Raw genomic sequence first — 47,935 nt, forward strand, 5'->3', positions numbered from 1 at the left:
CCCCGAGGCGGACCCCCAGCCGCCGACCCACCCGTCAGACACCACCACCACACCGCAGCCCCACCACACCCCCACCGCACACCCCACCCAGGCCGCCACCCTTAACGCCGTTAAAGCCACCCCCCCCCCAAACCCCGAGGCGGGGCCCCACAAAACCCCCCCCCCCCCCGCCGCCAACGGCCGCCCGCCGCGGCCGTTTGCTGCTCTGTCACCGCTGGATCGGGTTCAGGAGGTGAAGTACCCGTTCAGGTCGGCGATCACGTGGGTGTCACCGGAGTGGTTGTAGAAGGTCACCCGACCGTCCACCACCGGAACCACCACCAGGTTCGGCACCGTCTGCCCCGCCGTGAAGTTGAGGTTCGACACCACCGGCCGCTCGATCCCGTGCGGATACACCGTCACGAACCCCGACGACGTCGGACCGGTCACCGTCACGTTCAACACCACCGCGGTCACACCCGTCGACGGCACACCCTCCACACCGGACACCTGCAGACTGACGATCCCACCCGGACCAACAGCCCCGGCACGAGCACCGGCACCCTCACGCGTGTCCAACAACCGCACCGGCGCCCCCGAGGAGAACGTCGACCCGCTCGCCGAGTAATACCCGGTCACATCCGCGACCAGGTCCACCGAACCCGCGAAGTTCCGCAGGTCCACCTTCCCGTTCACCACCGGCACCGTCACCAGATTCGGCACGATGTCCCCGGCCGCGAAGTTCAGGTTCGACACCGTCGGAACCGGCTGCCCGTTCGGATACACCGTCACGAAACCGGCCTGCGTCGGCGACACCGCCGTCACGTTCATCACCACAGCCGTCACACCAGCAGCCGGAACACCCTTCACACCCGCCACCTGAAGCGTGACGACACCACCCGGACCAACCCGCCCCGCCTTCGCACCCAGACCCTCACGCGTGTCCAGGAAACGAGCCGGCGTGATCGACGTCAGCGCCGACCCCGTGTCCGCCTTGTCCGTGTAATAGCCGGTCACATCCGCGACGAGATCCACCGAACCCGCGAAGTTCCGCAGGTCCACCTTCCCGTTCACCACCGGCACCGTCACCAGATTCGGCACGATCTGCCCGGCCCTGAAGTTCAGGTTCGACACCGTCGGAACCGGCTGCCCGTTCGGATACACCGTCACGAAACCGGCCTGCGTCGGCGACACCGCCGTCACGTTCATCACCACGGCCGTCACACCAGCAGCCGGAACACCCTTCACACCGGCCACCTGCAACGTCACCACACCACCCGGACCAACCCGCTCCGCCTTCGCACCCAAACCCTCACGGGTATCCAGGAAACGAACCGGAGTGAGCGGAACGAAACGACTCTTCGACGCGACGGTCGCAGCCGTCACCGTGTAGGCCTTGGGGAGGTAGCCCGGAGAAGGCACTCCACTCGTGTAACCGATGCCGTCGAGGACGACGTCGTACTTGCCGGGCTGCAGCCCGTTGGTGTTGACCAGAACGGTCAGCTCGGTGCCGGCCGCGTTCACGGACACCGGCTGCATGAACTTGTCGTCCGTGGCGTCGGACTTCAGCTTCACCTTGGTGCCCAGGGTGAGACCGGTGCCGCGGATGACGGCCTGGGTCTGCGTCCCGGCGGCGCCGGTGGCGGGGCTGATGGAGGTCGGCAGGGGGCTCGGCGGGCGAGTGCATCCGCTGTCGCAGAGTCCCTGCATGCTGTATTCGACCGGTGTGGCCGTCTTGGCAGCGCTCAGGATCATGACGACCTGCTCGGGCGCGACGCTGTGGCCCGCCTGGCACCGGGCGCCGAACACGCCGTACGAGCTGCCGCACTGGTACTCCAGGCTGGTGCTGGTCCACAGGGCGCCGCTCACCAGCTCGATGTCCGGGGTCTGCGGGTAGCTCGTGGCACTGCTCGTGCCGACGACGTTGAAGGCCTGCGAGGGCTTCATGTCGAGCACCGCGCAGTAACCGGTCGCGGCCTCGGTGAGCGTGCCGCTGCGCGCCGGGAAGCCGTCCACGGAGATCCGGTTGGCGGTGCACTCCGGTGCCCACCCGGCCGCGGTGCCGACCTTCCAGGTGTCCACGTTGGTGTGGATGGGCTTGTCCTTGTACCCGGAGGCGAGGACGATCACGACGTACGAGGTCGAGCCGGTGACCCGGCACGAAACGCCCCACTGCCGGCAGACGTGCTTGCCGTCGGCGTCGACGACCATCGCCAGCGCCGAGGGCTCGTACCGGGGCTGCCCGAGCGTCCGCTCGGCCAGCCAGAACTTGTCCGTGGCGGCACCGGTGACCCGGACGCAACGGGCGTCCAGCGCCGAGGTCAGATCGAACCCGACGGACTGGCCACCGACCGCGGTCGAGGCCGGGGCCGTGCACTTCGCGGTCGGCGAGATGTCACGACGGACCAGCTTGTAGGTGTCCGATCCCCACCCGCTGAAGAGCACCATGGCGGTGTACGGGACACCAGGGGTGAGCACGCACGTCGTCGTCGAACTGCCGACCGTCGAGCATGCCGTGGTCCCCGCCGGGTCGACCAGCTGGACCGAGCCGTTCACCTTGTTCTGGAGGTTCGTGTAGTCGACCATCTCGGCGGCGGAGTGCTTGTCGGCCGGCAGGCTCAGGCACTGCTGGTACACGCCCGCGCCGAGCGGCACTTCCGCGCCCCAGGAACCGTCGAACCCGGTCTGCTGCCAGACGGCGCAGCCGGCGGTCTCGCCGGTCCGGTGGACCACCAGGGCGTACGCCTTGGCCGCATCGCCGCTCAGCACCGCGCGGAACGGGGCGGTGCCCGTCAGCTTGCAGACGTGGTACGAGGAACCGCCCGTATCGCACTGCTTGGTGCCGGCCGCGTCGTAGACCACCGTGGCGACACCGGTGCCGTCCGCCGGCGGCCGGTTCAGCAGGTACACGCCCTTGCCGGTGGCGGTCGGCAGGGTCAGGCAGAGCTTCTGCCCGGCTGCGCCGAAGGTACCGGTCGCGGCACCGGCCACCAGGCCGTTGTCGTGGGTCGCGGTGCAGCCCCGGGTCTCCTTGGAGGAGTGGAAGGCCAAACCGAACGCACCGGCCGCGGTGATCCCGGCGTCGACCACCCAGGTGTACTCACCGGGCGTCAGGTCGCAGGCGCCCTGCGAGCAGCCGGCGACCAGCTCCGTGCCGTCGGGCGTGAACAGCCGCCCGTACAGGCTGTTCTCGCCCGACACCGGGCTGAAGGTGTACCAGGCGGCCTGCGCGACCTTCAGCGTGCGGCAGCGCGCCGTCGGACTCAGGTCCGGGGAGACCCCGAACGCCTGCGGCTCCACGGCCACACAGCCCTCGGGCTTGGAGAGCCGCGCGAGGGTGAGTTCGTAGGTCTCGGCCGAACCCGAGGTCTGCGCGACCGTCACGCGGAACGGCGCGGCGCCCGTGAGCTTGCAGTCGAGGGCCTCGCTCGAATAGTCCCTGGAGCTGCAGACCTCCTTGCCCGTGGCGTCGTAGACGGTCCGCAGGACGCCGTACGAGGACGCGTGCACGCGCAGCACGTCGTTCACGGTCACGTCCGGCGCGTAGCAGTCACCGGCCGAGCCGACCGGGAGCGAGCCCGGGAACACGGTCGGGGCACCCAGCTTGAGGCCGGCGGCGCCCACCGCCTTGCACCCGGTGGTGGAGAGCAGCGGGACGTACGAAACGGAGATTCCGTTCTCCGTGCCGCTGCCGTCCCTGACCTCAAGGGTGTACGTGCCCGCCTGGTTGGTCGGACAACGCACCAGCCCGTTTCCGTACCCCGCCCCGCGGACGTTCTCGCACGTCACCGTGGCGCCGTCGGGCGCGACCAGCTTCGGATAGGCGGAACCCCTCGTGGCGAGGACCTCCAGCAACACCAGGTCCTTCTGCTGCGGCAGCGTGAGCGCGAAGGACACGGTCTTGTACGGGTCGACCACACAGTCGACGACCGTGTGCGGCGCCACCGTCGCCGGACACGCGCCCTCCACCCCGCTCTCCCGCAGCGCCCGAACGGCGGCCTCGTGCTCGGCCTTCGGGTCCGCCTTCGGCGCCGCCTTGGGCCCGGCCACGGCCGGCGGAGCGGTCTCCGTCTGCGGCGAAGCCTCCGCGGCGGGCGGCGCGGCCGCCGCGAAAGCGGCTCCGGCCTGACCGCCGGCCGAGGCCAGAACGGCCAACGTCAACACAGCCGAGACGACCGCCCCGCGGGCCCTCCCCCGTCTGTGCCGCACACGTCCACGCAGGGACAACAAGCTCATGAACCCCCCAGTCCAAGCAGGCCCGACCCCAATGACAATCACGGGAGTTACCGAGCAGGCGGAGTTTAGCCGCCTGATGATCGGGGGATGCATGGGGTTTTCGACTTCGCCGTACCCGACTCGGCCGCCCGGCTCCACTGGCGCGGGTCGGCGAAACGCCGAGATCCCGCCCGGTCTTTCGACCGGACGGGATCTCGTGACGTTCCCGAGAGCTACTCGCGAACTGTCGTCTGTGGGCTGTTCACGAGTGGCCCTGACCAGTAGCGACGACTAACCGGGCATACGGCCTTCCCACCCCAGCGAAGATCGCTTCCCCCATTGACATGCACACCCACACAGGCAATCCGCCACACGGACCACTCGCCTGGCTACTCAACCAGCCGGACCGCAGGCTGTCTGGCATGGACTTTCCCGCACCGCGCCTGCGAAGGCTCGTTCGGCTGATCGTGATCGACAGCGACGAACTGATCGCGCTTGTCCGCCCCACACCTCCTCGGCCCCAGACCTGGGCGCTGCCCGAACGCGAGGTGCCCCTTCGCGGGTCCTACACCCACACCGCCTCCGCCCTCGCCCTCGATCTCATGGGCACATCCGAGATCCGGTGGGGCGCCGTCACAGGACGCCGATGGAGCAGACCCGAAGCGGGCCGACGTACGGACGTGCACTACTTCATCGCCCGGACAGACTTCCCGCCCGCCGGCAAGACCGTCATGTGGATCTCACGGCTCCACCTCGACAGTCACCTTGCTGGCCGGCTCCTCCAAGACACGTCGAACCTCACCAACGGCTACCTTGACGGCTGGCTCCCGGACGGCCCCATCACCCTCGACTGAAGCCGGGCCGGGCGTCCCGAACTGGTTTGATCTTCTGCCGGGACGTTCTCTCTCCTGGGCCAGGTCAACCACGGATGAGCGAGTCCGTCCAGCAAAACCTCAGGCCCCCTTCTCAGCGCCTTCCATCTCCGTCAGACTCGTAGTCAGCCACTTGCGGTGACAGCGAGAACGATGCACACGAGCATCGCAACAGCGCAACCGTCAGCAACCCATGCCCGTGTGTAGCGCCGGACTACGGGTGAGTCTTCGCTCAGATGGCGTCGCTCCAAGAGGCCAGCCTTGATCTGGGACACGGCTCGGTCAGTGGAGCCGACAAAGTGGTCGGTGATTGAGCCAGCGAATCCGAAAGATCCGATCGCGACGGCACGCGTCGTGGTGATGGTCAGGGTTCCCCCACTGTCGGGCGCCACCCTTGCCACCTGACGATAGGGCACATCATGGGTGAACACCGGGTTAACTACGGACACGACTTCCTTCTCGAGCACAATGCGCGACCCTGTGATCCGCCGAATGAACGCGATCCCTCCCAGCATGGCAGCCATGACAGTGAGCGCGTCCTTGTCAGGCCCGCTGTCCGCCATGCTCACCAAGGCCCCTGCGGCGAACGCCCCGAGCAGCGCCGTAAAGACCACAGACAGGGATACGAAGGTCTTCCGACGCAGAACTGTCCGACGTTCTCTGTGCACCGCTGCGCCTTCCTTGTAGGGGCCCCTCCCGGCGCACAGCGCCAGGAGGGGCCCATCATCCCAGGGTGTACTGCTCTGCTAGCAGGCCCCTCCGTAGGAGCCGAGGCTCGCACTACCAGAGCCGCAGAACATCGTGTTGAACCCAGCGTTGACGCTCATGTTGGCATACGAGTCACCCCACTTCATGCGGGTGGTCTGATGCATTACCGCATGCCGCGTACTGTTGGCTGGCTGGACCATGCGTACCGACGGCCCTCGGACGAAAGCGCTGGTGTGGTACGCCTGTGACCACGTAGAAGCCCCACCGAAGGCCCTTCCGAACGCTGCCGCGGTTCCTCCGCCAACGCTCACCCACGCCAGGTCCTTGGCTAGCGCGTTCACATCAGCCTGCCCGGTCGCGATCCAATCGCCGCCGAACTTTCCAAGAGCTATACCAGCTCCTACCGCCATGCATGTGCCAACAGTGGCCACGATGCACACGCCGAACCCAACGACGGTCGAGACCAGCTTGATGTCCTCCCAATGGTCTCCGACCCACTGGCCGACAGTCGAGTTCTTGACACCCTCCCACTTAGAATTCAGCCCCCTCTTGAGCGACGCCCAAAGAGTCTTCTTCTCCGGCTTAGTAGTCGAGGACTTCGATGTTCCGCGGTACTTCTTGCAGTCGGGGTCTTTGCGGCACGCATAGCTGCTGCGTCTCTTCTGCTCCAGGTACTCGGGAGAGAGTGTTCCGCCGCTGCTGGTGACTTCTCGTTCGTAGTTGTTTCCGTATCCGGTGGGCTTAGTGCCGGCGTTGGTGCAGGTGTACATGCCGCTCTTGCACTCTTCGAGGGCTTTGCCGGTCGGGTCCGACTCGGTGAGGGGGCTGTTGTTGGCGTACTGGTAGGCGTTGTGCTGGCGGGGGTCGTCCAGGATCATCAGCGGGTCTACCGAGATGAAGCGGCCGAGGACCGGGTCGTACTCGCGTGCTCCGAGGTGGGTAAGGCCTGTGGTCTTGTCCTGGGTGCCTCCGACGAAGCCGCGTTCGCCTGGCCAGGCGGCCGGCGGCGCGCCTCGGTCCTCGCCGAACGGCTTGGTGGCGCGGCGCTGGACCTGGAGGGTGGCTGCGTCGATGTCGGTGGTGCCGGTGTTGTGGTGGTCTGCGGCGACGTAGGAGACCTTGCCGTCGGAGGTGCGGACGATGGTGGTGCCGCCGGGTGTGGCGTAGTAGCGGGTGCCGGTGACCGTGTTGGCCGCAGTGTTGAGGGTGAGCTCGGTCGAGCCGAGGTAGAGGGTGGTTTTGCCGGGGTCCTTGCGGAGCAGGCGGTTGCCGGAGGCGTCGTAGGCGTATGTGGAGGTGCCCGCCTGGGTCGTGGCCGAGGCGAGTTTACCCTCGGGCGTCCAGGTCAAGGACTGGGTGGATCCCGGGGCACCGGGACGGGTGAGCGTGTTGCCCGTGTCGTCGTACGTGATGTCGCTCGTGACCGCCGGTGCGCTGCCCGTCTTCCTGGTGGTGGAGGTCGGGGCGTGGGGACGCGGGGAGCCCGGGGACGGGTAGGTGTGGGTGTTGGTGACGGTCTTGGCGGCATCTCCTGCCGGGTCGTAGTCGGTGGAGGTGGTCCGGTTGCCGGTCACGTCGTACGTGAAGGACTGGTGGTACGGGGCCGGGCCTCCGATCTTCCCAGGCTGGGGCGTGATGTTGGTGCAGTTGCCGATGCCGGGGACGGACGGGCCGGGCTGGGTGGTGGTGGTTCCGGTGTCGGTCCAGGCCTGGGTCAGGCGGCGGAGGTGGTCGTAGGCGAAGCACTGGGTTTCACGTGTGACGTTCTGCATGTGGGTGACCGAGGTGACGTCGCCTGCCGGGGTGTAGGTGTAGTCCGTGCTGTCGACCTGGTCGGCCCAGTCCTGCTTGTTGAGCTGGGTGCGCAAGAGGCGGCCGGTCGCCGGGTCGAGAGTGTTTGTGAAGCTCACCTGCTTGGGGTCGTCGCCGAAGGTTGTGCGCCGGACCTGGCCGAGTTCGTCGTAGTCGGTGAAGTTGACGTAATTGACGTTGTCCGAGCCGTAGGAGAGGGGCAGGCCGTTGGCGTTGCGGCTGGTCCTGAGTTTCTCGAGCGGCAGGCCGCCGGCTGCGGGCAGGTCGGTGCGTTGTTCCAGTCCGGTGATGGGGTTGTAGGTGGTGGTGGAGGTGTAGGTGCCGGTGAGGGCTCCTTCGCCGGCCGGGACGGTCAGCTTGGTGCCGGTGGGCCGGTAGCCGATGTCGTAGCCGGTGGTCTCCTGGCGCCAGGGCTTGCCGTCCACCCAGCTGGTCGAGGCGGTCGGCTGGCCGGGGAGCAGGGTGTCGTACTCGTAGGTCGCCAGTTTGGGTCCGTCGATGGTGTTCTGGTTTCGGGACGTCGGGCGGCCGAGGATGTCGTAGCTGGTGAAGACCGTCGTGCCGCGGGCGTCCGTGGTGGACGCGGGCCGGTCGGCGGCGTCGTAGGTGACCGTGGACGTGCCCTTGTCCGGGTCCACCGAGCGGGTCTGGCGTCCGTGGAGGTCGTACTCGTAGGTCCAGGCGTTGCCGGCCGGGTCGGTGATCCGGGTGAGCTTGCCGTCGGTGTTGTAGGCGTAGCGGGTGGTGTCGTATTCGCCTTCGGGCGTGCCGATTTTGTACTTGCGCCGCTCGACGGTGCGGCCTTGGGCGTCGGTGACGACGCTGCTCGCGCTTTCTCCCTTGGGCGGGGTGGTGTCGGTGCGGTCGGCTCCGGGATAGGTGGTGACGGTGCGCCACTGTTCCTGGGCCTTGGAGGAGAACACGTTGGCGACTGCGCGTCCGAGGCCGTCGTAGAGCGTGGTGTTCGTCGCGGGGACCATGTTCTCGTCGGCGAGGAAGCGGGTCTTCACCGGGGCGGAGTCTGCGTTGACGTAGGTGTTGTTGGTTTTGACGGCACGTCCGTGGCTGTCGTACCAGGTGTCGGTGATCAGGCGGCGGCCGACGGCCTCGATCTGTGGGTCCGCCTGGACCTGTATCTGCTGTCCCAGCCCGTCGAGGATGCTGATCGAGGTCGCGTACGATCCGTTGGACCGGAGAGTTTGGGTGCTGACGGAGCTGGTGCCGGTGTTGGTGAGGTCGTAGGTGAACACCTTGCTGGCGCTGTCGCTGGGGGCGCGGCCCGGTTGCCAGACGGCGGTGGTTCGGCCCAGTGCGTCGTAGGTCGCTTCGGTGGTGCGGTTGTTGTGGTCCACCGTCTTGACGGGTGTGCCACGCAGGGGGTGCAGGGTGGTGGTGGTCGTCCAGTCCTTGGCGTTGGTGACCTTGATGGTGGTGGCGCGTGCCGGTGCGGCCGGTTCGTAGGTCGTCGTGGTCTTGGCCCCTGCCGCGTCGGTGCTGCTGGTGACGCGCCCGTATGCGTCGTGGGCGAGGGTTGAGTTGACCGTGTACTTGGGCTGGGCGGCTTCGAAGCGGTCGAGTTCCTCGGTGCTGGTGACCTGGCCGGGGCCGTTCAGGGTGCCGTGGGCCTGTCCGTCGTAGGACGTTCGGTTACGGCTGAGGGTGTTTGCCTCGGTCGCGGTGGCGGCGCAGTCACTGCTCTGGATCTGGATGGTCTCGGCGACGCGGTCGATCATCCAGGCGGCGGTGTTGCGTGCGTAGGAGGTAGTGGTGCAGGTGTCCGGAAGCCCGTCCGCCTGGTCCCGGGTCCATTCCTCCATGCCGTAGGTCTCGTCGTACTTGACGGTCTCCGAGGTGGTCTGCCAGGTCTTGTCGGCGCGCAGCTTCTTCTCGCGGGAGGAACCCTCGCGCTGCATCTGGGCGGTGAGCGCGGGGAGCTTGGTGCCGCGGCTGTGGGTGGATGTGACCTTGGAGAGCCAGGGTTCGTTTTGGGAGACGGCGACGAGTTCGCCGCCGTCGGAAGCGAAGGTCTGGGTCTCTCGGACCGTGCCGGCGAGCGGGTCGGAGTCCTTGACCGTGTTCCCCGCCAGACCGGTGAAGGTGGCGGTGCGCTTGGTGGTATCGGCCTTGACGTCGCCGTCCATGCCGCGCAGGTAGAAGGTCGCGGTCTTGGAGACGGGGTCGGGGGCGGTGCCGGCGCGGGTGATGACCTGTTCGTAGCCGCGGAACTGGTTCCAGGTGCGGCGCTTGTCCTCGGTCAGTTCCTCGTCATCTCGATGCCACGCGGCGCCGCCGACGTATTCGTAGCGGACCTCCTGCGGACGTGAGCCGCTGAAGTTGTCGAGCTCGGTGACGCGGGTGACGACGTACTTGTGGAACCAGTCCAGGTTCGGGTCGAGCGGGCTCTTCTCGTCCGGGTTCCAGTAGACCGGGAAGCAGCGGGTGGTGTTCCCGTCCTTCGAGGACGGGAGCCCGGCGCCCGGCGCGCAGTCCGGGTCGGCGTAGCCGACGTCCGTGACCTGGCCGGTCTCGGAGACGATCGCGCGGATGCGGTACCGGTTCATGGCCGGCCGGTTGTCGATGCTGGAATCAACGCGGTTGTTCAGCAGCTTGCCGTAGAAGATGACCGGCTTACTGGGGAGCGCGGTCGCCCCATCATGCCCGGTACGGGTCAGCGAGGCCAGCCACAGAGACGGGGCTGTACCGTCCCACGGGTTGTTCAACTCGTGTGTGAGCTCGTAGGAGTCGACGTTGTCGTAACCGCCGGCAGTGTTGAGGACCTGCGTGCTGATCGTGGTGAGGCGCTTGGTGGTCCAGAAGGTTGCGGAGTAGTTCTCGCAGACGCCCGTGGTCCCGCAGTTCTGGTCGAAGGGGACATCCGGCCACTTGGTGGCGTTTGCCTTGGTCAGCTTCGCCGGAGCGCAGTCGAAGACGTCCTTCTCCGGAAGGCACCGCTCGGAGGTGCCGAAGATGACCTGGGCGGTCGGCTTGACCGTGTCGGCATCGGCCAGCTTCGAGCCGTAGGTGATCTTGGCGAGGGTGCCGCCACGAATGTACGAAGTGAGCGTGCCGTCCGGGGTCTCGGCCGAGACCCCTCGCTTGTATCGGTTGGTCTCCGTGTCGTACCAGTGGGTGGTCACGCCACCGCGCGGGTCGACGACGAAGTCGAGGTTCCAGCGCCAGGCCTGCATGCACCACGACGCGGCGAAGGTGGACTTGTTGCATTCCTCGCCCGCGTTGTTGCCGTAGACAGGAGTGGTCCAAGCGGAGTTGGTGGCAGGTGCGGTGGTGCTGCCGGGCTTACGGCCGACGCCGAAGTAGTGCTGGGTCCCGTCAGGGGTGGTGATCTTCCAGTACTCGCCGTTGTTGTCCCCGTTGGTCGCGCCGGTCAGCTTTTCGACCTTCGAGGCGTCGTCATTCTCGAGCCGCCAGGTGCCGGACGTGTCGTCGCGCACCAGGGTCGAGGACTTGCCGTTCAGGGAGACCGTCGCATTGTGGCCGGCCAGACACTGCTCGCTGGAGTCGGCCTGCCCGTCCTTGGCGCACGGCTTGAAGGTCCGCTCGACAAAGCCGGGCGAGTAGTCCCAGCCCTCTCCGATCCATGAGGCCTGGTTGTTCGTCGCTGCGGTGCGGCCATCCACGGCCTGAGAGCTGTAGGAGAGCTCGATGGTGGGCTTGGTGCCGCCCAGTCCATCCGGTACGGCGATCGGGTACGACCAGGAGAAGCCACCGGCGTTCCCGCCGCTGGTCCACTTGCCCGAAGGTGCCAGGCTGGTGGCGGCGTACGTGCCGGCAGGGCCGCCTGGCGTACTCGTCACGCCGAGCACCGTAGCTCCGCCTGTAGCAGCAGAAGCAACATTCGTGCGCGCGCCCTCGGCTGCGGAGCCGTCCTTGAGGGGTACTTCCGCACTGAGCAGCCCGGCCCGGTCTCCGTCCCTGACGGTGGTAACCGGTGTTTGCTTACGGCACTCCGCACGCTCCGGGGTGGTCAGGGCGCATTGCGGCAGTGTGACCAGGCGGGTCCGGTAGAGCCAGTCACCGCCAAAGGCGCCCGCGATGTGCGATACGTCCACCGAGACCTTGACCGGACCGGCCTTCACCGATTCCCCGGCCGGACGTACTGCGAGCAGCAGGCCCTGGATGCCGGCTTTCTCGGCGGCGGCCTTGTCCTTGAGCTGTACGGCGGCCTTGCCTGCGCGCGGAGCGTCCTTGGCCGACGCGGGGCTCACCCAGACGGGAGCAGCGCCCGCGCGGCTTGGGTCGGCGGTGGGAGCCGCCGGTACACCGGATGGTGCCGGCGCGGTGAGAAGCGAACCGCGCGGAGCAGCAGGTGGTGGAGCACCAAGATCCACCTCGGCCTGAGAAGCAGGCGGCCAGTACACGTCCTTCGGGCGCCAGGCTGCGGCACTGTCACCCTTAAGGATCTTCGGATCACCTTTCGGAGCGTTCTTCCCAGAGACCGACTCAGTCTTCTTCAATGCGCCCGGTGACCAGCGGCGTTGATCCTTTGGCTGCCACTGCGCGGCCTGGGCAGTGCCCGACCCGACGAGCAGCGAGAGTGCAACTAACAGTGGAACTGCGATGCGCTGTTTGATCTTCGAGTTTCTTCTCATCGCTCGAAGTCCAGCCGCTGGTACCGACACGGCATTCCCCCCACGGTCGCCGAGTGGATCAATTGGCCCGAGAGCCTAGCCTGTTGACCGTTCGCAATACATGAACCAATCCGGACAAGACACCTCCACCCCGCCTGCGAAGTTTCGAAGATTGCCTGAAATCCGACCGTTCCCTTGCGCGATGGCTTGATTGCGGCGATCGATTTATCACGATCCTGCGAAATAGTTACCAGGAATATCGAGTTCCGAATTCCCAATCGCAGGCGGCCTGATCGCATGGGCTGTTAGCGTTCGGGCCCAGTTGTCGGAAACGATCACACTGGGGAGTTCCCGTGGGGGGAATACTGCGAAGAATGCGACCGGCCCGTCGGCCGGTCGCGCTGGCAGGACTGGTCGCCCTGGCCCTGTCCGTCACATCCGTCGGCGCGGCACCGAGCGCCGCGGCAGTGGACAAGCCGACCGCACCGGCCGCTCAGACACCGCCGGAGCGGCCGACGACCGAACGGGAGCGGGCGGAGAACGCCGCGCTCGCGGAGGCCAAGCGCACCGGGAAGCCCGTGCCCGTGCCGGCCGCGACGACCGAGACCGACACCGTGGTGGCCAACCCGGACGGCACACTGGGCCTGACCCGCAGCGTCGCCCCCTTGCGCACCAAGCGCGACGGCAAGTGGGCCGATCTGGACGCAACGCTAGTCAAGGCGGCCGACGGCACGCTCCGTCCGAAGGCCTCGATGAGCGGCCTGGCCCTGTCCGGCGGCGGCACCACACCGCTTGCCACTCTGGACCAGGACGGCAAACAGCTCCTGCTGAGCTGGCCGGATCCGCTTCCCGTACCCACGCTTGAAGGTGCCAGCGCCGTCTACCGCGAGGTGGTCCCGGGCACGGACCTCAAGGTGACGGCCGACGAGGGCGGCGGCATCTCCCAAATCCTCGTCGTCAAGTCCGCCGAGGCCGCCAAGCACCCGAAGCTCGCCAAGCTGACCACGGGCCTCAAGGGCCAGGGCGTCACCGTCTCCGCCGACGCCAACGGCAACCTGAAGGCCACCGACGCCTCTGGCCGTACGGTCTTCCACGCGCCGACCCCGACCATGTGGGACTCCACAGCCCCCGTCCAGGCCCCCCTCGCCAAGCCATCGAGCGTCGGCGCGTTCTCCCAGGCGGCCACCGCTTCCGAGAGCGCGGACGACGAGCCGGTCAAGTCGGCCTCGGACAGCGACGGCCCGGGCGACTCCGCCAAGGTCACCCGGCTCCAGGCCGACCTGGGCAAGGACTCACTCGCCCTCACCCCGGACCAGGCCTTCCTGACCGACCCCGCTACCGCCTACCCGGTCTACATCGACCCGGCCTGGACGCCCACCAGCCGCGGCACCCAACACTGGGCCTGGGTCCAGGAGGCCTACCCCACCACCGTCAACTACGACGACTACGGCGACACCTACGACCCGGGCGTCGGCTACCAGCGCTGGCGCACCAGGACGGGCCTGGAGCGCTACTACGTCCAGCTCGACACCAGCGACCTGCGCGACAAGAGCATCAAGAAGGCGTCCTTCTTCGCGACCCAGTCGTACGCAGCCGACGCCACCTGCGGCAACACGTACAACGTGGACCTGCACTCCACCGAACCGCTGCTCTCCGACATCACCTGGAACACCCAGCCCCGCGACTGGGAGGTCCTGCGCACCACCTCCCTCAACAGCGCGGGCGGCTCCGGCTGCCCTGGCTCCACCACGCGTGGTGAGTGGGACGTACGCGACCACCTCGCCGCGAACGAATGGCGCGGCAGCCTCACCTACGGCCTCTTCGCCTCCAACGAGGCCAAGAGCAGCAGCAACAACTCCTTCAAACGGTTCACCCGCGACAAGAACAACCTGCCCTTCCTGTACATCGAGTACAACCGGCCCCCGTACAACCCGTGGGCCCTCGCCATGTCCCCCGCGCCGCAGAACCCGAACGGCGACGGCTGCGGCTGGATTGGCGCCACCGGCTACGGCGGATTCAACATCAGCGCCTGGATCGGCGACCCGGACGAGCAGCCCAACGACGCCCATTTCTTCGTCTACGACGCGGCCGGCGACGTTCTCGTCTACGACAGCGGATGGCGCGACCAGGCCACCGGCACCCACGTCGCCGCCGCGTATCCCGAGAACCTGGTTGATGGGCACACGTACTACTGGCGCATCCAGGGTGGCGACGGGGACATGGCATCCGCCTGGGTCACCGGCTGCACCTTCTCCATGGACACCCAACCGCCCTCGGTACCGGTTGTCACCTCGGCCGAGTACCCGCCCTCCGGCACCCTGCCCGGCTCCACCAAGCACATCGGCCAGCCCGGCACCTTCACCGTGAAGTCCACCGACGCCACCAGCGGTGTCCTGTACTACGAGTGGGCCTTTAACTCGAACATCCCCGTCGGCGGCGCCAACCGCGTCGACCCCGCTGCAGACGGCAGCGCAGCCATCCCGCTGACTCCCACGACCTGGGGCACCAACATCCTGCGCGTCCAGTCCGTGGACCGAGCCGGCAACCGCTCGCAGCAGCAGACGTACACCTTCTACGTCCCCGACAACCCGAACGCCAAGACCACCCTCGGCGACATCACCGGCGACGAACGCGTCGACTTCATCGCACCCGCCGACAACGGCGACCTCATCGTCTACCCGACCGCCACCGACCCCGCAGCCGCTGGCGTCGTTGCCTCCAACGCAGCCAACAGCCCCGACGGCAAGAGCTGGGGCAACGGCACCCTGATCACCCACCGTGGCGGCAACGGCATCCGCATCGACGATCTATGGACATACCGCGACGGACAGCTCAGGCTCTACCGCAACTCCCTCACTCAAGGCGGACTCGAAGCCAACGGCGGTCTCTACTACAGCAAAATGAAGGCCGCGGATGTCCTGCGGCCTGGCGCAGAAGAGTGTCGCGTCGCCGCCACGGGCCAGCCCTGTGGCGCCGAGTACGCGGGCACCTGGACACGGGTCAAGCAGATCCTCGCCGTCGGTGACGCACTGCCGGAAGCGGGCGACGTCAAGCCTCGGAACGACCTGATCACCGTGGAGAGCGACGGTACGAACAGCGCATTGATGTTGTTCCAGGGCACCGGTACGACCGGTGAGGTACGGGACCCTGTCGTGCTCGTCCTCAGCCCCACGGGTTGGGACAACCTCACGCTCATCGCCCCCGGTGACGCCACCGGCGACGGCCTCCCCGACGTCTGGGCCCGCGACAACACCACCGGCGACATCTACCAGTACGCCAACGTCGCCGGGAACCCCGCAGCCCTCGGCGACCACACCAAGCGCACCAAGATCAGCTCCGGCGTCAAGGCCACCACCCACCCCGTCGTCGGCACCTCCGGCGACACCAGCGCCGACGGCATCCCCGACCTTTGGGCCCTTGACAGCCTCCACCGGCTGCGCACCTGGAACGGCGTCGCCGCCTCCGGCAAGGTCACCGGGTTCGCCGCTGGCCACACCATGGGCGACGCCCGCATCTCCACCGCCCACTGGAAGATGAACGAAGACAAGAGCATCATCGCTGCCGACCTGCGCGGCCGAAACAACGCCACCCTCAGCACCACCGGCGCCAACTGGGCGGCTGACACCATCAACGGCGCGGGCACCGTCGTGGTCAACTTCGATGGCACCACCGGCACGGTCACCGCTGCCAAGCCTGCCGTCGACACCACCCGCAGCTTCACCGTCTCCGCCTGGGCCAAGTCCAAGAAGGCCACCGGCGTCGTCCTCAGCCAGGACGGGCAACACGCCAGCGGGTTCATGATCTGGCACGACCAGGACGGCACCTGGCGGTTCGGTATGTCCAAGAGGGACGACGACGGCTGGGACTACGACCAGACGATCGTCATGAACGATGCCGCCAAGGTCCAGTCCGCGGTTTGGACCCAGCTCACGGCCACCTACGACGACCGGACGGGCCTGATCGCCCTCTATGTCAACGGCACCCTGGCCGGCACCGGCCACCACGCCAAAACCAACGCATGGAACGCCACCGGCCCCCTGGTCATGGGCCGCTACAAGACCGCGAGCAAGCCGTCGTCCTTCTTCGAAGGCGGCATCAGCAACGTCTCCGTCTACAACCACTCCACCGTCCCCACCGCAAACGGCACCAAGCTCGTCACCGCGCTGGACTCCGCCAAGTGCGCAGACAACCCCGGTGGCACCAGCACCGACGGCAACCGCATCCACATCTGGGACTGCAGCAACACCGACGACGACCCTGCTCAGAGGTTCGTCATCACCGAGGCCGGTGAAATTCGCATCGGCGGAAAGTGCGTTGACATCGCAGGAGGCGGCACTGCCAACGGCACCCCGATCATCCTGTGGACCTGCGCCACCGGCGCCTACAACCAGCAGTGGCTCCCCACGGCAACCGGCGGCTTCTACAACCCGCAATCCGGCCGCTGCCTCGACGTGCCGTACGGCCGCACCAACAACGGCAACCAACTGGAGCTGTTCGACTGCGCCTACGGCAACAACCAACGCTGGCGCGCACCCGGCCTCGCCACACCCTTGGGAGCCACCAGCTAACCCCAGCCGCCTGACCACGGGCCCGCCACCTCCGAAACCCCGGAGGTGGCGGGCCCGTGTCTGTTCGGGGTCGGCTCGGAGTCTTGCGGATGCTGTGACATCCACTCGGCCCGCCATCCCAGATGCGGATCGCCTCGGCGACGCCAGGCAGCTGTCAACCGCGTACACGCCCGCCAGTACAACTGGCTTCCCGTAGCTGCAGTGCGGGCAAGCCCTACAGCAGAGTTTCGGCAGAGGGATCATTCCCCCTACAGCTTTTGCCGATCTCTCCCCCGACGGTCTTGAACCACCGTAGGGTGTGCGCGAGTTGATGTTGCGGTGAGCTGTGGGAGGGGTCCATGACTGCGGGAGCGGACCGGCGCTCGGTGCTGTTCGACACGCTTGCACTGGTGCGGGAGGAGCTCGACGCACAAGCTGGTCTCTGCGAAGACCTGACCACCCAGCTCTCAGCCGCCCAGGGTCGACTCTCCCGCCTCGAAGGCTTGTACGAGTCCCTGACTGAGTCCCTGCCCGATCTGGGCATCGGGGATCCTGTCGGGGCGTCGGAAGACACCTCGCAAGCCGACGAGGGCCATCCTGGCGAGTCCCCAGATCTGGGCGACGTGCGCGATGACGAATCGAACACGCTGCAGGATTTCATCCTGGTCATCCTTGCGACCTCGGACCGGCCGATGCATGTCGACCACGTCCGGGAGACGATCCTCCACCTGCGGGAGCAGGGCCGGACGGACAAGCTCGGAAATTCGAAGCGCCCCGTCGAGGACGTACGCACTGCCCTGAACCGGCTCGTCAAAAAGGGACGGGCGTCCAAGGTGGGCCCAAGCATCTACACGGTGGCTCGCGCGCCCGAGAACCCGGAGGCCGCCTAGCGAAGACGTCTGCCCCTGATCACTTTGTTGATGGGGATGGCGCCGCCGGGCGGTCACCCGGCGGCGCCGTACGCGCCCCTGATCAACGGTTCACGTGCGTCCGAGCCTAGTGGAGATCACCGACCGCCGGGCGCGCGTGGCCTATTTCTGCATGCCGTTCCACCGAGGAATGAGCGGAAAGAAGCCTTTCATGTCACTTCGTTCGTCACCGCACGGCCGAGGCCGGCCCCGAAGCGCCCGGCCACAGCGCCACTCCGAGTCCGTCCTCCAACCGGCTCACCGTGAAGACATCGGGCCAGCTGGAGCCCTGGAGCAGGTTGGTGATCGCCTGCCGGTTGACGCCGCTGAGTGCGGCGACCTGCCGCAGGCTGAGCCCCTGTTCGGCCATTTGCTCCACCAGCGTCCGAGCCAGGGCCTGGACGACCCGGGCCTGGGGGTGGTCTGCCAGGCCCGCGTGGGGCCACGACTGCGGATCCGCGGCCAGGTCCCTCGGCGTCGTACTGCGCTGGGTGCCACCGGGCATCGAGATGCGCTCCTTCAGGTCGATGTGCACTATGACGACAAATGCGGCTATTTGATTAGCCGCTATTCGTGGCATGTCGTTCTGGAGGCCGAGATGAGCCACGCGATCCTGCGGTACCGGCCGAAGAACACGCCGCCCGAATGGGAAGCGGTGGCCGACGGGGTGCGGATGGTCGTGGCCACCGTCGCGGACCACGTTCCCTACAGGCTGACGACGGTGCTCGGGGTAGTGGCCGCGCTGGCGGTCAGTGCCGAGCGGGCCGGCCTGCCGCGCGACCCGGCCGTCTGGCTGGAGCAGAGCACCATCACGCGCTGCCTGCTGGAGAACGACCAGCTCAAGCCCAAATCGACCCAGACCTACGCGTCGGTCCTGGCCCGGGTGCACGAAACCCTCGTGTGGGTCGAACGGGGTGAGGCAGCCCGACCGCATCTGCAGGCCGACCGCTCCAGGGCCGAGCCCTACAGCACCAGCGACCTCACCCGCCTGGACGTGTGGGCCTGCAACCTGCCGTCCGTCCCCACCGGGCGCGGCAATGCACTCGCCCTGTTGACCCTGGGCGCTGGCTGCGGCCTTCTGCCGTTCGAATTGCTCTCGGTTCGCGGCACCGACGTCCACGTGCTGCCCAGCGACGCCGTTGCGGTACGGGTGCCGGGCACGGACCGGCTGGTGGTGTGCCGGTCCCTGTGGGAGGAGGCCCTCGCGGAACTGGCCCGGACCGCCGGACCTCACTACCTGTACGCGCCCGACCGGAAGGTCGAGCGCCCCAAGAACGCGATCAGCAACTGGGTCGCCCGTCACCGTCCCGGGGATCCGAAGATCCCGGTGCCGGACATGCGGCGCCTGCGGGCCACCTGGATCGTCTCGCTCCTGCGCGACCGTGTGCCCGCCGACCTCATCGCCAGGGCAGCCGGGCTGACCTCCACCGCGTCGCTGGCCGCGTACATGCGGTGGGTACCGGAGCTGTCCAGGGACGCCGCCATCCGGCTCCTGCGGGGGTGGGCATGAACCCGCACCGCAGGCGACGACCCGCCCCTTCACCGCACCCGTCCAGGCTCAACGACCGCCATGTGCGGCAGATCGTCGCTCTGGTCCGTGCCAGCGGCGTGCTTGATGAGTTCGCCCGGCTGGAGGCCTCCCGGCCTGGGCCCCGCGGCCTGTCCTCCGAGACCGTCCTCGTCGGCATGGTGCTCGCGGCACGCGAGACGCGCACGACGAACGTCGACGACGCCTGGGAAGGCATGCAGTTCAAGCTGCGTAAGCCCTGGTTGAAGTACTTCGGCCTGAGGCAGGTGGACGCGACCGATGTGGACGCGACGCGCGCGTCCGCCAAGCGCTTCTACGACGCCTGGTCCCGGATGACCACCCTGCTTGATCCGGCCCGCCATGACAGGCGCACCCGCATGGCCCGGCACGAGACCGCGCCCTACCGCCGGGCCTGGCAACCCCGCCACGGGCAGGACGCCACACCCGAACTCTCGCGCATCGCCAACAAACTCGTGCTCACGCCCGTACGGATCGCCATCGCACGTAGCCTGATGGACGACTGGGGCGGAGACCTGTCGGTGGACACCACCGCCATCGCCGCCTGGGCCCGGCCCAGCACCCGACGCCACGCATCCCTGGAGGTCAGCGCCGGCTGGCACGTCTCGGGCGGCGGCGAGAAGACCTTCGGCTACAGCGCCACGCTCCTCGTCGCCGGACATACCGATCCAGATCTCGCGGGCCGCTACCCCCAGCTGTGCATGGGCATGGCCGTGCACAGCCCCAGCAAGGAGATCGGCCCCCAGGCAGTGCGCCTGCTCGGCATCGTCAAACGCCTGTGGAATCAGCCCGGTTACCTCGCCGGCGACCTCGCCTACTCCGACGCAAGAGTCGAGAACTTCCACGCACCCGTGCGCGCCCTCGGCTACAAGCTCGTCCTCGACTACAAGACCACCATGGTCAAGAAGGACAAGGACGCCGTCGAAGGAGTCATCGCCATCGCCGGCGAGCTGCTCTGCCCCCACACACCCCAGCGCGTCATCGACGGCTACCACCAGATGGCGGGCGCGAAAGGCAGCGCGGAGCGCGAAGCTCTCCTCCCCAGCCTGGCCCAGGCAGATCCCTACCTGCTCCCGCTCAAGCAGTCCGCGGACAGTCGCGGCCTGGAACGCCGACAGTGCCCTGCTGCGGGCACCAGCCCCCGAGTCACGTGCCCCTGGGCCCAGGAACGCGACGCCACCTCGGCCCGAGCACGCACCCGCACCGCTCCACCCCGCCCGGTCCGAACATCCCACACCGTCGACCTCGACAACCCCCGCGCCCGCAAGGCCCATCCCGGCACCCGCCCCGTCGTACGCCCGCCCGACCGCCCCAGCCACCACCGGCCCGCGATCTGTCAGCAGTCCACCATCACCGTGCCGGCCGACCTGATGCCCAAGCTCCGCCAGGAGCTCCCCTGGGGCCGCGCTGCCTGGCAGCGCGCCTACCGCAGCCTCCGAAGCCACATCGAAGGCCTCAACGGGCGCGCCAAGAACGTCGATACCTTCCTCCACTCCCGCGAGAGGCGCCAAAGCCGCGGCCGGGTCGCCCAGACCCTGCTGAGCGCCGTACAGCTGCTCGTGGAGAACCTCAGAAGCATCGAGGGCTACCTGCGCGACCGGCGCCAGTGGCGCGAAGAGCGCTACACCCTCGGGCACATCCCCACCACGCCCGACCCCTACGAGGCGGAAGCTCCGGCTGAAGTCGAACCCTGGGCGATCACCGACCCGGCGCCCCCGGAACCCTAGACACCCCGCACCGGCAACAGGATCGACAACCGACGCCACAGCGCGCCGCAGGGCCACCCCGGCCCCGCGGCCGCTTCGGCATGCCCGCGAACCCATCGCATGCTCCGCTCGCCCTGTCCACGGACCCGCGCCCGGCCTCCCGGAGCGGCATCCATGCCCTACCAAGCCTCGGATACGAGAAATCCCGCCCAGTTCGATGAACTGGACGGGATCTCGTGACTCGCTCACGACCTAAGTCGTGAACGGCCTGTCTGTGGACCTGTGGGGATTTGAACCCCAGACCCCCTCGATGCGAACGAGGTGCGCTACCAGACTGCGCCACAGGCCCTTGCGACGTGTGAAACATTAGCATCCCCGCGCGGGTGCTCCAAAACGCGTATCCCGGAGCGTCCGCGCAGGTCACCGATCACTCGTTCGCGGCCCGGGGGCGGTCGTCGCTCTCGTACTGGTCGAACAGCGGTGTGCGGCCCCGGCCCTGGCCGCGCGGGCGCGGAGTGGTCTGGGGCTTCGCGTCCGACTTCGCGGGCGCGGGCTGGGGCTGCGGCTGGGCGCGCAGGCGGGGTTCCGTCGGCTCGGCCGTGCTGGAGCGGGTCGCGCTCCAGGCGTCCGGGGTCGCGGGGCCGGTGGCGCGCGGGGCGACCGGCGCCGTCACGTACGTCGGCAGCGGGACCGGGACCGGCTCCCAGCTGTCACCGCGCGCGGGGCCGCGTTCGCGCTCGCGCTGCTGGTCCACCCACTCGGCGTGGTCGGTCTGCTCGACCAGCGCGCGTCGCCCGGCCTCCTGCGGGGAGACCGGTGGCGCGGGGTCCGGGTCGGTGCCCGCCACCGTGGTCTCCTCGGAGTCGCCGCGGCGCGGCCGGTTCTCCCTCAGGTGGCGGGCGGCCGCCTCGGCGCGCCGTCGGTCCATCGTGAACTCGTAGCGGCGCCGCTCCTGGACCCGCAGGTGCACGATGTACGCGCTGAGGAGCAGGGCGGGCACGGCAGGGGCCCAGAGGTAGCGCAGGCCGCCCACCGCGGCGACGACCGCGCCGAGGGTGAAGACGAGGAAGAGGAGCGCGGTGGTGCGCCGGCGGCGCGCGAGGACCTGGAGGCGCTGTTCGCGCCGGGCCCGCTCCGCGCGGTGTTCCCGTTCGGCTGCGGCCGGTCTGGGCTCCGCCCTGGTCGGGGGCACGACGAAGGCCCGGGCGTCGGCTTCCACGGAATCGACCGTTTCCGTGACCGCGTCCGGGTCCACGTGGGGCTGGGGCTCCGCCTCCTCGTCACCGCGCTCACGCAGCCCCTTGGCGTAACGGCGCTCCATTCCCGCCCGGCCGGAAAGCAGCCGAATGGCAGTGGAGAAGCGTTCCGTCGGACGGGCTTCGTTCAGCTCGTCCTGCCTCCGGAGCCACATGGGCACCAAGTAGGCGGCCCAGGCCCCGACAATGACTGCGTAGATGAGGCCGCTGCTGCTCACACCTCACACCGTAGAGGGGCGCGGCCGAAGGGATCGGCCAATTGGGCCGGTGTGTCGCACGATCTCGCTGATATCACGGACTTTTTTTGTGATTCTTCGGATCAGGTTATGGGCAAATCGGCTACCGGAGACATCCGGAGGCTTCCCGAGCCCAATAAATCGAACGAATAATCGATTATCTATTTCGGTGGGGACTCCGACTGACGGGCCCGGTGCCAGCGGCGCAGCAGCCCCTCCGGCACCTCCTCCGCCGTCACCGCGTAGACGAGGTGGTCGCGCCAGGCGCCGTCGATGTGCAGGTAGCGCGGACGCAACCCCTCCTCGCGCAGGCCCAGTTTCTCCACGACCCGCCGGCTCGGCCCGTTCTCCGGGCGGATGCACACCTCGATGCGGTGCAGTCCGACCTTCCCGAAGCAGTGGTCCACCGCGAGCGCGACCGCCGTCGGCATCACGCCGCGGCCCGCCACGTCGCGGTCCACCCAGTAGCCGACGTGGGCCGCGCACATCGAGCCCCAGGTGATCCCGGCGACGGTGAGCTGGCCGACCAGCCGACCCTGGTACTCGATGACGAAGGGCAGCATCCGGCCCGCGTTCGCCTCCGCCCGCAGGTGGCGCACCATCTGGCGGTACGTCGGCCGCTGGATCACCGGCCCCCACGGGGCGGGCGGCGGGATCGTGGCCTCCCACGGCCGCAGCCAGTCCCGGTTGCGGCGGTTGACTTCGCGCCAGGCCTTCTGGTCCCGCAGCTTTATCGGCCGGAGCGTGACGTCGCCGTCCTTCAGGACCACCGGCCAGGTGGGGCCGTTCAGCTCGCGCTCCCGGAGGATTCCGCCGGTCTGGCGTGGTCGCCGCCGCGGATCTGGTCAACGGCGTGCGGCAGGATCCGGGCCAGGACGGCGAGGCCGTCGCGCACGCCGCCCGTCGAGCCCGGAAGGTTGACGATCAAGGTGTGTCCCGCGACGCCGGCCAGGCCCCGGGACAGCGACGCGGTCGGCACCTTCGCCAGGCCCTCGGCGCGGATGGCCTGCGGGATGCCCGGGATCTCGTAGTCGAGCACCCGCGCGGTGGCGTCGGGGGTGCGGTCGGTGGGCGAGATGCCGGTGCCGCCGGTGGTCAGGATGACGTCGTAGCCCGCGGCCACGCCCTCGCGCAGCGCCCGCTCGACGGGATCGCCGTCCGGGACGACCCGCGGGCCGTCCACCGCGAAGCCGAGCTTCTCCAGCGCCTCGGCGAGCAGCGGGCCGCCCTTGTCGGCGTACACGCCCTGCGAGGCCCGGTTCGAGGCGGTGACGACCAGTGCCCTGCCCGTGGAGGCGGGCGCCGGAGCGGGCCGGGCGTCCGGATGCGTGTGGCTGTGGACCTCGCCGCCGCGCGGGGGGTTCACGAGCGCGCCCAGTCGCCGGACTTGCCGCCGGTCTTCTCCTCCACCCGGACGTCCGTGATGACGGCGCCCTTGTCGACGGCCTTCACCATGTCGATCACGGTGAGCCCGGCGACCGCGACGGCCGTCAGCGCCTCCATCTCGACGCCCGTACGGTCGGTCGTCTTGACGGTGGCGAGGATCTCGACGGCGTCGTCGGCGACCTTCAGGTCGACCTTCACGCCCGAGACCGCCAGCGGGTGGCAGAGCGGGATCAGGTCGGGGGTCTTCTTCGCCCCCATGATCCCGGCGATCCGCGCCGTCGCGAGGGCGTCGCCCTTGGGGACGCCCTCGCCGCGCAGCAACTCGATGACCCGGGGGGAGACGAGTACCCGTCCGCTGGCGCGGGCCGTGCGGGTGGTGACGTCCTTCTCGGAGACGTCGACCATCCGGGCCGCGCCGGCCTCGTCGATGTGGGTCAGCCTGCTCTGGGTACTCATTGCTGTGCCGCTCCGCTCTGGGCCCGGACGGGGCCTGTGTGGTGCGACACACGCTACCCGCACCGGCCCCGGTTCAGCCGAGCAGGACCACTTCCAGGTCGGTCCCGGGCTCCACCGAGGTGACGTCCTCCGGTACGACCATCAGCGAGTCGGCGTGGGCCAGCGCGGCGATCAGGTGGGAGCCCGATCCGCCGACCGGGCTGACCGTGCCGCTCTCCGCGTCGTACTTGCCGCGCAGGAACTGGCGGCGGCCGGCCGGGGAGCCGAGCGCCTTGTCGGCCTTCAGCACCGCCCGCACGCTGGGGCGGCGCACCTCGGACTCCGGCAGGCCCATGAGCGCCCGAATGGCGGGGCGCACGAACAGCTCGAAGGAGACGTACGAGGACACCGGGTTGCCGGGCAGCGCCAGCAGCGGGGTGTGGTCCGGGCCGATCGTGCCGAAGCCCTGCGGCTTGCCGGGCTGCATGGCGAGCTTGCGGAAGTCCATCCGGCCGCCGTCGACGTCCTCGCCGTCCTCGGACTGCCCGACGGACTGCCCGACCGAGGACAGCGCCTCCTTGACCACGTCGTACGCGCCGACGCTGACCCCGCCCGTGGTGACGAGCAGGTCGGCCCGGATCAGCTGGTCCTCGATGGTGGAGCGCAGGGTGTCGGCGTCGTCCGCGACGGCCCCGACCCGGTAGGCGATGGCCCCGGCGTCCCGGGCGGCCGCGGCCAGCGCGAAGCTGTTGGAGTCGTAGATCGTCCCGGCGGCCAGCGCCTCACCCGGCTGGACCAGTTCGCTGCCGGTGGAGAGCACGACCACGCGCGGCCGCGGCCGGACCCGGACGGTGCCGCGTCCGATGGCGGCGAGCAGGGCGATCTGCGGCGGGCCGAGCACCGTGCCCGCGGCCAGCGCGAGGTCCCCGGCCTGTACGTCGCTGCCGCGCGAGCGGACGTGCGCCCGCGCCTCGGCCGCGCGGTGCACCCGCACCTCGCCGGCCGCGCCCTCGGGGGCGGCACTGGCCGGGGTCATCCCGGAGGCCGCGCCGCCGCCCGTGCCGCCGTCGGTCCACTCGACCGGTACGACGGCCTCCGCACCGGGCGGGAGCGGGGCGCCGGTCATGATGCGGGCGGCCTCGCCGGGGCCGACGGTGGGCAGCTCACCGCTGCCCGCCGCGACGTCCCCGACGACCGTCAGCACCGCGGGGAACTCCTCGCTCGCACCCTGGACGTCGACCACCCGGACGGCGTAGCCGTCCATGGAGCTGTTGTCGAAGGGCGGGAGGGCGACGGGCACGGTCACGTCCTCGACCAGGACACAGCCCTGGGCGTCCAGCAGCTGGAGCTCGATGGGCTCCAGCGGACGGATGGCGGCGAGGACGTCCGCGAGGTGCTCGTCCACGGACCACAGACGGTGGCCGGTCTCCTGCGGTGCGGAACTGCTCAAGGCCCTACATCTCCTCCGTGACGTAACGGTGAAGCCAGGTGCGGAACTCCGGGCCCAGGTCCTCGCGCTCGCACGCGAGACGGACGATGGCCCGCAGGTAGTCGCCGCGGTCCCCGGTGTCGTAACGGCGACCCCGGAAGATCACGCCGTGCACCGGACCACCGACGGTCTCGTCGGCGGCCAGCTTCTGCAGGGCGTCGGTGAGCTGGATCTCCCCACCGCGGCCCGGCTCGGTCTCCCGCAGTATGTCGAAGATCGCGGGGTTGAGGACGTAGCGGCCGATCACCGCGTAATTGCTGGGGGCGTCCGCGGGGTCCGGCTTCTCGACGAGTCCGGTGATCCGGACCACGTCCTCCTCGTCGGTGGCCTCGACGGCGGCGCAGCCGTAGAGGTGCACGTTGGCCGGGTCCACCTCCATGAGCGCGATGACGGTGCCGCCGGTGCGGGCGTATATGTCGGACATCTGGCGCAGCAGCGGGTCGCGCGGGTCGATGAGGTCGTCGCCGAGGAGGACGGCGAAGGGCTCGCGGCCGACGTGCGGCTCGGCGCACAGCACGGCGTGACCCAGGCCTCGCGGGTCGCCCTGGCGGACGTAGTGCATGGTGGCCAGGTCGCTGGACTCCTGGACCTTCTTCAGCCGGTCGTCGTCGCCCTTGGCGATGAGAGCCGACTCCAGCTCGTAGTTCCGGTCGAAGTGGTCTTCCAGGGCACGCTTGTTACGCCCAGTGATCATGAGGACGTCGTCGAGGCCGGCGCCGACCGCCTCCTCGACCACGTACTGGATGGCCGGCTTGTCCACAACCGGGAGCATTTCCTTCGGGGTCGCCTTGGTCGCCGGAAGGAAGCGAGTACCGAGGCCCGCGGCCGGGATCACGGCCTTCTTGATCACGGGGTGCAACATAGTCATGCCCAGAACGATAGTGGGTCCCACCGAACGCTCGACTAGATCGCGGTAGGAACATCCGCTTATGTCCCCATTCCCAAGGAAATTCGCTTTCGCTGTGAATGAGAACCCGCACGCCGCCCCGATCAAGGCCGAACTGCGCCGAGAACTCCTCGCCGCCCGCCGCGCCTTGTCCCCCGACGCCTCCCGCGCGGCGGCCGCCGCGCTCGCCGTCCGGGCCCTGGAACTGCCCGAACTGGCCGACGCGCGCACGGTGGCCGCGTACGTCTCCGTCGGCACGGAACCGGGCACCCGCGAGCTGCTCGATGCGCTGCGCGCCGCCGGCAAGCGGGTCCTGCTGCCCCTGCTGCTGCCCGACAACGATCTCGACTGGGCGGCGTACGAGGGCCCGGCGAGCCTCGCCGAGGCCGCGCACCCCGGGAAGATGCGGCTGCTGGAGCCGACCGGCCCGGCGCTCGGGCCGGACGCGGTGACCGGCGCCGACGCCGTGCTGCTGCCCGGACTCGCGGTGGACGGGCGCGGCATGCGGCTCGGCCGCGGCGGAGGCTCGTACGACCGCGTACTGGAGCGGCTGGAGCGCGCGGGGGCGCATCCCGCGCTGGTGGTGCTCCTCTACGACGACGAGGTGGTCGCGCGGGTCCCGGAGGAACCGCACGACCACCCCGTGCAGGCGGTGGCCACCCCTTCCGGAGTGATCCGCTTTTCGTAGTCGAGGGCTAGGGCTAAGGCTTGAGGGTCAGGGTGTCGACCGTCGCCTTGTCCACGGCCTCCTTGCCGAAGGGCCACTCCAGCAGCTCGCCCTTGGCCCACATCGTCGTCTGGTCGGTGTAGTTGGAGTGGTACGTGTGCCCCGAGGCGCCCGTCAGGTTGATCCAGCGGGACTTGTCGAGGTCGTTGAGGTTCACGACCATCCGCATCGACGGCACCCAGGTGACCCCGTACCCGCTGGAGGCGTTCCAGCCGGTCGCGTTGACGGTGGCCTCGCCGCCGCCCAGGTTCCAGGGGCCCCGGTTGAGGACCCACTGCATGAAGCCGGGGCCCTCGGTGCCGATCGTCTGGTTCTTCAGCGTCAGCTGGTGCAACCGGCCCCAGCTCCAGGTGGACTGGTCCTTGCCGAGCTTGGCGGTCAGCTCCCAGCGGGCGTCTTCCATGGCCCGTGCGAACAGTTCGTCGCGGGTGGTGGTCGCCGGCACGGTCAGGTTCTTCTTGGGCGCGGCCCACCAGGGCGACTTCTCGTCCTTGACGAGGCGGCGGACCACCTCGAACCAGCGGTCGCCGCCGTCCGGCTGCGCCGAGTCACTGCCGCGCATGCCGCATTCGCGGACCACTTCGGCCAGGTCGTCGTTGGGACCGCTGGTCTGGTCGTGGACGTTCATGCAGCTGCCCTCGACGCGCAGCTCCTTCGGCATCTTGTCGCCGAAGGCCAGCTTGAGGATGTTGCGCCAGACCGCGTTGAAGTAGGCCGCGGCCGCCGAGTCGGGCTCCTGGGTGTAGTTCCAGCCCTCCAGCAGCTTCTGCGCGGAGCGCACGTCCGGGTCCTTGACCTCGATCTTGGCGAGCATCGGGGTGAGCAGCGCGGCGATCTCGCTGCTGTTGTCCATCTGCATCGCGCGCATGTCGTCGGTCGAGATCTTGCCGCTGTCCTTGATCTTCGCCTCGATGAGGTCGTTGATCCGCTGGCTGCGGGCGCCGTAGCCCCAGTCGGTGGTCAGCAGGTTCGGGTACTTGCCGGCGCCGGTGCCGCCCTCCACGACCGCCTGGTTGGCGGTGACGATGAAGCCGCGCGAGGGGTTGAGGTCCCAGGGCAGTTCGTTCTGCGGGATCCAGCCGGTGGTGCTGCCCGGGGTGCCCTTCCAGGCGTACTTGGAGTCCCAGCCGGGGGCGGGCAGGCGGCCGTCGCCCGCGCCGCGCACGGGGATCCGGCCCGGGGCCTGGTAGCCGATGTTGCCCCCGTTGGGGCCCTTGTTGTCGGCGTAGATCAGGTTCTGGGAGGGGACCTCGAAGTCGGCGGCCGCCTTGCGGAACTCGTCGAACGTCTTGGCCTTGTCCAGCTTGAAGACCGCGTCCATGGACTTGCCCGGGTCGAGGGCGGTCCAGCGCAGGGCGACCGCGTAGCCGGGACCGCGGTCGGGGGCCGAGGAGGCGACGGGGGCGCGGCCGCCGACCGTGCCGAGCTCGTCGCTGCGGTCGGAGATCAGCGGACCGTTGTTGGTGATGCGGACGGTGATCTTCTTGCTCTTCTCCCCCGCGATCTTGATCTCTTCTTCGCGGGTGGTGAAGGGGAGCACCCTGTTGTCGTAGAGGTAGCCCTCGGGCTTGACCTGCTCCAGGTAGAGGTCGGTGACGTCGGCCCCGAGGTTGGTCATGCCCCAGGCGATGTCGGTGTTGTGGCCGATGACCACGCCGGGCATGCCGGAGAAGGTGTAGCCGGCCACGTCGTACTGGCACTGGGCCGAGACGGCGCGGCAGTGCAGGCCCATCTGGTACCAGACCGAGGGGAGCTGCGGGGAGAGGTGCGGGTCGTTCGCGAGGAGCGGCTTGCCGGTGGTGGTGTAGCGGCCCGAGACGACCCAGGAGTTCGAGCCGATGCCGCTGCCGTTGGGGCCGAGGATCGCGGGGATCTGGTCCAGGGTCTTGGCGAGGGATGTCATCTGGGTGCGCAGGCCGACGGTCGCGCCCTGGGCGGTGGCATTGCCGGCGAGGCCGGTGCCGGTGGCGGTGCCGGTGCTCACGTTCGTGCCGGTACCCGTACCGGTGCCGGTTCCGGTGCCGGTGCCGGTTCCGGTGCCGGTGGAGCCCTGCGAGCCGGAGCCGGAGCCCGGGGTCCCCTGCGGCGCGTACTTGCCGCCCTCCACCTTGCCGCCCTCGACGATCGGTCGGTTCCGGTCGAAGGGGTACGGCGGGTAGAGCTCGTCGACCTGCGCCTGCGAGAGCGTGCTCGACATCAGCGCGCGGTCGATCTCGTCCTGCATGTTGCCGCGCAGGTCCCAGGCCATCGCCTTGAGCCAGGCCACCGAGTCCACCGGCGACCACTGCTCGGGCCGGTAGTCGTCACTGAGCTTGAGGGCGGCGTGCTCGACGGAGAGGTCCTTGCCGGACTTCCCCTTCAGGTACGCGTTGACCCCGTCGGCGTAGGCCTGGAGGTGCTTCTTCGTCTCCGCCGAGAGCTTCTTGTCGTACTCCTCCTGCGCGACCTGGCGCCAGCCCAGCGTGCGCAGGAAGGCGTCGGTCTCGACCTGGCCGGAGCCGAACATCTCCGAGAGTCGCCCGGAGGTCATGTGACGGCGTACGTCCATCTCCCAGAAACGGTCCTGGGCGTGGACGAAGCCCTGCGCGCGGAAGAGGTCGTCGTCGTTGTCGGCGTAGAGCTGCGGGATGCCGTGGGCATCGCGCTTGACGTCGACGGTTCCGGTCAGGCCCGGAACCTTGAGGGAGCCGGTCGTCTGGGGGAACGAGGCGCGCAGGCTGTCCACACCCCAGTACGCCCCGCAGCCGAGGCCCGCGAAGAGCGCCAGGACCAGGACGAGCACGATCAGACGGGCGCGTCGTCCCTTCTTCTTGACGGGAGGAGCGGTTTCGTTGGCGGGCATCGCTGTCCTTAGAGGGGCAGGGTGGTCCTGGCAGTGCTGGGAGCAACCATAGGCGCAGCACCGGCTCCGGTGATCCGCCAGGGGTCCAGGTGCTGAGGACAAGGGCGAACACACGTTTCACAATGTGGTTAGCGCGTAAAGAGAACGTCAAAGATTAGGTAAGGTAACGAACTACTTGCCGAACCTGCCCCGGGAGGAGCGTCCCGCCCGCTCCCCCGTGCGCTTCGAGGAAGGGTCGCCCGCTGACTGTCCACACGCTCAATGAGCTTCTGCTGGTCTGCTCGCTCGTGCTGCTCATCGCCGTCGCGGCGGTGCGCATCTCTTCACGCAGCGGCCTCCCCAGCCTGCTCATCTACCTCGGCATAGGCATCGCGATAGGCCAGGACGGCATAGGCAACGTCGTATTCGACAACGCCGAGCTGACGCAGGTCATCGGCTATGCCGCACTCGTCGTGATCCTCGCCGAGGGTGGTCTGGGCACCAAGTGGAAAGAGATCAAGCCGGCCCTGCCGGCCGCGATCGTGCTGTCGCTGGTGGGCGTCGCGGTCAGCGTGGGCGTCACCGCGGCCGGGGCGCACTACCTGGTCGGGCTGGAATGGCGCCAAGCCCTGCTGATCGGCGCGGTCGTCTCCTCGACCGACGCCGCGGCCGTCTTCTCCGTACTGCGCAAGGTCCCGCTCCCCTCCCGGATCACGGGTGTCCTGGAGGCCGAGTCCGGCTTCAACGACGCGCCCGTCGTGATCCTGGTCGTGGCCTTCGCGACCGTCGGCCCGGTGGACCAGTGGTACGTCCTGCTCGGCAAGATCGGGCTCGAACTGCTCATCGGCGCCGCGATCGGCCTGACCGTCGGCTTCCTCGGCGCCTACGGACTGCGGCACGTGGCACTGCCCGCCTCGGGCCTCTACCCGATCGCCGTGATGGCCATCGCCGTGGTGGCGTACGCGGCCGGCGCGCTGGCGCACGGCTCCGGCTTCCTCGCCGTCTACCTGGCGGCCATGGTGCTCGGCAACGCGAAGCTGCCGCACTGGCCGGCGACGCGGGGGTTCGCGGACGGGCTCGGCTGGATCGCCCAGATCGGCATGTTCGTCCTGCTCGGCCTGCTGGTCACCCCGCACGAGCTGGTCCACGACTTCTGGCCGGCCGTGATCATCGGGCTGGTGCTCACGATGGTGGCGCGGCCGCTGGAGGTCTTCGTCAGCCTGCTGCCCTTCCGCATTCCGTGGCGGGAGCAGGCCCTGATGTCGTGGGCCGGCCTGCGCGGAGCGGTCCCCATCATCCTGGCGACCATCCCGATGGTGTCCGGGATCGAGGGCAGCGACCGCGTCTTCAACATCGTCTTCGTGCTGGTCGTCGTATACACCCTGGTCCAGGGGCCGACCTTGCCCTGGCTGGCGCGCAAGCTGCGGCTCGGGGACACCGACGAGGGCGCCTCCGACCTCGGCATCGAATCGGCCCCGCTGGAGAAGCTGCGCGGACACCTGCTCTCCTTCGCGATCCCGCCCGCCTCGCGGATGCACGGGGTCGAGGTGAGCGAGCTGCGGCTGCCGCCTGGGGCCTCGGTCACGCTGGTGGTCCGGGACGCGAAGAGCTTCGTACCCCTTCCGTCGACCGTGCTGCGGCGCGGGGACGAGCTGCTGGTCGTGGCCACGGATCCGGTACGGGACGCGGCCGAGGCGCGGCTGCGGGCGGTGGCCCGGGGCGGCAAGCTCGCGGGGTGGCTGGGGACGGGCAACGGAAACGGGAACGGGTCGGGCGGCGGGGCCGGCGGCGGGTCGGGGCGCGGTGTCACCCAGCGTTAGAGCGTCACTCTAATTCAACATCTTCGATGGATTCTGCCCGGATTCATCCCTGTTTCCATGCTTCCTGAATGCGAAATTCCAGTTAATCGCAGGTGAAGACACGGCCTGTCGTCGTAATCACAGGGCGTGGTGGCGACCTTCCCTGTATGATGAAGGCACAACAAATCGAACCAACTCTGCCTGACGCAGAGCTGGCGCGACCGCAAAGCGGCCGTGGCACCCTCCCGCAGTGGGCGCCCAGGTATCACTCGGTTCTGCGCAAGAGGACAGCTCTCGGGGCTCCCACATGTACGGGTGCGGCCGCTCACAAGGCGAAGCACCGTCCGCAGACGGGGACGCTCTACCAGGCAGCGGAAAGGCAAGGCCGTGACATCCGCGGTCACGACCGACAAGTCCGCCCGCCCCGGCTACGGGCAGCTCCTGCGCACGCCCGGCGCCCTCAGCTTCCTGCTCCCCGGCTTCGCCGCCCGGCAGCCCTTCGCGATGCTGACGATCAGCATCGTCCTGCTCGTCCAGCACACCACCGGCTCCTTCGGCAGCGCCGGCATCGTCGCCGCCGTCACCGGCGTCTCCATGGCCCTGTTCGCCCCGCAGATGGGCAAGCTGGCCGACCGGATCGGCCAGAGCCGCGTCCTGGTGCCGGTCGTCCTCGCGCACGCCGCCGCCGTCGGCGCCCTGACCGCGCTCGCCCTGCTCGGCGCCCCGCTGTGGGCGCTCGCGCTGGCCGCGATCCCCGCCGGTGCCTCCGTCCCGCAGGTCGGGCCCATGGTCCGGTCCCGCTGGGCCGCCAAGCTGGAGGGCTCCCCGCTGCTGCCGACCGCGGCCGCCTTCGAGTCCGTCACCGACGAGTTCACCTTCGTGGTGGGCCCGGTGCTGGCGACCTTCCTGTGCACCGCGATCCACCCGTCGGCCGGCCTCATCACCGAGGCCACGCTGACGATCGTCGGCGGTCTGCTCTTCGCCGCCCAGCGCGGCACCCAGCCCAAGCCGGTCGCCCGCGCCGCCAACGGCGAGAAGCACGCCTCCGCCCTGTCCTTCCCGGGCCTGCGCGTCCTGATCGTCGCCTTCATCGGCATCGGCGCCGTCTTCGGCGGCATGCAGGTCTCGCTCGCCGCCTTCTCCGAGGAGATCGGCAACCCGGGCGCCAACGGCCTCCTGTACGGCGTCTTCGCGGCCGGCAACATGATCGCCGGTATCGCCATGGGTGCCATCGCCTGGAAGATCGGCCCGCGCCGCCGCCTGATCCTTGGCTACATCGGCCTCACCGCCGCCGCCTCGGTCCTGTGGGCCGCGAACTCGGCGATCCTGCTGGGCGCGCTCGGCCTGGTCGTCGGCCTGTGCATCGCCCCGGCGCTGATCACCGGCTACACGATGATCGAGCAGCTGGTCCCGGCCGCCTCCCGCACCGAGGCCTTCACCTGGCTCACCGGAGCGGTCGCCTTCGGGCAGGCCGGCGCCGTGACCCTGGCCGGCCGCCTGACGGACGCGCACGGGTCCTCGTACGGCTTCCTGGTGCCCATGGCGGCCACCGCGCTCGCGCTGCTCACCCTGCTGGCGCTGCGCGGGAAGCTGGCCCCGAAGGCCCCGAGCCGGATCGTGAACTCGTCCACGGCCGCCGGCTCCGCCACCTCGAAGGTGGTCCGGAACACGGTGAACGAGCGTGGGATGGGTCACCGCGTGCCGGTGACGGTGGACTGATCCGCCGGAATACGTCACCATGGAGCGTCGTTAGCACTCATTGAGTCAGAGTGCCAGGAGGAAATTCGTGCCGACCTACCAGTACCAGTGCACCGAGTGCGGTGAGGGCCTTGAGGCCGTGCAGAAGTTCACCGATGACGCACTGACCGTGTGCCCGAGCTGCGACGGACGCCTGAAGAAGGTGTTCTCCGCGGTCGGCATCGTCTTCAAGGGCTCCGGTTTCTACCGGAACGACAGCCGTGGTGCCTCGTCGAGCAGCTCCCCTGCCTCGAAGTCGTCCTCGTCGTCGACTGCGTCGTCCACGACGTCCACCGCTGCCGCCGCCCCCGCCGCTTCGTCCTCCTCGACGTCGTCGAGCTCGGGCAGCAGCGCCGGCTCCACCTCGGCGGCCTGAGCCGTCCGATCGCCTTTCCCAAGGCCCCGCAGCCCTTCCCGGGCGGCGGGGCCTTCGGCATGCCCGGTTAGGGTGGTCGGCATGGCGAACGCAGAGATCGGTGTCATCGGCGGCTCGGGCTTCTACTCCTTCCTGGAGGACGTCTCCGAGATACAGGTGGACACCCCGTACGGGCCCCCGAGCGACTCCCTCTACGTCGGCGAGCTGGGCGGCCGCACCGTGGCCTTCCTGCCGCGGCACGGGCGCACCCACACCGTCCCGCCGCACAAGATCAACTACCGGGCCAACCTGTGGGCCCTGCGTTCGGTCGGCGTCCGCCAGGTGCTCGGCCCCTGCGCCGTCGGCGGTCTGCGGCCCGAGTACGGACCGGGCACGCTCCTCGTTCCGGACCAGCTGGTCGACCGTACGAAGTCCCGCGCGCAGACCTTCTTCGACGGGGAGCCGCTGCCCGACGGCAGCGTCCCCAACGTCGTGCACACCACGTTCGCCGACCCCTACTGCCCGGTGGGCCGGTCCGTCGCGCTCGCCTCGGCCCGCGAACAGGGCTGGGACGCGGTGGACGGCGGCACCATGGTCGTCATCGAGGGCCCCCGCTTCTCGACCCGCGCCGAGTCGCGCTGGCACGCCGCGGCGGGCTGGTCGGTGGTCGGCATGACGGGCCACCCCGAGGCGGTCCTGGCCCGTGAGCTGGGGCTCTGCTACACCTCGATGGCCCTGGTCACGGACCTGGACGCGGGCGCCGAGACGGGCGAGGGCGTGTCCCACACCGAGGTCCTGAAGGTGTTCGGCCAGAACGTGGACCGCCTGCGCAAGGTCCTCTTCGACGCGGTGGCCGCCCTCCCGGCGACGGAGTCCCGCGACTGCCTGTGCACGCACGCCCACGACGGCTGGGACCTGGGCATCGAGCTGCCGTAGGTGACGGGCCCCGGGCCCACCGGGGCCACGTGTGGGTGACGGAGTTGTCCACACGGCGGGGACTGTCCACAGGCCGGAGCGGGATTCCGCGGGAGGCCGGATCGTGAGGGGTGTCCGGGCGCAGGATCCGGGCACGACGACCGACTCGGCTTGGCGGTGTTCCTCATGTCCTTCCCCATGTCCCGTACTTCTTCGACCACTTCCGCGACCCGTTCTTCTTCCACGTGTCCCCCCGCGCGCACGGTCCCGCCGTTCCCCCCGCTTCGCGTGGGGCGGGGCGGGGACCGGCTGCGCAGGGTCCTGCGACGTCGACGGCGGGCCGCCGCGGCCGGGCTGGCCGTCGCGGCCGCGGCCCTGGCGGCGGGCGGGACGGAGGCACAGGCCTCGCGGGGTGCCGCACCGGAGCGGGTGAAGGCACCGCCGGCGGCGGTGCGGATGGTGTCCGCCCCGGTGCGCATCGCGGACGCGGCGACGGTGCGGCTGCTGCGGCCCGGGGACCGGGTCGACGTGGTGGCGGCGGAGCGCGCCGGACCGCCCAGGGTGGTGGCGGCGGGGGCTCGGGTTGCCGAAGTACCCGATCCCGATCAGGGTGTTGGGGACGGTGGGGCACTGGTGGTCCTGTCCGTGCCCCGGGGCACCGCACGGGATCTCGTGGGGGCGGGCTCCGTGGCCCGGCTGGCGGTGACGTTGTGCTGATTCGCACTGACGCCCAGTCAAGTCGCCTCACGGGGGGAGTCGATTGGACACGCCGGGCCCGGACTGCCGTAGCTTTCGGAACCGTTGGCTCCGTGTTCGGCAGATTCGAAGAAAGGCTCAGTGGTGAGCGAGAAGAAGGACAGCGTGCTGGCGGGCTTCAAGGCCTTCCTGATGCGCGGCAACGTGGTCGACCTCGCGGTCGCCGTGGTGATCGGCGCCGCGTTCACGAACATCGTGAACTCGGTGGTCAAGGGCATCATCAGCCCGGTGATCGGCGCGATCGGCACGCAGAGCCTGGACGGCTACAAGACGTGCATCAAGAACCCTTGCGAGATGGGCCCGAACGGTCAGCCGACGGGTGTCGAGATCCTCTGGGGCTCGGTGCTGAACGCCGCGCTGACCTTCCTGATCACCGCGGCGGTCGTCTACTTCCTGATGGTCCTGCCCATGGCGAAGTACCTCGCCAAGGTGGAGCAGCGCCGCAAGGCCAGGGAAGGCGTCCAGGAGACCATGGAGATCACCGAGCTGGAGGTCCTCAAGGAGATCCGCGACACGCTGGTCGCCCAGCGGGGCGCGAGCGGCGTCAACGGCGTCGACGCCGCTGCGAGGTCGCGCGACGCGCACTGACCGGTCCGCCGGCTCAGATGTGGTGCGGGGGCTTCTCGTCGAGGAAGCGGGCCAGGTCGGCCGCGCTTCCGCCGGCGGGCGGCCGCTCGCCCCAGCCTCGGTCGGTGTCGTCCGAGGACTGCTGGTCCAGGGGGTCGTCGAAGATCAGCTTGGGCTTCGGCTTGGGCTCCGGCCGCGCGGCGGGCTCGGGCTGCGGGTCGGGGGCGGCGGAGGTGCTCATGCCTCCAGGGTACGGCCGCCCCCTGCGCCCGCCCCGCTCAGCTGGGGGCTTCGGCGCCCTTGCGGGCGTAGAACCACCAGCAGACCGCCAGGCACGTGGCATAGAAGCCGATGAACATCCACAGTGCGCTGGTGACGGCCACCGCGGCGAACATCGCGGGGATGAAGAAGAAGCCGTAGGCGGCGATGGCGGAGGAGAAACCGGTGACGGCGCCCGCCTCCATCTCCGACTGCTTCAGAGCCGCGGCCTGCGCCTCCGCTCCCTTGCCCTCGGCCTCGCGCATGTGCTGGTCCCGGAAGATCACCGGGATCTGCCGGAAGGTCGAGCCGTTGCCGAGGCCGGAGAAGGCGAAGGCCACCAGGAAGCCGATGAAGAAGGCCCAGAAGTCGCCCTGGTCTCCCGCGTGGGGCAGCGCGAAGATCACCACGACCAGGGCCGCGGCCATCCCGACGAACGACAGCATCGTGACCCTGGCGCCGCCGAGCCTGTCGGAGAGCCAGCCGCCCGCCCAGCGCATGATCGCGCCGACGAAGGGGCCGATCCAGGCATAGGTGGTGGCCTGGTAACCCTGCACCTCGAAGTTGTTCTTGATCAGGAGGGGCAGGCCGGCCGCGAAGCCGATGAAGGACCCGAAGGTGCCGACGTAGAGCCAGGTCATCAGCCAGTTGTGCTTGCGCTTGAAGATGATCTTCTGCTGGCTGAAGGGGGCGGCGGCCACCTTGAGGTCGTTCATCATGAACCAGGCGAGCAACGCCATGATCACCAGCAGCGGCACCCACAGGAAAGCGCCGTTCTGCAGCCAGATGTCGGTGTTCTTCTTCGCGTCGTGCTGCGGGCCGCCCGCCGGGGCGCCCAGCACGGCGGCGGTGACCACCAGCGGAGCCACCAGCTGGACCACGCTCACGCCGAGGTTGCCGAGGCCGCCGTTGAGGCCGTTGGCACTGCCCTTCTCCCGCTTGGGGAAGAAGAAGCCGATGTTCGCCATGGAGGAGGCGAAGTTCGCACCGCCGATGCCGCAGACGGCCGCGATCAACGCCAACTCCCCATACGGAGTGCCGGTGTCCTGGAGCGCGAAGCCGAGCCACAGCATCGGCACGACCAGGACGAGGGTGCTGAAGGCGGTGAACTTCCGCTCGCCGAAGATCGGCCCGATGAAGGTGTAGAGGATCCGGAAGGTGCCTCCGGTGATCCCGGGAATGGCGGTCAGCCAGAACAGCTGCGACTTGGAGAAGCCGAAGCCGACGTCGTTCAGCTTGACGACGGTGACCGACCAGACCTGCCAGACCACGAATCCCAGCATCAGCGCGGGGATCGAGATCCAGAGGTTGCGCTGGGCGACCTTGCGCCCCTTGGACTGCCAGAAACCGTCGTCCTCGGGCCGCCAGTCGCCGATGGTGGCGCCGGGCCTGTAGCTCTCCGCGCGGTGCGAGCGCACCGTGGACGGGGTGGGCGTGGGTATCGACATGGTCATCCCAATCCTTGCGACGACCCCAGGGTTTCAACCAGGGGAAACGCAACCGTGACTCGAAGTCTTGCAGTGCCACTGTGTGATGTTGTGACCTGCGCTTGTGTTCGGATCGCGACCACCCTTAGCGTCCGAAAGGTGAAGGCTTCTCCCGTGAAGCGGGCGTTTAAGTACCGCTTCTATCCGACCGATGCGCAGGCAGCTGAGCTGGCGCGGACGTTCGGGTGCGTGCGGAAGGTCTACAATCTGGCCCTTGCCGCGCGTGCCGAGGCGTGGACGGCCCGTCGGGAGCGGGTGGGCTACGGGCAGACATCGGCGATGCTCACGGCGTGGAAGCAGACACAAGAGCTGGCCTACTTGGCCGAGGTGTCCTGCGTGCCGTTGCAACAGGCTCTCAGGCATCTGCAGGCCGCGTTCGTCGGGTTCTGGGGCAAGCGGTCGCAGTACCCCCGCTTCAAATCGAAGCGGAGGTCCCGGGCCTCGGCCGAGTACACACGCAGTGCGTTCCGCTACACCGACGGCCAACTGACGCTCGCGAAGATGGCTGAGCCGTTGGACATCGTGTGGTCGCGTCCACTGACCACAGGCGTGGCACCGTCGACAGTCACGGTCTCCCGCGACTGTGCGGGCCGTTGGTTCGTTTCCCTGCTCTGCGAGGACCACCTGTCTCCGATGCCCACCGCCACGGCAGCGGTCGGGATCGATGCCGGGCTGAGTGCCCTGGTCACCCTCTCCACTGGGGAAAAGATCCCCAACCCAAAGCACGAGCGCGAGGACCGCGACAGGCTGGCGCGTGCACAGCGGGCGCTGGCCCGCAAGGAGAAGGGAAGCAACAACCGGTCCAAGGCCCGCGTCCGCGTGGCGAGGATCCACGCCCGAATCACAGACCGCCGCAGGGATCATCTGCACAAGCTGACGACTCGACTCGTGCGCGAAAACCAAACGCTCGTGATCGAGGACCTCACCGTCCGCAACATGCTCAAGAACCACAAACTCGCCCGCGCCATCACCGACGCGGCATGGCGAGACCTGCGGCGGATGCTGGAGTACAAGACATCCTGGTACGGGCGCGAGCTGATCACCATCGACCGATGGTTCCCCAGCTCCAAATTGTGCTCGACCTGCGGGGCAATCGCCGACAGCATGCCCCTGAACGTCCGCGAGTGGACGTGTGAAAACTGCGGGACGACCCACGATCGGGACGCGAACGCAGCCGTGAATCTCCTGGTCGCCGGGCTGGCGGCTGCTGCCTGTGGAGCGGGCGTAAGACCTCAACGAGAGTTCTCCTCTCGGTCGGGGCAGTCCGTGGTGAAGCAGGAAACCTCACCCGCGAGGGTGGGACTCCACTCCTAGGGGAGTGGAGGATGTCAACGGTCCTTCGGGTCGAGGAGCCACAGTCCGATCACGACCAGGAAGGACAGGATCAGGAATCCCGCCCCCCACCAGGCCGTTCCGGTGTTGCCCTTCATCCACTCGTTGACGGTCACGGTCAGCGCCCAGAGCTGGCCGATGACCACGGTCAGGGCCAAGGCCAGACGGGCGTTGAGCTTCGAGGACCGCTCCGGTTCCTGCTCGGTGCCGGCACCCGGGCCGGGGCCCGTGGTGCGGATCCGCGGGTCTCCGTACCCGCTGGTGGAGCGGATCTGCGGATACCTCTCGTGCACCGGCCGGTTCAGGCGGGGTTGGGCACTGCCCGGGTGGTATTCGGGCCGGGGAGGCAGCGGTGTATCGCTCATGCTCGCCTCGTCTCGGTCGCGGCGGCGCGATCCGCTCCCGGGCAGCCCAGTCGGAGCGACATCTCGGGGCTGGAATCGCCGAACTGCCGGCAGAGGGCGTCCTTGGCCGGCTCTCCCGACCGCGCGGTTCCGATGGCCCAGACACTGCCGTCGTCCTGCTCGGTCAGGAAGATCCTGGGGAGCGGGCGCGGTGGCGGGCCCGCGGTCACCTCGCCCGTGCGGGCGTCGAAGACGCCCTCGTGGCAAGGGCAGTACAGCTCCCCGTCGGCGCCCCGGTCCTCGCGCCACAGCACGGCGCAGGCCAGGTGGGTGCAGACGGCCGAGTAGCCGACGAGGGAGCCGTCGGCCAGCCGGACGGCGACGGCCCGGTCCTCGTCGCCGGGGAAGCGGAAGGCCACGGACTGGCCGGGCGCCAGCTCGTCGGTGACCTTCTTGGCCTCGGGCAACTTCTCGCTGTCGCCGTGCCGGTGCAGGATGCCGGCGGCGACGCCGACACCGCCGACGGCCAGACCACCGGAGACGGTGGCGACGATCCGCAGGTAATCGCGGCGGGTGGTGAGGGAGTCGGCGCTGATCCGGTCGCGCAACTGCTCGGCGGCGGCGTCCCCGTCCGGGCCCGGGCCCGGGGTGGAGGCCGGCGGGGGCTGCTCGGTGAGGCTCATCGGACGTCCACTCCATTGATCTCTACGACTGGCAGCCCGCCGGGGACGGGCCACTGGACCTTGTCGGCGGGGACGACCATCGCCACGCCGGTGCTGACCACGACGTCGCCGAAGGCGAAGGAATCGGCGACCTGCACGCCGGGGCGCTCGGCCTGGAGCTCTTCGAGGGTTCCGTAGAAGAGGGCGCCGGTGGGGCAGACGGTGGCGCACATGGGGGCCAGGCCGTAGGCGGTGCGGTCGTAGCAGAGGTTGCACTTCATCTGCAGCTTCGCCTGGAGGTCGATCTTCGGGACGCCGAAGGGGCAGGCGTTGACGCAGTTGGCGCAGCCGATGCAGCGGGTGGTGTCGGCCTGCTGGACCACTCCGTCGGCGGTGACCAGGATCGCGTCGGCGGGGCAGACCTCGGCGCAGGGCGCGACCGGGTCCTCGCAGTGCATGCAGACGGTGGGAAGGGAGGCGACGGACATGCCGGGGTCGGTGTAGTCCAGGTGGATCATCGACTTGCCGCGGTGGGAGTCGCATTCGCGGCAGGCGGAGACGCAGGCCTGGCAGCCGATGCAGCGACCCGGGTCGATGAAGATCGTGCGGCCCATCATGGCGGGTCAGCTCCTCTCCGCCGTGCCACGGCCCTGCGGGGACGTGGGCGGCAGGGGGTCGGTGCGGGAGACCTGGGTCTCCGGATAGGCCTCGCGGCCCGGGGCCGTGGGCGGCGCGGGCACCTCGGCGACCCGTTCGCCGGCCTCGATCCGGGCGGCGCACACCTTGTACTCGGGGATCTTCGAGCGGGGGTCGAGGGCGTCGATGGTCAGGGCGTTCGCGGCCGTCGGGACGGGCCAGTGGTACGGGATGAAGACGGTGTCCGGCCGGATCGCCTCGGTGACCAGGGCCGGGAAGACCTCGCTGCCGCGGCGGGTGATCACCCTGACCGGGTCGCCGTTGCGGAAGCCGTGCGAGGGGTGGACCTCCACCCAGGGGCGCGGGGTCTGCTCGACGAGGGCGCCCAGGCGGCGGGTCTGGTTGCCGGAGAGGAAGTGCGCGACGGTACGGCCGGTGGTGAGGGAGAGGGGGAACTCCTCGGTGTACGGGTCCATCGGCGGGTGCCATTCGACGACCTGCATGTGGACCTTCCCGTCGGGGTGGAAGGTCTTGCCGCCTTCGAACAGCCGGGGGGTGCCCGGGTGCTCGGTGGTGGGGCAGGGCCAGGCGATGCCGCCGGTCTCCTCCAGGCGTTCGTAGGTGATGCCGTAGTAGTCGTTGACGGTGCCGGCGGAGGCGATGCGGAGCTCCTCGAACACCTCGCGGGAGCCGGCGAAGTCGAACTTGTCGCCGACGCCGAGCCGCTTGGCGAGTTCGCACATCACCCAGGTGTCGGTGCGCACTCCGGCGGGCGGATCCTGCGCCTTGTTGTGCTTGACGACGCGGGCCTCGGTGTTGGCCATGACGCCTTCGTCCTCGGCCCAGACGGTGACGGGGAAGACCACGTGCGCGTTGGTCGCGGTCTCGGAGAGGAAGAAGTCGAACTGGGCGTGGAATTCGAGGCTGTCGTAGCCCTTCTTGACCGCCCCGTAGTTGGGGAGCGAGACGAACGGGTTGTTGCAGATGCCGATGAGACCGCGGATCTCGCTCCGCTGCATCTGCCAGACCATCTCCATCATGGAGGTGCCGGCGGGCGGGAGTTCGGACTCCTCGATGCCCCAGATCCGGCAGATCTGGCGGCGGTGCTCCTCGTTCATGATGGAGCGGCCGCCGGGCAGCAGGTCGGCCTTCTGGCCGTGTTCGCGGCCTCCCTGGCCGTTGCCCTGGCCGGTGATGGTGCCGTAGCCGGCGCCGGGCTTGCCGAGGTTCCCGGTGGCCACGCACAGGTTGATGATGGACAGGCAGTTCTCGACGCCCTGCGAGTGGTGCTCGACCCCCCGCGCGTGGAAGGCCATGGCCTTGGCGGCGCGGCCGAACATCCGGGCCACCTGGACGATCTGCTCCTCGGGGACGTCGCAGATCGCGGCGGAGCGGGCGGGCGGGTAGTCCTTGACGGTCTTCTTGACCTCGTCCCAGCCGGTGGTGTGGGCGGCGAGGTAGGCCTCGTCGGTCAGCTCCTCGGCGATGACCACGTGCAGGACGGCGTTGAAGAAGGCCGAGTCGGTGCCGGGCTTGAGGGCGACGTGGACGTCGGCGGTGCGGGCGATGGCCGTCTCGCGCGGGTCGACCACGATCAGCGAGGCGCCGCGGTCGCGGGCGCCCCACACGTACTGGGTCATCACCGGGAAGCACTCGCCCACGTTCGACCCGGCGATCAGCAGGCAGTCGGTGAGGAGGATGTCGGAGAAGGGGTTGGCGGCCCGGTCGATGCCGAAGGCCAGCTTGTTGGCGCCGGCGGCACTGACCATGCACAGGCGGCCGTTGTAGTCGACGTGCCGGGTCTTGAGGGCGACCCGGCCGAACTTGCCGACCAGGTAGGTCTTCTCCGAGTAGAGACTGGCGCCGCCGAGCAGGCCGAATGCGTCGTTTCCGTGGGCGCCCTGGATGCGGCGGATCTCGGAGACGGTGAAGTCGAGGGCCTCCTCCCAGGAGGCCTCCTTGAACTCCTCGTCCCGGGAGCGGCGCATCAACGGGCTCGTCAGCCGGTCGGGGTGGTTGACCTGCTGGTAGGCGTTGATGCCCTTGGGACAGAGCCGCATCCGGTTGATGTCGTGGTTGCGGGGCTCGACTCCGAAGACCTTGCCGCCCTTGTCCACGCGCAGGTACATGCCGCACTGCACGCCGCAGAAGCAGCAGTGGGTGGGGACGAGGGTCTCGCCGTTCTGGTCGGCGTGCCACTGGTCTGCGGGGATGCCGCCGGCGTCGCGGAAGTTGCGGGTGCCGGGCGGCGCGATGGACGGGTCGATGGGCAGCGTGGCCCTCTGGGCGGGGTCCGTCGCGGTCACTTGAAGCCCTTCTTGACGTGGTTCAGGTAGGCGCTGCCGCGCAGGACCCGCTTGCAGCGCGGGCAGTATTCGACGAAGGCGTTGAAGTCGAGCTTCAGGTCCTGCATGGTGCCGCGCAGGTTCTCCACGTACGGGGTGGTGTCGATGGGCTCCCCGCAGCGTTTGCAGGCGAAGACCTGCTCGTCCTGCCGGGCCGTGTACTTGAACAGCTGCATGCCGACGGCGGCGGGGCGTTGGACGATGTGGAAGAACTTCCCGAACGGGATGTAGATGAGGGTGAACACCACCGACACCATGTGCAGGATGGCCAGGAACTGATAGCCGCCGCCGTGCAGGAAGATCGACGAGAAGGTCAGCAGCAGCCCGGTCACCGAGATCACGATCAGGCAGATCAGCGGCAGCAGGTCGTAGGCGAAGCGCTGCCCGGTGATGGCGCCGCGGTCCTTCATCCGGCGCCACAGGAAGTACGAGGCACCGGGGATGACGAGGACGGCGGCGATGTCCAAGCCGTGGAACATCAGCCAGCCCAGGATGTTCAGCGAGTCGAAGCCGAGGACCTTGATTCCCCAGATCCGCATCTCGTAGCCCGGTCCGGATCCGCTGCCCGAGGTGAAGGTGAACCAGCCCCAGGTCAGCGGGAAGGTGATGAGCGCCGCCAGGATGCAGCCCCAGAAGATGAGCTGGTGGGCGGCCCAGCGGGCGCGGGAGCGGGCGCCGAGGAACTTCTGGAAGCCGAGGTAGGTGGCGATCATCTTCGGCAGCGCGGTGGGCGCCTTGCGGAAGTTCTCGGCCGAGAAGAAGCTGCCGAACCCCTTCTTGAAGAGGCGGCGCGCGCCGGGCGCGGAAACCCACACCGTGTACCGGTAGGCCACGCCGAAGGCGAGGAACACGGTGGCCACGGCGTAAGGCAGCAGCGCCGAGTCGAAATCGCGCAGGAGTCGGCTGCCGAGCACGATCGCGATGACGAGCAGCAGCGATACGACGATGCCGGCCAGGGTGGCCCGTGCGGTGACGGGTTTCCTGACCGGCGGTGGGCTCTGGGGCGCCTCGGCTGGTGGCGGGGCTTCGTCGAGTACTTCGGTGGGCTCGGACACAGCACCACGCTAAGTGGTCTGTACCGTTTCAGCCCGTTATGCCGTACTGATGATTAGGCCGAACGGGTCAGACTGCCTTCAGTCCCCGAGCGGCGAAGATCGCCTTGGCCTCGGCCACCTGCTCCGGCGTGGGCGACGGGGTGTCGTGCAGGGTGAACTTCATGTCCAGCGCCTGCCACTTGCTCTCCCCCAGCTTGTGGAAGGGCAGGACGTCGACCCGCGAGACGTTGCCGAGGGTGCCGGCGAAGGCGGCGACGCCCTCGACGTTCTCGCGCGCGTCGGTGAGCCCGGGTACCAGCACGAACCGCAGGTGCACCTCCTTGCCGAGGTCCGCGAGGCGGCGGGCGAAGTCCAGGGTCGGCTCCAGGGGGCGGCCGGTGACCCTCTTGTACGTCTCGCGGTCCCAGGACTTGATGTCGAGCAGGACCAGGTCCACGTCGCGCAGCAGCGCGTCGGTGGCGCGGGCCCCCAGGAAGCCCGAGGTGTCGAGGGCGGTGTGCAGGCCGAGGTCGTTCTTCATGCGGTGCAGCAGCTCGCCCGCGAAGACGGGCTGGAGCAGCGGCTCACCGCCGGAGATGGTGGCCCCGCCGCCCGAGGCGGAGATGAACCGCGTGTACTTGCGGGCCTCGGCGATGACGTCGTCGGCCGAGGTGCGCTTGCCGCTCCGCATCCGCATGGTGTCGGGGTTGTGGCAGTACAGGCAGGTCAGCGGGCAGCCGGAGAGGAAGGTCACGAACCGGGTCCCGGGGCCGTCCACGCCGGTGGAGAGGTCCCAGGAGTGCACGGAACCCTCGCTGGGCCGCTGCGTCGCGGCGGCGGCCGGGGTCTGTCCGGCGCTGACGGCGACGGCCGCGGCGGGGCCGACGGGAAGGCTCGTACCGAAGAGGACGGTCATGGCAGGTGCTCCAGACGTGATCCGGTGTCCGATGGGGTCGCGCGGTCCCGGGGGTGGGTGAGGGCCCGGCCCCCCGGGCCGCGCGATGGACGCTCAGAGCGAGCCGTGGAAGGTGCGGTTCAGCACGTCGAGCTGCTGGTCCCGCGTGAGGCGGACGAAGTTCACCGCGTAGCCGCTGACGCGGATGGTCAGCTGCGGGTAGTTCTCCGGGTGCTCCATGGCGTCCATGAGCGTGTCGCGGTTCAGCACGTTCACGTTCATGTGGAAGCCGTCACTGGCCATGTAGCCGTCGAGCACGCCCGCCAGGTTCTTGATCCGCTCCTCGGGGGTGCGGCCCAGGCCGTCGGGGGTGACGGTGTTGGTCAGCGAGATGCCGTCCTCGGCGTCCTCGTACGGGAGCTTGGCGACCGACAGCGCCGAGGTGACGTAGCCATGGGTGTCGCGACCGTTCATCGGGTTGGCGCCCGGGGAGAACGGCTCGCCGGCGCGGCGTCCGTCCGGGGTGTTGCCGGTCTTCTTGCCGTAGACCACGTTCGAGGTGATCGTCAGGACGGACTGGGTGTGCTCGGCGTTCCGGTACGTCGGGTGCTTGCGCACCTTCTTCATGAACTCCTCGACCAGCCACACGGCGATGTCGTCGACGCGGTCGTCGTTGTTTCCGTACGCCGGGTAGTCGCCCTCTACGCGATAGTCGGTGGCCAGCCCGGTCTCATCGCGGACGACACCGACCTTGGCGTGCTTGATCGCGGACAGCGAGTCGGCGGCGACCGAGAGGCCGGCGATGCCGCAGGCCATGGTGCGGCGCACGTCGCGGTCGTGGAGAGCCATCTCGATGCGCTCGTAGGCGTACTTGTCGTGCATGTAGTGGATGACGTTGAGGGCGTGGACGTAGGTGTCGGCGAGCCATTCCATCTGCTCGTCGAACTTGGCCATGACCTCGTCGTAGTCCAGCACGTCGGCCGTGATGGCGCCGGTGGACGGGCCGACCTGGACACCCGACTTCTCGTCGCGGCCGCCGTTGATCGCGTAGAGGAGGGTCTTGGCGAGGTTCACGCGGGCGCCGAAGAACTGCATCTGCTTGCCGACCGGCATCGCCGAGACGCAGCACGCGATGGCGGTGTCGTCGCCGAAGCGCGGACGCATCAGCTCGTCGGACTCGTACTGCACCGAGGAGGTGTCGATCGAGACGCGCGCGCAGAACTCCTTGAAGCCCTGCGGCAGCCGCGGCGACCAGAAGACCGTCATGTTCGGCTCGGGGGCCGGGCCGAGGTTGTAGAGGGTCTGGAGGTAGCGGAAGGAGGACTTGGTGACCAGCGGGCGGCCGTCCTCGCCCATGCCGGCGATCGACTCGGTGACCCAGGTCGGGTCGCCGGAGAACAGCTCGTCGTACTCCGGGGTCCGCAGGAAGCGGACGATGCGGAGCTTGATGATGAAGTCGTCGACGAGCTCCTGGGCCTGCTCCTCGGTGAGGAGGCCGGCCTCCATGTCGCGCTGGAGGTAGACGTCGATGAAGGTGGAGGTGCGGCCGAGCGACATGGCCGCGCCGTTCTGCTCCTTCACGGCGGCCAGGTAGGCGAAGTACAGCCACTGGATGGCCTCGCGGCCGGTGCCGGCCGGGCCGGAGATGTCGTGACCGTAGGAGGCGGCCATCGCCTTGAGCTCGGCGAGCGCGCGGATCTGCTCGGAGAGCTCCTCGCGCAGGCGGATCGTCTCCTCCAGCGAACGGTTGCCGGCCGGGAGGGAGTTCAACTCCTCCTTCTCCTCCTTCTTGAAGGAGATCAGGCGGTCGACGCCGTAGAGGGCAACGCGGCGGTAATCGCCGATGATGCGGCCGCGGCCGTAGGCGTCCGGCAGGCCGGTCACGACGCCGGCCTTGCGGGCGGCCCGGATGTCGGGGGTGTATGCGTCGAAGACACCGGCGTTGTGGGTCTTGCGGTACTCCGTGAAGACCTTCTCCAGCTCCTCGGAGACCGGGTAGCCGTAGGTCTCCAGGGCGCCGGCGACCATGCGCCAGCCGCCGTACGGCATGATCGAGCGCTTGAGCGGGGCGTCCGTCTGGAGGCCGACGATCAGGTCCTTGTCGCGGTCGATCCAGCCGGGGGCGTGCGCGGTGATCGACGACGGGATGTCGTACGCGACGTCGTAGACGCCCTTCTCGCGCTCCTCCGGGAACTTGTCCGTGATCGCCTTCCACACGGCGGTGGTGCGCTCGGTGGGACCGGCGAGGAAGGTGTCGTCGCCGTCGTACGGCGTGTAGTTCTGCTGGATGAAGTCGCGGACGTCGATGGCGTCGCGCCACAGCCCGCCCCTGAAGCCCTCCCAGGCCTCGCCGTTCTTCGTGGTCTCCGCAGGGGTGACAGTCATCGCCCGCACCTTCCCAGTCGCGTCATTGCCTGTATCCATTGCACGCCGTTTGATCGATCATTTGCCGCCGCGTTGGTCCTGATCTGGAGCCCGAAGGTCCCGCCGCCTGCCGCCCGGCGGGCACCCATACCCTCCCGACCTGGCCTTTCGCGCGGGCCGAAGGTCCATCGTGCGCTTGTGAAAGCGTTCACAAATTCTGGCGCGGGGTTCCGGTGCGGGGATCCGGTGCGGGGCTCGTCCACGCCGCCGCTGCGGGGGCTCCGCCCCCGAGCCCCCGCGCCTCAAACGCCGGCGGGGCTGAGTTTTCAGC

33 protein-coding genes and 1 tRNA gene are annotated in these 47,935 nt (G+C 69.1%); 13 read left to right on the forward strand and 21 right to left on the reverse strand.

Annotated elements, in window-relative coordinates:
• Positions 1-225: 225 nt before the first annotated feature.
• Positions 226-4,140, reverse strand: a complete 3,915-nt coding sequence (locus ACFV9H_RS23130; protein ID WP_385401285.1) for a hypothetical protein — start codon at positions 4,138-4,140, stop codon at positions 226-228.
• 476 nt (positions 4,141-4,616) lie between these two features.
• On the opposite strand from ACFV9H_RS23130, the gene ACFV9H_RS23135 reads away from it, so the two are divergent.
• Positions 4,617-5,048 carry a hypothetical protein gene (locus ACFV9H_RS23135; protein WP_385401287.1) on the forward strand — a complete coding sequence of 144 codons (432 nt, stop codon included), beginning with the start codon at positions 4,617-4,619 and terminating at the stop codon, positions 5,046-5,048.
• Positions 5,049-5,191: 143 nt separating this feature from the next.
• Here ACFV9H_RS23135 and ACFV9H_RS23140 read toward each other — a convergent pair whose 3' ends face one another.
• On the reverse strand, positions 5,192-5,635 hold the full coding sequence (locus tag ACFV9H_RS23140) for a hypothetical protein (protein WP_385401290.1): 444 nt from the start codon (positions 5,633-5,635) through the stop codon (positions 5,192-5,194).
• 177 nt (positions 5,636-5,812) lie between these two features.
• Positions 5,813-11,812, reverse strand: coding sequence for an RHS repeat-associated core domain-containing protein (locus ACFV9H_RS23145; protein WP_385401293.1), 6,000 nt, complete (start codon positions 11,810-11,812; stop codon positions 5,813-5,815).
• A 737-nt stretch (positions 11,813-12,549) separates the two neighbouring features.
• On the opposite strand from ACFV9H_RS23145, the gene ACFV9H_RS23150 reads away from it, so the two are divergent.
• Together ACFV9H_RS23150 and ACFV9H_RS23155 are read left to right on the forward strand one after the other, a co-directional pair.
• Positions 12,550-16,743 (forward strand): ricin-type beta-trefoil lectin domain protein, encoded by a 4,194-nt coding sequence (locus ACFV9H_RS23150; RefSeq protein WP_385401296.1) that lies wholly within the window; start codon positions 12,550-12,552, stop codon positions 16,741-16,743.
• Between the two features lie 338 nt (positions 16,744-17,081).
• On the forward strand, positions 17,082-17,612 hold the full coding sequence (locus ACFV9H_RS23155; protein WP_385401299.1) for a hypothetical protein: 531 nt from the start codon (positions 17,082-17,084) through the stop codon (positions 17,610-17,612).
• 205 nt (positions 17,613-17,817) lie between these two features.
• Here ACFV9H_RS23155 and ACFV9H_RS23160 read toward each other — a convergent pair whose 3' ends face one another.
• A complete protein-coding gene (locus ACFV9H_RS23160; RefSeq protein WP_385401302.1) occupies positions 17,818-18,135 on the reverse strand; it encodes a helix-turn-helix domain-containing protein in 318 nt (105 codons plus the stop codon).
• Positions 18,136-18,228: 93 nt separating this feature from the next.
• On the opposite strand from ACFV9H_RS23160, the gene ACFV9H_RS23165 reads away from it, so the two are divergent.
• Together ACFV9H_RS23165 and ACFV9H_RS23170 are read left to right on the forward strand one after the other, a co-directional pair.
• Complete coding sequence (locus ACFV9H_RS23165; protein WP_385401304.1) at positions 18,229-19,140, forward strand: hypothetical protein; 912 nt, start codon at positions 18,229-18,231, stop codon at positions 19,138-19,140.
• Between the two features lie 62 nt (positions 19,141-19,202).
• On the forward strand, positions 19,203-20,903 hold the full coding sequence (locus ACFV9H_RS23170) for a hypothetical protein (protein WP_385401306.1): 1,701 nt from the start codon (positions 19,203-19,205) through the stop codon (positions 20,901-20,903).
• Between the two features lie 254 nt (positions 20,904-21,157).
• On the opposite strand, the gene ACFV9H_RS23175 is transcribed toward ACFV9H_RS23170, so the two are convergent.
• The 7 genes from ACFV9H_RS23175 to galU all read right to left on the reverse strand — a co-directional run bounded on the left by ACFV9H_RS23175 (position 21,158) and on the right by galU (position 26,552).
• A tRNA-Ala gene (locus ACFV9H_RS23175) sits at positions 21,158-21,231 on the reverse strand.
• A gap of 78 nt (positions 21,232-21,309) precedes the next feature.
• Positions 21,310-22,356 (reverse strand): hypothetical protein, encoded by a 1,047-nt coding sequence (locus ACFV9H_RS23180; RefSeq protein WP_385401309.1) that lies wholly within the window; start codon positions 22,354-22,356, stop codon positions 21,310-21,312.
• A 179-nt stretch (positions 22,357-22,535) separates the two neighbouring features.
• Positions 22,536-23,144, reverse strand: coding sequence for a GNAT family N-acetyltransferase (locus ACFV9H_RS23185; protein ID WP_385401311.1), 609 nt, complete (start codon positions 23,142-23,144; stop codon positions 22,536-22,538).
• 17 nt (positions 23,145-23,161) lie between these two features.
• The gene (locus ACFV9H_RS23190; RefSeq protein ID WP_385401313.1) at positions 23,162-23,740 is read right to left on the reverse strand and encodes a molybdenum cofactor biosynthesis protein B; all 579 of its coding nucleotides are present in this window, start codon (positions 23,738-23,740) and stop codon (positions 23,162-23,164) included.
• Positions 23,737-24,216: a cyclic pyranopterin monophosphate synthase MoaC gene (gene moaC, locus ACFV9H_RS23195; protein ID WP_030706954.1), complete on the reverse strand. Its 480-nt coding sequence runs from the start codon at positions 24,214-24,216 to the stop codon at positions 23,737-23,739. The genes ACFV9H_RS23190 and moaC overlap by 4 nt, the downstream gene beginning before the upstream one ends.
• Before the next feature lie 73 nt (positions 24,217-24,289).
• Complete coding sequence (glp, locus tag ACFV9H_RS23200; RefSeq protein ID WP_385401315.1) at positions 24,290-25,645, reverse strand: gephyrin-like molybdotransferase Glp; 1,356 nt, start codon at positions 25,643-25,645, stop codon at positions 24,290-24,292.
• Between the two features lie 4 nt (positions 25,646-25,649).
• Positions 25,650-26,552, reverse strand: coding sequence for a UTP--glucose-1-phosphate uridylyltransferase GalU (gene galU, locus ACFV9H_RS23205; RefSeq protein WP_385401318.1), 903 nt, complete (start codon positions 26,550-26,552; stop codon positions 25,650-25,652).
• A gap of 94 nt (positions 26,553-26,646) precedes the next feature.
• Here galU and ACFV9H_RS23210 point away from each other — a divergent pair, with 94 nt between their 5' ends.
• Positions 26,647-27,258, forward strand: coding sequence for a 5-formyltetrahydrofolate cyclo-ligase (locus tag ACFV9H_RS23210; protein WP_385401320.1), 612 nt, complete (start codon positions 26,647-26,649; stop codon positions 27,256-27,258).
• Positions 27,259-27,271: 13 nt separating this feature from the next.
• Here the strand turns inward: ACFV9H_RS23210 and ACFV9H_RS23215 are convergent, their stop codons facing one another.
• Entirely contained in the window at positions 27,272-30,139 is a 2,868-nt protein-coding gene (locus ACFV9H_RS23215; protein WP_385401323.1) for a penicillin acylase family protein, read from the reverse strand.
• 287 nt (positions 30,140-30,426) lie between these two features.
• Here ACFV9H_RS23215 and ACFV9H_RS23220 point away from each other — a divergent pair, with 287 nt between their 5' ends.
• The 6 genes from ACFV9H_RS23220 (at position 30,427) to mscL (ending at position 36,268) form a co-directional block, all read left to right on the forward strand.
• Positions 30,427-31,938: a potassium/proton antiporter gene (locus tag ACFV9H_RS23220; protein ID WP_385401326.1), complete on the forward strand. Its 1,512-nt coding sequence runs from the start codon at positions 30,427-30,429 to the stop codon at positions 31,936-31,938.
• 366 nt (positions 31,939-32,304) lie between these two features.
• Entirely contained in the window at positions 32,305-33,636 is a 1,332-nt protein-coding gene (locus ACFV9H_RS23225; protein WP_385401328.1) for an MFS transporter, read from the forward strand.
• Positions 33,637-33,703: 67 nt separating this feature from the next.
• Complete coding sequence (locus tag ACFV9H_RS23230; protein ID WP_385401330.1) at positions 33,704-34,030, forward strand: FmdB family zinc ribbon protein; 327 nt, start codon at positions 33,704-33,706, stop codon at positions 34,028-34,030.
• 81 nt (positions 34,031-34,111) lie between these two features.
• Entirely contained in the window at positions 34,112-34,945 is an 834-nt protein-coding gene (locus tag ACFV9H_RS23235) for an S-methyl-5'-thioadenosine phosphorylase (RefSeq protein ID WP_385401333.1), read from the forward strand.
• Positions 34,946-35,212: 267 nt separating this feature from the next.
• Entirely contained in the window at positions 35,213-35,641 is a 429-nt protein-coding gene (locus ACFV9H_RS23240; RefSeq protein ID WP_385401336.1) for a hypothetical protein, read from the forward strand.
• Between the two features lie 123 nt (positions 35,642-35,764).
• Positions 35,765-36,268 (forward strand): large conductance mechanosensitive channel protein MscL, encoded by a 504-nt coding sequence (gene mscL, locus ACFV9H_RS23245; protein ID WP_385401338.1) that lies wholly within the window; start codon positions 35,765-35,767, stop codon positions 36,266-36,268.
• 13 nt (positions 36,269-36,281) lie between these two features.
• Here the strand turns inward: mscL and ACFV9H_RS23250 are convergent, their stop codons facing one another.
• Positions 36,282-36,488: a hypothetical protein gene (locus ACFV9H_RS23250; protein ID WP_385401340.1), complete on the reverse strand. Its 207-nt coding sequence runs from the start codon at positions 36,486-36,488 to the stop codon at positions 36,282-36,284.
• Positions 36,489-36,525: 37 nt separating this feature from the next.
• Positions 36,526-37,953, reverse strand: a complete 1,428-nt coding sequence (locus ACFV9H_RS23255; RefSeq protein ID WP_385401343.1) for a NarK family nitrate/nitrite MFS transporter — start codon at positions 37,951-37,953, stop codon at positions 36,526-36,528.
• A 138-nt stretch (positions 37,954-38,091) separates the two neighbouring features.
• On the opposite strand from ACFV9H_RS23255, the gene ACFV9H_RS23260 reads away from it, so the two are divergent.
• A complete protein-coding gene (locus ACFV9H_RS23260; protein WP_385401345.1) occupies positions 38,092-39,306 on the forward strand; it encodes an RNA-guided endonuclease InsQ/TnpB family protein in 1,215 nt (404 codons plus the stop codon).
• A 14-nt stretch (positions 39,307-39,320) separates the two neighbouring features.
• On the opposite strand, the gene ACFV9H_RS23265 is transcribed toward ACFV9H_RS23260, so the two are convergent.
• The 7 genes from ACFV9H_RS23265 to pflB form a co-directional block, all read right to left on the reverse strand.
• Positions 39,321-39,689 (reverse strand): hypothetical protein, encoded by a 369-nt coding sequence (locus ACFV9H_RS23265; protein ID WP_385401347.1) that lies wholly within the window; start codon positions 39,687-39,689, stop codon positions 39,321-39,323.
• On the reverse strand, positions 39,686-40,351 hold the full coding sequence (locus ACFV9H_RS23270) for a ubiquinol-cytochrome c reductase iron-sulfur subunit (RefSeq protein ID WP_385401350.1): 666 nt from the start codon (positions 40,349-40,351) through the stop codon (positions 39,686-39,688). The genes ACFV9H_RS23265 and ACFV9H_RS23270 overlap by 4 nt, the downstream gene beginning before the upstream one ends.
• Positions 40,348-40,947, reverse strand: coding sequence for a 4Fe-4S dicluster domain-containing protein (locus tag ACFV9H_RS23275; RefSeq protein WP_382986913.1), 600 nt, complete (start codon positions 40,945-40,947; stop codon positions 40,348-40,350). The genes ACFV9H_RS23270 and ACFV9H_RS23275 overlap by 4 nt, the downstream gene beginning before the upstream one ends.
• A gap of 6 nt (positions 40,948-40,953) precedes the next feature.
• Complete coding sequence (locus tag ACFV9H_RS23280) at positions 40,954-43,272, reverse strand: molybdopterin oxidoreductase family protein (RefSeq protein ID WP_385401352.1); 2,319 nt, start codon at positions 43,270-43,272, stop codon at positions 40,954-40,956.
• Complete coding sequence (locus tag ACFV9H_RS23285; protein ID WP_385401355.1) at positions 43,269-44,366, reverse strand: MFS transporter; 1,098 nt, start codon at positions 44,364-44,366, stop codon at positions 43,269-43,271. Before ACFV9H_RS23285 ends, ACFV9H_RS23280 begins: the two co-directional genes overlap by 4 nt.
• A gap of 67 nt (positions 44,367-44,433) precedes the next feature.
• Entirely contained in the window at positions 44,434-45,261 is an 828-nt protein-coding gene (gene pflA, locus ACFV9H_RS23290) for a pyruvate formate-lyase-activating protein (protein ID WP_385401358.1), read from the reverse strand.
• 93 nt (positions 45,262-45,354) lie between these two features.
• Positions 45,355-47,625, reverse strand: coding sequence for a formate C-acetyltransferase (gene pflB / locus ACFV9H_RS23295; protein WP_385401360.1), 2,271 nt, complete (start codon positions 47,623-47,625; stop codon positions 45,355-45,357).
• Positions 47,626-47,935: the final 310 nt, after the last annotated feature.

The sequence above is a fragment of the Streptomyces sp. NPDC059874 genome (genome assembly GCF_042731135.1).
In the GTDB taxonomy this organism is placed as follows: domain Bacteria; phylum Actinomycetota; class Actinomycetes; order Streptomycetales; family Streptomycetaceae; genus Streptomyces.

What these genes read in the sequence shown, in the direction of transcription:
- ACFV9H_RS23135 (WP_385401287.1), top strand. Translation starts at nt 4,617, where the DNA reads ATGGACTTTCCCGCACCGCGCCTGCGAAGGCTCGTTCGGCTGATCGTG.
- ACFV9H_RS23150 (WP_385401296.1), top strand. Translation starts at nt 12,550, where the DNA reads ATGCGACCGGCCCGTCGGCCGGTCGCGCTGGCAGGACTGGTCGCCCTG.
- ACFV9H_RS23155 (WP_385401299.1), top strand. Translation starts at nt 17,082, where the DNA reads ATGACTGCGGGAGCGGACCGGCGCTCGGTGCTGTTCGACACGCTTGCA.
- ACFV9H_RS23160 (WP_385401302.1), bottom strand. Translation starts at nt 18,135, where the DNA reads ATGCCCGGTGGCACCCAGCGCAGTACGACGCCGAGGGACCTGGCCGCG.
- ACFV9H_RS23165 (WP_385401304.1), top strand. Translation starts at nt 18,229, where the DNA reads ATGAGCCACGCGATCCTGCGGTACCGGCCGAAGAACACGCCGCCCGAA.
- moaC (WP_030706954.1), bottom strand. Translation starts at nt 24,216, where the DNA reads ATGAGTACCCAGAGCAGGCTGACCCACATCGACGAGGCCGGCGCGGCC.
- galU (WP_385401318.1), bottom strand. Translation starts at nt 26,552, where the DNA reads ATGACTATGTTGCACCCCGTGATCAAGAAGGCCGTGATCCCGGCCGCG.
- ACFV9H_RS23215 (WP_385401323.1), bottom strand. Translation starts at nt 30,139, where the DNA reads ATGCCCGCCAACGAAACCGCTCCTCCCGTCAAGAAGAAGGGACGACGC.
- ACFV9H_RS23235 (WP_385401333.1), top strand. Translation starts at nt 34,112, where the DNA reads ATGGCGAACGCAGAGATCGGTGTCATCGGCGGCTCGGGCTTCTACTCC.
- ACFV9H_RS23250 (WP_385401340.1), bottom strand. Translation starts at nt 36,488, where the DNA reads ATGAGCACCTCCGCCGCCCCCGACCCGCAGCCCGAGCCCGCCGCGCGG.
- ACFV9H_RS23255 (WP_385401343.1), bottom strand. Translation starts at nt 37,953, where the DNA reads ATGTCGATACCCACGCCCACCCCGTCCACGGTGCGCTCGCACCGCGCG.
- ACFV9H_RS23265 (WP_385401347.1), bottom strand. Translation starts at nt 39,689, where the DNA reads ATGAGCGATACACCGCTGCCTCCCCGGCCCGAATACCACCCGGGCAGT.
- ACFV9H_RS23270 (WP_385401350.1), bottom strand. Translation starts at nt 40,351, where the DNA reads ATGAGCCTCACCGAGCAGCCCCCGCCGGCCTCCACCCCGGGCCCGGGC.
- ACFV9H_RS23275 (WP_382986913.1), bottom strand. Translation starts at nt 40,947, where the DNA reads ATGATGGGCCGCACGATCTTCATCGACCCGGGTCGCTGCATCGGCTGC.
- pflA (WP_385401358.1), bottom strand. Translation starts at nt 45,261, where the DNA reads ATGACCGTCCTCTTCGGTACGAGCCTTCCCGTCGGCCCCGCCGCGGCC.
- pflB (WP_385401360.1), bottom strand. Translation starts at nt 47,625, where the DNA reads ATGACTGTCACCCCTGCGGAGACCACGAAGAACGGCGAGGCCTGGGAG.